The following is a 55,338-nucleotide window of genomic DNA, read 5'->3' as shown; positions in this document are numbered from 1 at the left end:
CGGATTAACCAGCTGTTGGGTAATCATCGTGACAATGCCCGAGGCCACCTGCTGCACATGCCCGCGAATGGCTGCCAGTTCATCAAGCAGCGCCGGCAAAGGAATACCGGCACGGTACAGCTCAAGCCCGGCGGCAAACAGCTTGGGACTGGGAACACGCAAATGGTCGCCGGCAAACTCCAGCAGGCCCAGCGCCAGTGCCCGCTCGATCACCTGATCATCCAGTGCCTCACCGAACAATGCCTGCAGCTGCGCAAAGGACAGCTGCTCAGCCTGCTCCGGCTGGCCAGGCCCCTGGATCGCTTGCTCCAGTCCCAGCACATGGGCCAGGTCGCGACCCTGCGTCCAGGCTTCGAACAGTTCGCGAATACTGGCGATGCTGTAGCCACGCTCCAGCAGCTGACCGATCAGTTTCAGCCGCGCCAGGTGCTCACCGTTGTAGATCCCCAGACGGCCACGCCGCTCAGGCGGCGGCAATAGCCCCTGATCCTGATAGGCACGCACATTGCGCACGCTGGTCTGTGCAGCCTGGGCCAGATCATCGACCCGATATTCGACAGACACCGCTTCCACCACAGGGGCGGCGCTGCCTAATAAACGCTGGAGAAAAGCAGAGGCTGTTTGCATGGCGGCGATCATAGCCGCCCTGCCAACCGGCCAACAACCGCCCCAACCAAGGGCTGGACTTACCCAGCCTGTAGTCGCGAGTAACCCCAGTGATTCCGGGTAAAGCCCCACTGCACAAGGCTTGCAGCCTCATCAGTAACACCGTAACAGGGGCTGGATTGAGCTTGCCCGATGGCTAGGCAGAGGCCTGCAGAGCGTCCAACAATAACCATGACATCAATTGATGTAACAGTCACAACCTCTGGAGACGCCCCATGCCCCTTAATCTCACGCGCCTCACCCGCACGTTCCAACTTACTGCCCCGCGTCAGGTGCGCGCATGAACGCGCCTGCCGTGTTGCCAAATGAGGCACTGCAGGGCGAACACCTGCGCATCCAGGGCGATGGGGTCGAACTGGCCGCTTACCGTTGGGGCAAAACAGATGGCCCGACACTGCTGCTCGTGCATGGCTACCCGGATAATCACGAAGTCTGGCTGCCCCTGGTGCGTGAAATGGCCGCCGACTACCAGATCATTGCCTATGACGTACGCGGCTTTGGCGCTTCGGATATTCCACGCAAGCGCCTGGACTATCACCTGACAAAGCTGGCCAACGATCTCGAAGCGGTGATCAAGACCCTGAGCCCTGCACAGCCGGTGCATCTGGTGGCCCACGATTGGGGGTCGATCCAGGCCTGGGAAGCGGTGACCGAACCACGCATTCAACCCTTGTTGGCCTCTTACACCAGTATCTCTGGGCCCTGCCTGGACCATGTCGGCCACTGGATGCGTGACAAGCTCAAGCAGAAACGCCCGCGCGCATTGATGCAGGTGCTCGGCCAACTGGTCAGCTCCTGGTACATCGCACTCTTTCACACGCCCTTGCTGCCCGAGCTGACCTGGCGCCTGGGCCTGGACCGCGCCTGGCCACAGTTGCTGCGCAACGTCGAAGGCCTGCGCAATGTCGCAGTCAGCAGCAGCCAGCGCTCGGACGGTGTGCACGGGGTCAAACTGTACCGCGCCAACTTTATCCGCAGCCTGTTCACCCCTCGCCTGCGCCATACCGATGTACCGGTGCAGTTGATCGTGCCGACCGAAGACCGCTTTGTGCGCCCGCAACTGTTCGACCGGTTGCAACACTGGGCGCCCAAGTTATGGCGTCGCGAAGTGCGCGCCGGGCACTGGCAGCTACTGGCTGAACCCCAGCAGCTGGCCCTGTGGCTGCGTGAATTTATCCAGCACCTGCACGGCGACGGCAGCAGCCGCGCGCTGCAGCAGGCGCAAGTCAGAACCAATGCCGGGGACTACAGCGGCAAGTTGGTAATCGTCACGGGAGCCGGCTCCGGCATCGGCCGTGCCACCTTGCTGGAGTTCGCCAAACAGGGCGCCAACGTGCTGGCTGCCGACATCAACCTGGCAGCAGCCGAAGCCAGCGCCGAACAGGCGAGAAGCCTGGGCAGTGAAGCCTTTGTCTACCCGCTGGATGTGGGCGACAGCAGCGCGATGGCGGCGTTCGCCAACTGGGTGGAGAACGAGTTCGGCAGCCCCGACATTGTTATCAATAACGCTGGCATCGGCATGGCCGGCAGCATGCTTGATACCAGCAATGCTGACTGGGAACGCCTGCTGCGCATCAACCTGTGGAGCGTGATCGATGGCAGCCGGTTGTTTGCCCAGCAGATGATCAAGACTGGCAAACGCGGGCACATCGTCAACACCGCCTCGGCCGCTGCCTTTGTGCCGTCGCGCAATTACCCGGCCTACGCCACCAGCAAGGCCGCCGTGCTGATGCTCAGCGAATGCCTGCGTGCGGAAATGGCCAGCCATGGTATTGGCGTTACGGCGCTGTGCCCGGGCCTGGTCAACACCGCCATCATCCAGGCCACCCGCTTCAACGGCCTGAGCGCCGAAGCCGAAGCCCAACAACAGGTCAAGACCCAACGCCTTTACAGCAAACGCAACCTCAGCGCGGAAACCGTGGCCAGTCGCCTGTTGCGCGGCATCGCGCGCAATCAGGCCGTAGTCGCCGTGGGCGCAGAAGCGCACCTGAGTATTGCCCAATGGCGCTTCGCCCCCTGGCTGTCGCGCGCCCTCGCCCGCCTGAACCTGACCAGCTAAGCAAGGAGCCAATCCATGAGCCAACACCACAGCCTGCAGCCGCGTAAAGTGCGCTTCGACTTTGCCAACACCCCGCTGCACTGGGTCCCTAATGAGCCAGAAGCCTCGCACATCATGAACAGCCTGCACCTGATCCTGCCGGCGGGCGAGTTCTGGTTCTGCCGGGTGTATAACAAGGCTCTGCTCCTGGTCACCGACCCGCAACTGCGTGAGGACGTCCAGGGCTTCGTCAAGCAGGAAGCGCAGCATGCCCGCGCCCACGACAGCGCACTGACGCCTTACCTGCTGCGTCATGGCATTGACCCAACACCCTTTACTGGACCGCTCCACTGGCTGTTCGACCACGCGCTGTGTGATTTCCCCCTGGGCAATAACGCCATCAGCCGCTTTATGCAGCCCTGGTGGCTGCGTCAGCGGGTCGGCATCATCGCTGCGATTGAACATTTCACCTGCGTGCTGGGTGACTGGATCATCACCACCCGCAGCCTCGACCATGCCGACCCGGTGATGCTTGACCTGCTGCGCTGGCACGGTGCCGAGGAAGTCGAACACCGCAGCGTGGCCCATGATCTGCACGTGCATATCGGTGGCAGCGTGGTAATGCGCTGGTTGTATATGCTGATTGCAACGCCCGTGCTGATCTTTCTGTTCAGCACAGGAATGAAGACCCTGATGCGCCAGGATCCGGTGACCCGATACCGTCCCGGCTTCCTCTACCTCTGGTATCAACTGGGTAAACGCGGCTTGCTACCGCGTATGGGCAGCATTGGCCGCTCCGTACTGCGCTACTTCAACCCCCGTTATCACCCGCGTAGTGAAGGTGATATCAGCGTGGCGCTGGACTACCTGGCCAACTCCCCGGCAGCACAACGTGCGGCAGCGGAACAGACACTACTGGGGGCATAAACCCTAGCCGCGGGCCTACCGCGCCTATTCACTTATTTCGTCCAGCACCCTAACCCCGGCCGCCTGTTCGAGCAGTTCGACAGGCAGGCTTTTGCTCGCACGGGCACCGAGCAGCTTGAGGTTTTCCACCCGACTGATGATATTGCCGCGCCCCTCGCAGAGCTTGTTGCGCGCCCCGGCATAAGCCTTGTCCAGTTGTTGCAGGCGTGCGCCCATTTCATCCAGATCCTGGATAAACGCCACGAACTTGTCATAAAGCGCGCCAGCGCGCTCGGCAATCTCGCGGGCGTTCTGGCTTTGCCGCTCCTGCCGCCACAGGCTGTCGATCACCCGCAAGGTGGCCAGCAGCGTGGTCGGGCTGACAATGACGATATGCTGATCGAAGGCCTCCTGAAACAGCCCAGGATCGGCCTGCAACGCCGAGGCGAAGGCCGCTTCGATCGGCACAAACAGCAACACGAAGTCCAGGCTGTGCAGACCTTCCAGGCGTTGGTAGTCCTTGAGCGACAAGCCCTTCAAATGGCTGCGCAGCGACAGCACATGCTGCTTGAGCGCTAGCTGGCGGCTGGCCTCGTCTTCGGCGGCAATAAACTGCTGGTAAGCGGTGAGACTGACTTTGGCGTCCACCACCACTTGCTTGTCGCCGGGTAGCTGGATCAGCACATCGGGCTGAAAGCGCTCGCCATCGGCGCTCTTCAGGCTGACCTGGGTCTGGTACTCGCGGCCCTTCTCCAGGCCGGCGTGTTCCAGCACCCGCTCCAGTACCAACTCACCCCAGTTGCCCTGAGTCTTCTGGCCCTTGAGGGCGCGGGTCAGGTTGGTGGCTTCATCGCCCAGGCGCTGGTTGAGCTGCTGCAAACGCTCTAGCTCCTTACCCAGGGAAAAGCGCTCACGGGCTTCCTGCTGATAGCTTTCTTCCACGCGTTTTTCGAAGGATTGAATGCGCTCCTTAAGCGGGTCAAGCAACTGGCCGAGCTGTTGCTGGCTGGTTTCAGCAAAGCGCTGCTCGCGCTCATCGAAAATTTTTCCGGCCAGCTCGGCGAACTGCGCACGCAGCTCATCACGCGAGCCTTGCAGGTCGCTCAAACGCTGTTGATGGCTGCCCTGCTGTTCCTTGAGTTCAGCACTGAGCGCGGCCCGCAGTGCATCTAGGCGTCGGATTTCAGCTTCCTGTTGTTCGCGCTGATGGCTCCAGGTCTGGGCCGTTTCGCGAGCAATCTGCCGCTCCTGTAGCAGCAGGTCGGCCTCACGGCGCAACGCGGCCAGTTCGGCCTGCTGGTCGGCCTTGATCTCGTTGATTTCGGCGATTTCCTCGCGGCTGCCTTCCAGCTGCGCCGCTAATCCGGTCTGGGCCAGCAGGGCATGGTTCAGACGCTCCTGCAGCAGGCTGAAATCCAGCTGCTGGACGTTCAGACGGCGTTGCAGTGACCAGGCCAGGTAAAGAAGAGGCAATGCGGCGACGGCAAAACCGAGCAGCGCCGGCGCCAGCGCGGTGGACAAATCGATGGGCATTGAGCAGCTCCGCAGAGAAGTACTGGCAGTATAACCAGTATTTTCCGCCACTGAACCTTTCTATCAGAGCTGCTTGAGCAGGTGCTGCGCCTCTAGCGAGCCTTGCCCAGCAGCCAGCTCCAGCCAATGCCGAGCCTGTTGCGGCTCCAGGGTACGTGGCTGGCTATAGAGCTGACCAAGTTCCAGCTGAGCACTCACATCCCCAGCACGAGCAGCCTGACGCAGCAGCTCGAAGCCCATGCGCCGATCACGCGGATTGCCGCAATCGCGGCACAGCATCTGCCCAAGACGGACCTGCGCCTGCACGACACCCTGCAAAGCAGGTTGCTTGAGTAGTCGACCGGCAAAACGTTTAACGCAGGGGGCATGGCCGAGACGGGGGCTGTCCAGTAGCCAGAGCGCAACACGGGTTGGCAGGCGTGGAACAGTGACGGGTAAAGCAGGCAGACGAGTGATTGCGCGAGGCATAAGAAGCAGCGGTGGCCGGGAAGGCGCGCAACTCTACTCCTTTTTCCGCCAAGGTAAAGCCTTGCAAAAAACGCCAACCTGCGGTCTAGAGCAAGCGCTCGGGTTAATCCACAGAAGCTGTGGATAACTTCGTGGATAACATGGGAGCAAGCGTCTTCATCGCCGATGGTGTGGGCCTCAGAGTTAAACTGGTGGTTTTTTCACCAACGTAAAAAACCTATATTTTTCATTGACTTATAGAATCAACAAAAAAAATCAAGGATTTACGTCAAGCACTGCATCTTGCTTGACAAGGCGCATCGCAATTGTGCACAAGTTGCTGCGTCACGCCGCCGCATTGCCCTTTTTCAGGGCAAAACGCTCTGAAAAAGCCGCTCTGCCTAAGCCGGGCGCGGCAGCTGACCATCCACCTGATAGGTAGCCAGACGAAAAACTCTAGGCGTGTCAGGAACCTGAGCACTCTTGAAGGCCACATAATCAGCCGTGGTTTCACATAACCAGCTCAGCAGGTTGCGTGGTCGCTTTTCTGCCAACGCGCTAGGGACGAATAGCGCAACGTTGCTGCCCTTCTGCGGGCAGCGCGCTGAACGGTATTCAAACGCTTCAACCCCTGCCACGCGCATTGCAGCCCCCAGTGCCTGACAAGGTTGGTAAGCGCTGACGTGGCAGAGTTCAGCCTGATATTCCACAAAAGGCGGATGCTGCAACTGAATACCGCGCGCCACCTGATAGCGCGCCTCGAAGGTGCAATGCTCAGACAGAATGCGCCCGCTGGGCGGTGCAACGCTCATGCCCTCCCAGAGCAGAAAGCGGTAATAGGCCGCCTCAGCCATGGCCGTATCGATGCGCAGCGCACCGTAGAACAAGCTCGGCTCATGTACCGATCCAAAGCGCGACCCCCAACGCAACGGAGGATAACGAAACGGCGTTTTCAGCAGGTAATGCAGCGGCTCGGCACTTTGCGGCAGTGGCGGCTTGCTGGTTTCCAGCAACTCTTCTAGCAGAGCCTGCTCGGCCAGGGTATCGACCAGCTGCAGGGTCGCGACCTGGGCCTGACTCTCGACTAGGCGTACCAGGCGCCCACGCAGTGGCTTGATCTGAGCCGAGCCTTGGCAGTGTTGCCAGATATCCATGGTGGCGCTGTCCTTGACTTTTATTCTGCAGGGTAGTTTTCAGCGGCTGTTTAGGGCCTCACGAGCGAGAGCCCAGCGAGGCAAAAACAGGCGCAAATCGAAGCGTTACGGAGTAACAGTCCACGGCTGGCCCGCAGGACGAGGACTGCGAATCAAGCGGTGTGTACTTTTGTTCATGGGCATTACTCGCTTCGCTCGTCCTACGGGTCGCACTGAAGCGCATGATCGGCAAACGACTTTGGAGCTGTTGCTAACGCTGCCGGGCCGGCGCGCAGCAACTCATAAATTGCCTCTAGCCCTTGCCACGAATCGCATCGAGATACTCCACCACCCGCACCAACCCCTGCACCTGCAGCATCAGCGACAGTGGCGGCGCATCCAGGTGGCGGTTATCGGTACGTAGAAAATGCTGCATATCTGCCAGGTTTCCGCCAAACAAGGCAAACAGTGAGCGGTAAACACGGATCAGCAGGAGCGCCAGCTCTCCCGTTTTGCTATGCACACGCAGCCCCCCATCGGCCCAACGCGAGATGGCCGTCCGATGCACGCCCACGATGTCTGCCAACTCCTGCTGGGTCAGCCCTAATTGTTCACGGGTATTAAGCAGCGCCTTGGCAAGCACCGCATCAGCGTCGGTGACAGGACGAATCAGTGCACTCATTGAAACCCCGACCTAAATGTCTGTTAGCTACAAAGCTAGCACTACATGCTGTAAACACACAATGAGAAAACACGAGCCGCCCTGGGCACACATCCACAGCCATACATCACACGCCACGGCTCAAACGACAATCGGAGGATCGATCAACCCATGCCAAGATCTTTGCCCAATTCAGCATCTAACCGATCCACAAACATTTGTATCAAACTCTGGCGAGGCTGCTCTCGGGCAGCACTTGGTAATAGTTCATCTCTGGATGCACAACATGCTCGCCTACCCGGCACAGCAAGTTCGGCGTTAACAGTCCATCGACCAGATGCCGCCAGCGGATGGCCACCACTCGAACCAAAGCCTGCAGCCGTCTGAGCACACAGCTTCTATAAGACGAAAATCGAATATAAGTATCGTTAAAAATTACTTTTTAAGAATAATAAAGTTGTGCACTATCGCGCTCAGCAACCTGGCCAATGAAGGTCAGGCATTCAAGCAAACGCCTGTAAGACGGGCTCAATGACGAGGAAAGTCTGCATCATGCTAAAGAAACTTTTGCTGGCCAGCGCCATCACCTCAAGCCTGCTAGGCAGCGTCGCGGCACTGGCTCAGGACAAGCCGATTTTGAATGCCTCCTACGACATCGCCCGTGAGCTGTTTGCCGAGATCAACCCCAAATTCGTTGCCCACTGGAAAGCCCAGACCGGCAAAGAATTGGTGATCGATCAATCGTTCGCCGGCTCCTCGCGCCAGGCGCAGGACATCATCCAGGGCAAGAAGGTGGATATTGTCACCTTCAACCAAGTCACCGACGTGGACATCCTGGCCAAACGCAGTTTGGTGCGCGAAGACTGGGCCAAGCAGTTCCCCAACAACAGCTCGCCCTACTACAGCACCACCGCCTTTTTGGTGCGTAAAGGCAACCCGAAAAACATCAAGAACTGGGACGACTTGGCCCGTGCCGATGTGAAACTGGTGTTCCCGAACCCGAAAACCTCCGGCAACGCACGCTACAGCTACCTAGGTGCCTGGCTGCACGCCAATGAAGCGTTCGGCGGTGATGAGGCCAAGATCAAGGAATTCATCGGCAAGATCCTGCGCAACGTCGAGAACTTCCCAACCGGCGGTCGCGCTGCCACCGTCGCTTTCGCCCAGAATGGCCAGGGTGATGTGCTGCTGACCTTTGAATCGGAAGTGGTGAACATCGCCAATGGTGAAGAATTCAAATCCGGCGAATTTGAAATTGTCGTGCCGCCGGTCAGCGTATTGGCTGAGTTCCCGGTCGCGCTGGTGGATAAAGTGGTCGATGAAAAAGGCACCCGCGATGTGTCCAAGGCCTACCTGGACTTCCAGTACAGCAAAGACATTCAGCAACTGCTGACCACCTTTAACTACCGCGTGCACCACCCAGAGGTGGCCGCAGCGACTAAGGATCAGTTTGCGCAAATCCGCCTGATCAACCCAACTGAAGTGCTCGGCACCTGGGATGAGATCACTGCCAAGCATTTCGATGCTGATGGTATTCTTGACCAGCTGTTGGCTGAGGGGCGCTGAGTCACTCCAGCTTTACGTCATCACACAAGCCGCCGTCCCTACGGCGGTTTGTGCATTTAGAGATTTCTGCGTGCCTACTACTCCCCGCTTTTTCCTGCAGAATCCGCTGCTGCCAGGTTTTGGCCTGAGCTTTGGTTTCAGCACCTTTTATATCTCGCTGGTTATCCTGTTCCCGCTATCGGCGTTGCTGCTGTATGTCAGCGACATGAGTTGGGCGCAGTACTGGCGGGCGATTAGCGACCCGCGTGTAGTGCAGAGTTACAAGGTGACCTTGAGTGGTGCCTTTTATTCGACCATTGCTGCGCTGCTGATCGGCCTGTTGCTGGCCTGGATCATCACCCGCTACGACTTCCCCGGCAGGCGTCTGGTGGATGCGCTGGTCGACCTACCCTTTGCCCTGCCCACATCCGTTGCCGGGCTGACCCTGGCCACCTTGCTGGTCCCCGGTGGCTGGCTGGGCCAATGGCTGGCACCACTGGGCATCAAGGTGGCCTACGCCTACCCCGGCATTCTGATTGCCATGGTCTTCACCAGCCTGCCCTTCGTGGTGCGCACCGTACAGCCAGTGTTGCAAGACCTCGGCCGTGACTATGAGGAAGCAGCCAGTACCCTGGGCGCCAGCCGCTTGCAGACATTTTTCTATGTGGTGCTGCCAACCCTGACCCCGGCGCTGGTCACCGGGGCGTCGCAATCCTTTATCCGCAGCCTCGGCGAGTTTGGCGCGGTGATCATGATTGCCGGCAATATCCCGTTTAAAACCGAAGTCTCCTCGCTGATGATTTTTGTGCGGTTGCAGGAGTTCAACCACAACGCGGCTGCGGCGATTGCCTCGGTCATTCTGCTGGCCTCACTGGTGCTGCTGTTCAGTCTGCAAGTGCTGCAAGGCCGCCTGTTCAAATGGCAACGGCAAGGCAAATGAGAAAACCACAACACTGGCATCAATGGCTGCTGATCGGCCTGGGCCTGAGCCTAGTCACCCTGATTCTGCTGATACCGCTGGCGCTGATTTTCATCATGGCGTTCTCCGGCGGACTGGAACTGCTGTGGGACAACCTCAACGAAGATTACATGCTGCATGCCATCGGCCTGACCCTGCTGGTGGCGGCGCTGACCGTGCCGATCAACCTGTGCTTCGGCATCATGCTGGCCTGGTGCGTGACCCATTACGATTTTCGTGGCCGCAAACTGCTGACCACCGTACTCGACATTCCCTACGCCGTCTCACCGGTGGTTGCAGGCTTGTGCTACCTGGTGGTGTATGGCCTGGAGCATGCGCTGGGACGCTGGTTCTACGACAACGGCGTACAGCTGATGTTTGCCTGGCCGGGCATCGTCATGGTCACCGTCTTCGTCACCGCACCCTATGTGGCGCGCATCCTGATTCCGGTGATGCAGGCCCAGGGCCAGGATGAGGAAACGGCCGCCCTGTGCCTGGGCGCCAATGGCTGGCAGATCTTCCGGCATATCACCCTGCCCAAAATCAAATGGGCATTGCTGTATGGCGTGGTGGTGACCAATGCCCGCGCAGTTGGCGAGTTTGGTGCGGTATCGGTGGTGTCCGGCACCATCCTCAACCAAACCCTCACCCTGCCCTTGCTGGTCGATCAACTGAACAACGACTACAAGCCTGCTGCCGCCTTTACGGCGGCGGCTTTGCTGGCGTGTATGGCACTGCTGACCCTGCTGCTAAAAACATTCATGGAATGGCGCCAACGCACCCTGATGCAGCGCGCAGAAGCCTGACAAGAAACGACCTGGAGCGCCCGGACAGTTGGTCGGGCCACGTGCAGCACCAATGATGAAGCTAACGCAACGACGTCATGCCATCGCTGATGATGATCTCAACCCGTCGATTCATCTGCCGCCCAGAGGCTGATTCGTTACCGGCCACCGGCATGCTTTCTCCCTTGCCGGAAGCGCCCAGACGACTGGATGCGACGCGCTGACTGATGAGGTACTGCTGCACCGAATCGGCACGTCGCTGTGACAGGCTCAGATTGGCTTCTTCACTGCCTACGTTATCGGTATGCCCTTCGATCAACACACTACGATCAGGATGTTGATCGAGGAAAATCGCCAGTTTGTGCAAGTTATTAGCCGTACCGGCACGCAACTCGGAACGCCCGGTGGCAAACAGCAAATCGCCCAGGGTCATAACCAGACCCCGCTCGGTTTGTTTGGCATTCAGTTCATCAAGCTGTTGCTGCAACTCACTGCTGTGCTGCAACGCCTGATCAGCCTCGCGGGTACGTGAATCCAGGCGAGCACCTTCTCGCTGCTCACTGAGGGTTCTGCGCTGGTCCTCATAGAAACGGGTTTGCGCCAGGGCTCTGGCAATTTCCACCTTGCGGTCGGCTATCACCACCAAGTGTTGGCCCAGCGCCTGCTCATCCGCACGATCCTTGCGCGGTTGTTCAGCGACGATCACCGCAGCCTCAGCCGCCTTGAGGGCAACAGGAGCACGGGTATTCAACTGCGGGTCGGCCTGTAACCGGGCGAGGTTACGGCGAGCATCTGCGGCGCCTTGCGGCATGCTCGGCGGTGCAGCGCATCCCGCCAGTAGCAGACTGATTGCAGCGGCTAGCAGGGCTGAAGGATTCCGAATAGTGTTCATTGTGCTGCTCCCGTATTGCGTTGCATTTCCTGTTTCAGGCTGTTGGTACTTTTCTGCATTTCGTCATTGACCACCTTGGCCTTGGTCGCCTGTGACCTGGCCAGTGCCAACTCGGCCTCGACCCGCGACTGATCAGCCAAACGTTCAGCCAACAGCATCTCCTCACGCTGCACCGCTGAATTTGCGGCTGCGAGTTTCTCGCGGGCGATACCCAACTCCGGTGAGGCGTAGTCCGCAACCCGTGCCTGCTCAGCATTGCTGATTGCCGACTGGGCGGCTTGCAACGCCTGGCCTGGTGGTAAAGGCGGCGAAGCGCAAGCGCTAAGCAGCAATACGGCACACAGCCCGCTCATACGCAGTAATGCCAAACCTGCAACGGTGGATGAAGTCCTGTTCATAAGGGTGTCCTCAGTAACAACGGTGAATTGGACACGTCACGGCTCGAGCCGCACACGCACCCGGATGGGCAAGCTACAACGCCCGATCAGCGCGACAGGCAGCTTGGGAAGGCAATGGGGTAAGAAGCGCTGACACAGCGTGCTGCGCTGTCCTGTGCCAGGTTCATGGCCATCTTCAAGCTGACCAAGGCCAGGCCGGCATAGCTCATGGCAAACAGCAGCAACAACAGGCGGTAGTTCGCTTTCATGATGATCGTTCAGCCTGTTGCCTGGGGCGGCAGGTCGCCTCAACGGTTCTGCCAGGCGTTGGCGAACAGCCATAGCCATGACACGTGAATAAACCAGCAACCTGGGCTTCGGCATCAATTCGAGAGAACGCATAACGAGCCTGCAACAGCCCCGCCAAACGCAGCCGATGGCCTGTATTGTGCAAAGTCTGGTCACCACCCAAGCGTGCCCAGTTCATCTGGATTGCGCCGCACAACTGTCGCCATCGACCTTGCAGTTGCTGCAACAGCAACAACGTCATGGACGAGCGTGAACACTGTCGTAGTAATGACCCCATGTCGGTCTCCCACTCATACCGCTGTGCCCTGGCTCAGGGTGCAGCTCAATGCGTGGAGCATCACAGGGCTGCTTGAAGCTGTCGGTTCGCTGGCGCGCATAGCCAAACCCATAACGAACCACTCTGCGGCGGCCTGAGTACGCCGGCGCACAGACAGCCCAACACGGCTCCACTAGGCTGAGCGCTTCGGCTGTCATGACAGTACCCACTCGGGAGCAGCAAAATGGACCTCTACCATCACCATATATCGGGCTTCTTCAGCCAGCGCAGCAACGCCGAACAGGCACTGGCACAGCTGATTCAACGCGGTATGCATAGCGAACAGCTGCAAATTTTCAGCAGCGGCATTCAGGCCCAACCTGAACAGGTAGCGCAAACCAGCCGCAACAGGCAGTGGCGCGATAGGCTGATCGACATCGCCATTGGTATGGCCATCGGGATCGGTATTGGTGCGCTGATCGCGGTGGCTCTGATCGTCAGCGAGGCGCGCCTGTTATATACCAGTGCGCTACTGGCACCCTTTGCCCTGATGGGTATGGGTGCTTTCATGGGGGGTGCGCTCGGCAGCGTAATCGGCGCTTCGGCGAGTACCGGCTTGCAGCACGGCAAGCTTACTAAACGACTGGATAAAACCGTCGGCCATGGCGACGTAGTGCTACTGGCACAAACCCACAGTGCGCAGGAAACCACTCTGGCCCGCGAAGTGATCAAGGCCACTGCCGGGCTGGTCAAGGACATCAACATGGCAAACGACCGCACACCACAGCCTTCACAGTGAGCGAGCGCTGCTAGACAGTAAGTGACAGCAGAATATCGGCGTACCACGTACAGTTCAGTCCCAGAGCCTCATCCCGCTCGTGGTCCCGCGAGCCTAGGTCAAAGCGCGCCGAATGTACGCCCAACAGCATCCACGGCAAAGCATCCAGCCCGCTCCCGGGCATGCGCATCACCACAGGCGCACCGCTGCTGCCCCGGTGCGTCCGAGCATCCGTGAGGAAGTAGCCCTGCCCCTGGAAGCGCAGGCCGAAGGAAGACGCCACCACCGCATGGCGTACCACCGCAAGATGGTGCAGAGTGTCGTGAAACCCCAGTGGAAATCCCACCACCAGTAACGCGCTGCCCACTTCGACCCGCGCCTGAGGCGGCTGCAGGTGCGCGGGAGTGAAGGCGTGGTAAACCATGCTCGCAGGCAGGGCTGCCCGGTCGATTTCCAGCACCGCCACATCCACCTCTCCGGCGCCGTCGCAGCCTTGACGCCAGAGACGCTGACCATCGCGGTACAGCGGCATGGAGAACCCTGTGGTCTGCGCCGCATTATGCAAGTCGGTATGCACTTCGATCTCGAGCCGATCCGGAAAATGCTGGCTCGGCTCATCAATCATTACGTGGCGGCTGGTGACGAGAAACAGACGCTGCTCATGGGCGAAGTAGAAACCGCTGGCATTCGCCAACCGTTGTTGGCCGCTAAAGGTGCAAACTCGTACAGCCGTCAGCAGCACCGACTCGATCATCGACATAGCGGTACATCCTTGCAGTGATCGCCCAACGACGTGGGGCAAAGATTAGCTGGCCAGCCACCTGGGTTCAGTTCGCCAGCGCGCATAAGCGCTCTAGCGCACCGACGTCATACCCTGCGGCTGTCAGGCTGCGGCTCAGTCCAAAGGCCTTTACCCGCGCCCGCGGGCAATCTCAGGAGTGTTCCGAATGAGCAGGCCACTGACCGAAATCATCCAGAAGAACTGGCGCACACTCGCCGGCCTGGCGCTGATTGTCTGGGATGAACTGACCCTGGATGAGTTGCTCAAGTCCGGCGGCGATGCCGAGAAACTGACGAACCTGGTGCAACAGCGCTATGACATGCCTCAGGCTGACGCCAGCAAGCAGGTCATGAGCTTTTTCGAACGTCACCGCAGTACCTGAAACAGCTTCATTTCAGGCGATAGCGCGCCAGCTCGCTGGGACTCAGCACGCGCATGCGCGGCGGCTCTGTGCGGTTGATTGCATCAAGGAGTTCCAGCGACACCTGCATGTCCCTGAAATAGGCCACCTGGCTGGCCCGACTGAGATTGCCGGAGGCCGAGTGCACCGAGTCGCTGCCCGAGTAATAGGGTCGGTGGATGCCAACATGGCCACGCACGGTCTTATTTCGCCCCGCTGCCAGCAGGTAGACACAACTGCCCTGACACATGCCCGTGGACGGAACCAGGCTGTCAAAGCCGGTTTCCCGCAACAACCGGCCCATGCGCATGGCCTCACTGACACTGCCACCAATGCTGTCGAGCATGACGACTTTCCGGGCAAACTTACCCGGATTGGCCTTGATGCCCTTGAGCAAGGCCTCATAATCGCCCGGCACAATATCCTCCGAGACCTTGGCTACCAGAATCCGCCCCAAAGTCTTGTGCTGCCCAGCCTGCACCTCGACCTTGGCCAACGCCTGACTGGAACCCAGCAACGCCGCACAGGCGATTACAGCTTGAAACACACTACGCCTCATAAACCCGTTTTTTCCTTAACCCATAGTGCGAATGGATGGGCAAGATACCTTTCCCTCGCTGAGCGCGCACAACCTAATTCATCGCAGAGAGAGCCCCGTGGCCACGATGTTCGAAATCCAGCCCTTCAATCCTGAACACTACCGCCAACAGACACGCCGCAGCACAGTGATCATCGCGTTGAGTTTCGTCGCCACGGCCCTGCTGCTGTCCACACTGACGGTCACGCTGTTCGGGCAGCCTGACGGCGACAACTTTCGCTGGAATCTTGCTGGCGTGGTGCTCGCCCTGCTGCTGACCGCTGCCGTGGTGCGTCGCTTCATGTGGTCACAGCCGTGGATGGCTGCCGCGGCCTACGGCTGGCAGCTCAAACGCAGCCTGATGCGCATTACCAACGTCATGCATCACGTCAAAGCCGGGGTCACTGCCCATGATCCGCAAGCCATGTGCCTGCTGCGCTTTTACCACCAGGGTCTGACCCAAATGCATCAGCTGGATGGCAATTCCAGCGGCCTCAGCGAGGCCGTTGCGGAGATCAACCGACACCTTGAACGCATGGAAAGCCTGGAGATGGACACCGACCAGCCGCGGCTGGATCCAGTCTGGCTTGAGCATGTAAAGAAAATTTCGCCCTTGCCCGGCTGATAACACATCACCGGGCACTGAAGATTAGAGGCTCTGCAACAAGCACCCTTCTCCTTCGGTGAGAGCCTCGATCAGAGTTGCCAGACGAGAGTCAGGCAACGTGCGCGGCAGCAGATCGAAACCGGCGCTGACAAAAACCTGGTTGTCGGCATTGCGCAGGTCGGCAAATGACGATCGCTACCCCAACGGCAAACCACTGCGCATGAACGGCGCGCTTCACCCAGCAAAGATCGCGGGTGACCAAGGCCAATACCATCATCTACCGCTCAAGCCAAACTGACTGCGCCAGCTGTCCTTTGAAAGCGAAATGCTGCCCCAACACGCCGAACCGGAAGATCGCGGGTAGCCTCCATGAGGCTGCCCGCGACGTGGCTCGACGCATCGCCAAGACACCGCAATACCTCATCTCTCGTTACGAACGAAAGAAGGTGGAGATGCTGGATCATGAAATTTGGCCGCTTAGGGCTGCGCGGCCTGACGGGTACGACTGACGAATTCACCATGGCCGCGACCGCGCAAACCCTGCGACGCCTGGCCAAGCTTTTGCCTGAAGGACCACCGCTCACGGGATAGGTACGCCTGCTGCGAGCAGAAAACCTCGAATAAACCCTCAAACCTGAGCAAGGACGCTCAGTGAATTGCCGAAAGGCAACTTGAAGTGGTTTGCAGTCACTTCGGCAGCAGGCACACCTGATCAGCAGACTGCCGCTGAAGCTACGTTGCCAACAGAATCGACCAAAAGCAGTCGCCCAGACGACGAGAAAACCAAAGAACGTTTAATTTTGTACTGAGTAAAAGCCGCCCAAATAGCGTTTTACTGATAGGCCGGGACGAATTTTGCCTGCTCGATAAGCCAATCAATAAGCAAGGCTATCTCAGGGATACCACGACTCTCCTCGTTGCAGATGCAAAAGTAATCCATCCCTGTCGGCACCTTAAGCGCAAATGGCTGTACCAGACGCCCCTCTTCCAGGTCGCGTGATGAATTGATCTCGTCGCTGAGCGCCACACCGTAGCCATCTCTAGCGGCCTGCAAAGCAATGCCGAGATCTTCCAGATGGACGTCGGCATCCCCTGGATAAGGCAAGCGCGCCTCAAGTAACCAGCGTCGCCATTGAGCGCCGTCATCTTCATGCAAGAGGCGGTGATGGATTAGGTCAGAGGGGTGCTTGAGTGCGTGAGGCCCTCGCAGCAACTGCGGGCAGCAGACTGGAAACATGTGCAGATTCTGCAAGGGTCGCCACCAAAAACCTTCCCAGGCCGGAGCGTCATACAGCACGGCAATATCGGCCCGACGCCAATCCACTTCAGAGATATCGTCCGCCGTGATGACACGCAGGTGAATGTGCGGGTGTTCTGCTCGAAAGGCGAACAGCTTCGGCATCAACCAAGAGGCACCAAAAACTGGCTCAGTGGAAATGGTCAGAACTTTTGCCGCAGGCTCACGGAAATGCGCCTCGGAGATCTGTCGCACCCCGTCAGTGATTTCACCAATGCCTCGTGCGACCGCGCGTTGTAGCGCCAAACCCCGCTCCGTCAGCACTAGCTGACGGCCTTGCTTGTAGAACAGGTCGATTCCAAGCGAGCTCTGCAACGCCCTGATTTGCTGGCTGACGGCCCCTGCCGTGACATGCAACTCAGCAGCAGCTGCGCCGACATGCCCCAGCCTTGCAACACATTCAAATACGCGAAACGCATGGAGCGGTGGCATGGGCATAACAACTCTACTGTTTAGTTTTTTTGTCTTTAAAATTGACAATATATATAGATTGATTGCAAACCAAGCAACCCTAACAATTCAGCAGAGCGAGGCCGACAACAACAATTCAACGGTGATCCTATGAAGCGCATGCAACAACAGCCGTGGCAAACAATAGATACCAGAGCTACTTCCATTGCTTGGTGTCCATTCAGTACGGCAGTTGGCAGCCTGCATGCCGCGCTACTGACAGTGTTGATAATGCTTGCCGGCCCGACACTGGCGGCAGAGCGGGTAGTTCAGGTTTATGCCTGGGCGGAGTACTTTGGGCCCGAAACCCTGAAGAAATTCGAGGCTGAGACTGGCATCAAAGTCCAGTACGACACCTTCGACAGTGCTGACGTGCTGGAAACCAAGATGCTGACCGGCGGCAGTGGCTATGACGTCGTTGTGCCGAGTATTGCCATCCTGGATCGATTGATTCAGGCCAAGGCATTGCAGCCGACAGAGATGAAGCGGATGCCCAATGTCGCGGATCTGGACCCCCAGCTGCTTGCGCAGTTGGCTAAGGTTGATCCGGGGAATTTCTTCGCAGTCCCATACACCTGGGGCACCACGGGCTTGGCATTCAACCGACAGGAAGTCGAAAAACGTATCTCCAACCCGCCACTGAGCAGCCTGGATCTGCTGTTCAAGCCTGAATATGCAAGCAGCCTGAAAGACTGCGGCATTTCGCTTATCGACGCGCCTCAGGAAGTGATCAGCATTGCGCTGAATTACCTGGGTAGACCCCCCTTTAGCAAGAACCCCGACGATCTACACGCGGCTCAAGAACTGCTCGCCACCTTGCGCCCGTCGGTTCGCTATTTTTCGACAGGCACGCAAAGTGCTGACCTGTCCAATGGCAACCTCTGCCTGGCACTGACTTATAGCGGTGATGCAGTGCTGGCGAGAAGTCAGGCCGTGGCCGCGAACAAGCTGTTCAGCATCGAATATTCGGTTCCCAAAGAAGGCACGTTGACCTGGATCGATACCCTGGCCATTCCGGTTGATGCGCCCCATCCGCAAGAAGCTAAAGCCTTTATCGAGTTCATAACCCGGCCTGAGGCCATGAGCGAACTCACCAGCAGTTTTTTCTATGCCAACGCCAACCTGGCCGCGATTCCACTGCTGGCGACCAGCATTACTGCTGACCCCGCCATTTATCCCCCAGAGGATGTGCGCCGGACCTTATTCGGCGAACAACCTGTCCCCCTGCGCACGCTGCGTGAGCGCACACGCGCCTGGGCCAACTTCCGTAACCAGCACTGAGCCCCCTATGACAGACGACACCCCCATCATTGATCAGGCCATGACACGCAAGAGCCTCTACGGCACCGAAGCCGAATCGACTTACGGCGGTATCACCAGCTTTATGCGCCGTCGCTACACCCGCGATCTGCGAGGCGTGGATCTGGTCATCAGCGGCGTACCATTCGACACTGCCACCAGCAACCGACCAGGCAGTCGCTTTGGGCCGCGGGCTATTCGCGAGGCCTCGGTACAGTCAGCATGGGCCCGTCACTGGCCTTGGGAGTTTGACCCGTTCGACCTGCTGGCTTGCGTCGATTATGGCGACTGCTATTTCGATTACGGCACTCCGGAACAGACCCCCGCGGCGATCAGGGCGCACGCCGAGAGCATTATTGCCTCGGGCGCAGCGATGCTTACATTGGGCGGTGATCACTTCATCAGCTATCCGCTTTTGCAGGCGCATGCTGCCAAGTACGGCCCGCTGTCCCTGGTCCATTTCGATGCGCACCATGACTTGGAATGCGATGGCGAGGACAAGCGCATAGATCACGGTTCAATGTTCTATCACGCCGTGCGCGAAGGGCTGGTTGACCCTGCGCGGTCCATCCAGATTGGTCAGCGCACCACTAATGATGATGTCATGGGCTTCCAGGTGTTGAATGCCAACGAGGTGCATGAACACTCAGCCAAAGAACTGGCAGAAATCATCCGCACACGGGTAGGTGACAATCCAGTTTATCTGACCTTCGATATCGACTGCCTGGACCCAGCATTTGCGCCAGGCACAGGTACACCCGTGTGCGGCGGCCTATCGAGCCACCAAGCCTTGGCGATTTTGCGAGGGCTGCGCGGTATCAACCTGATTGGTATGGACGTCGTGGAGGTGGCGCCGCCTTATGACCACGCTGAGATTACTGCGCTTGCCGGCGCTGCACTGGCGATGGAAATGATCTGCCTCTATGCAGCGCGGCATAAGTTATAAACCGGTGGCCTTGGATACTACTCGGTAGATGTTCAGCTGCTGTGGCAGCACGTCTGGGTTCTCGATGTGACTGACTTACTCTTGTCCTCCCTCAACGTGGAGGACAAGCCCTGAACATTTACGCTCTGCCTAGGGGTATCAGACTGCGGCAGGCAACCTTGCGAGTACTGGCGATAGGCGTCTATTGGCCGCTTCTGGCCCAGACCGTGTAAAAACGCAGCAAGCGATGGCCATCAATTGCTGAGTGATTTTCTCAGTGCCAGGAGGTCGTGGGAGGCGCCATCAGGTGGTGCTTCGCGTCGACCGCCGCCTGCACGTTGTAGCCGACCATTCCGGTGCCACGCGTTTTCATCGAATGGGCATCGGGATCCGTCAGGGAGATCTGTTTATCCGGTGGTTCATTCAGCTGTACCTCGATCGCCTTGAGTTCCTGCATCTTGGCTTTCAGGGTTGCGATCTTGTCGTGGAGGCGTTTGACCTTGACCTTCGCACTGGCAGGTTCCTGACGATCAGCGGTATCCAGTGCGGTCAGATAGCGATTGATGCTGGACTCGATCGCCTCCATTCGCCGCAGAAGCTTAGCGCTGGTGAAATTGCATCGATCAAGTCACAGCAAGGTCGGCAACGTTTTGACACGGCCTGGGCCAAAAGCGGTCATCTATAAAACAGGTGTCCATTCATACCGCCCGGTTCTGGGACGACAAGGAACCAGCAGATCTCCCGCTGACAGACTCGCGGCTAATTCACCACAACAAAAGCGCAGAAGGCCAGCGATAAGCTGGCCTTCTGCTACGTTGCGGCTGTGTTGTGAATCGTGCCTATGGCGTTATAACACAGCACCATTAGATTGCGGCTGCCCTGCTTTCGGCTTGAAATACAGCGTTTCACCGCGCGTGAGATTAGCCAGGCTGAGATGATCCTTGGCCACTTCAGCTTCGATCGGCTCGCTCTGCCCCGCGACCTTGAGGGTCACGCGGGTGATCGCACCCAGCGGGCGGATGTCACGCACTTCACCGGCCTGATGGCCCTCTTCGGCCTGGCGCGAAAGATGAATCTCGTGCGGGCGGAACAGCACGTGAGTGTCGTCGCCGACATACAGGCGGTTGGCATCACCGAGGAAGTGATAAACGAAATCGCTGGCCGGCTTCTCATACACATCGCCCGGAGAGCCGATCTGCTCGACCACGCCCTTGTTCATTACCACGATACGGTCAGCCACCTCCATCGCCTCTTCCTGGTCGTGGGTGACGAATACCGAGGTCAGGTGCACCTCCTCATGCAGGCGCGCCAACCAGCGGCGCAGCTCCTTACGCACCTTGGCATCCAGGGCACCGAAGGGCTCGTCGAGCAGCAGCACTTTCGGCTCCACCGCCAGGGCGCGGGCCAGGGCGATACGCTGACGCTGACCACCAGAAAGCTGCTCAGGGTAGCGATCTGCCAGCCAGTCGAGCTGCACCAGATCAAGCAGATCGTGGACCTTCTTCTTGATTACATTTTCATTCGGCCGCTCGCCCTTGGGCTTCATGCGCAGGCCGAAGGCGACGTTATCGAACACCGTCATGTGGCGGAACAACGCGTAGTGCTGAAATACAAAGCCGACATTACGGTCGCGCACATCGTGATTGGAGACATCTTCACCATGAAACCCGATGCTGCCGCTGTCCGGGGTTTCCAGGCCGGCGATGATGCGCAGCAACGTGGTCTTGCCGCAGCCGGACGGACCGAGCAGGGCCACCAGCTCGCCGCTCTGGATATTCAGGTTAATGTCGTTCAGCGCTTTGAACGCATTGAAATTCTTGCTGACGTTACGGATTTCGATACTCATGACTTATTCCTCGCCAGCACTGGCTTTCAGGCGGTTGATACGGGACTCGCTCCACTGCTTGAGCAGCAGGATAAACACCGCCATCAGCAACAGCAGACTGGCGACGCTGAAGGCGGCGACGTGATTGTATTCGTTATAAAGAATCTCAACATGCAGCGGCAGCGTATTGGTGTAACCGCGAATGTGCCCAGACACCACCGACACCGCACCAAACTCACCCATAGCCCGTGCGGTGCATAACACCACGCCGTAGATCAGGCCCCATTTGATATTCGGCAACGTCACGTGCCAGAACATCTGCCAGCCATTGGCACCGAGCAGACGGGCGGCCTCCTCTTCCTGGGTGCCCTGTTCCTGCATCAGCGGGATCAGTTCGCGGGCAACGAAGGGCACGGTAACAAACACCGTGGCCAGGACGATGCCCGGCAAGGCGAAGATGATCTGGATATCGTGCTCGCGCAGCCAAGGGCCGAAGAAACCCTGGGCACCGAACAGCAGCACGTAGATCAGACCGGCAATCACCGGCGACACCGAGAACGGCAGGTCGATCAGGGTGACCAGAATGCTCTTGCCGCGAAACTCATACTTGCTGACGCACCAGGCAGCGGCCACGCCGAACACCAGATTGAGTGGCACCGAAATGCCCACCGCGAGCAGGGTCAGCTTCAACGCACTGATAGCGTCAGGTTCGAAAATCGCACCAAAGAAGGTGCCGAAGCCGTGCTTCAACGCCTCACTCAGCACGATAAACAGCGGCAACACGAGGAACAGCAAAAACACCAGCCAGGCGCCGATGATCAGTAGCCGGCGACCAAGCACGTTGCCGCGCCGCGCCGCGTTGGCCGAGGCTGACGCGCTTAGGGTTACAGAAGACATGGCGACCTCCTCAGGACTTAGCGATCTGGCGCTGCAGCAGATTGATCAGCAGCAGCAGAATGAAGGAGACCACCAGCATCAGCACGCCGATCGCCGTCGCGCCGTGATAGTCGTACTGATCAAGCTTGACCATGATCAGCAGCGGTAGGATCTCGGTCTTCATGGGCATATTGCCGGCGATAAAGATCACCGAACCGTACTCACCAACGCCACGCGCAAAGGCCAGCGAGAAGCCCGTCAGCCAGGCCGGCAGCAACGCCGGCAGCAGCACATGACGAAACACCTGCAGCGGCTTGGCACCGAGGCAAGCCGCTGCCTCTTCGACTTCACGGGGAATATCGGCCAACACCGGCTGAATGGTACGCACCACAAACGGCAGGGTGACAAAGGTCAGTGCCAGGGTGATGCCGATAGGCGTATAGGCAATTTTGAAGCCCAGGTCGGTGGCGAACTGACCAACCAGGCCGCTAGGGGCATACAAGGCGGTCAGCGCGATACCGGCAACGGCGGTGGGCAAGGCAAAAGGCAGGTCGATCATCGCCTCTATCACCTTGCGGCCTGGGAAGGTGTAACGCACCAATGCCCAAGCCAGCAATGTGCCAATAATGCCGTTGATGATGGCAGCAGCAAAGGCAGTGGCAAAGCTCAGTTTGAGGGCGGCCAGCACTCGCGGTGCGGAAATGATGGCCCAGAATTCAGCCCAGGTTAGCTGAGCGGCGTGAACGAACATGGCACCCAGGGGAATCAGCACCAACAGGCTGAGGTACACCAGGGTGTAGCCCAGCGTCAGCCCGAAGCCGGGTATGACCGGGGAAGTACGACGAGACATTATCTGTCCTTATCTGCTTCTGCGTTGGAACGCTCAAATCAGCCCTGCCGCCGGTGTCGCCCTTTCCGGCTGGCCTGCAACAAGACCGACGCTTACACAACAAGGGGTGGGCAGCGCACGGCTCACCCACCCCTGCTTATCAGACTTACTGCGCCTTATAGATCTGATCGAACACGCCACCGTCATTGAAGAACTTCGGCTGTGCGGTTTTCCAACCGTTGAAGTCCTTGTCGATGGTGACCAGCTTCAAGTTGGAAAATTGCTGGCTGAAATCCTTGGCAATTTCCTGATTGCGCGGACGGTAGAAGTGCTTGGCCGCCAGACGCTGACCTTCATCGCTGTACAGGTAGTTGAGGTAGGCCTCAGCCACTTTGCGGGTGCCCTTCTTGTCGACGTTCTGATCAACCACGGCTACTGGCGGCTCGGCGAGGATCGACAGCGACGGTGCAACGATCTCAAAGTTATTGCCACCCTCTTCCTTCAGTGCCAGGAAGGCTTCGTTTTCCCAGGCCAGCAGCACGTCACCGATATTGTTGTTAACGAAGGTGATAGCCGAACCACGCGCACCGGTGTCGAGTACTGGCACATTCTTGTAGAGCTTCTCGACGAATTCCTGAGCCTTGGCTTCGCTGCCGTACTTCTGCTGAGCGAAGGCCCAGGCGGCGAGGAAGTTCCAGCGGGCACCGCCGGAGGTTTTCGGGTTCGGGGTGATGACTTCAACGCCCGGCTTGACCAGGTCATCCCAGTCTTTGATGCCTTCCGGGTTGCCTTTTCGCACCAGGAACACGATGGTCGAGGTATACGGCGTGCTCGATTGCGGCAGACGCTCCTGCCAGTTCTCCGGGATCAGCTTGCCGAGCTTGTACAGCTCGTCGATATCACCGGCCAGGGCCAGAGTCACCACGTCAGCACGCAGGCCGTCGATCACCGCACGGGCTTGCTTGCCCGAACCACCGTGGGACTGCTGGATGGTCACCGCTTCATTGCCCTGGGCTTGCCAGTGCTTGTTGAACGCGGCGTTGAATTCACTGTACAGCTCACGAGTTGGGTCGTAAGACACGTTGAGCAGGGTTTCAGCGGCGGCCACCGGGCCTGCAAAAATGGCGCTGGCAAGCGCAGCGAGGGCAAAACGGCGAATGGACATGGTGCGGCTCCTAAAATCTTCGAGTGTTTGTTGGTTTTTCTTTAGGGGTTGGCGGTCAACAACGCATTCGCGGGTGACAGCTGCAATACCGGTGTGTGCTCATGGTTTCTGCTCGGCTCATGCTCACACCCTCCGGTGGTCCAGTCGGGTTTTGAGGCTCGGGGTTGATTTAACGGGTCAGGCGTTCTTGCCGGCCGGTGCCTGCAAGCGGAATTTTTCCTTGCGCTCAATCTGCACGACCTGGCCGTTGTGCATGGTGATTTCCACCGAGCCGAACTTCAGGCCGTTCAGCGCAGCCTGGATCTCGCGCAGGATGCTGGCGTCGTCCTGACCTTCAAGGTTTCGTAGGGTTGCGGTCATGGTAATGCTCCTTGAAATAGCCCCTGTAAGCGGCGAAAACTGGCCGTAGTCGGTGGGCGTGGAGCGGATAATAGTGAGACCACCAATATTCTTAAAAATATTATTTAAGAACATTTATATAATTTATTAGCATATGACATCCCCGGATGGTAACGAACCGAAAAAGCATCTATGGAATAAGTAAATAAGTTCTTATTCTTTTTGATATTCGAAACCCCTGCCTACACTGCAACCATCAAAACTTGCAGGAGGGCGCACGATGCGCAACGAAACTATCCGTTACCTGATAGTGCCGGGCTGGCAAGGATCAGCCGACGACCATTGGCAAAGCCACTGGCAACGCAGCCTGCCGAACAGCGCCCGGGTGGAACAGGCCGACTGGCTAAACCCCAAGCGTGAAGACTGGGTCGGCGAACTACAGCGCAATATCGCCAGCGACCCACGCCCGACCATTCTGATTGCCCATAGCCTGGGTTGCATTACGGTGGCGCACTGGGCGACCCAGGCTCCGGTCGAGTCGCTGCGCCGGGTACGCGCCGCGCTCTTGGTCGCCCCAGCCGATGTGGAACGGACCAACTGCCCGCCAGCGCTGCAGAACTTTGCACCGATTCCCCAGCACTCACTGCCCTTCCCCAGCCAGTTGGTGGGCTCGGATAACGACACCGCCGCCAGTGCTGCACGGGCGATTGAGCTGGCACGCGACTGGGGCAGCGATGTGGCCATTCTTAGCGGCGCTGGGCATATCAATGTGAAGTCCGGGCATCAGCGCTGGGAACAGGGTTTTGCCTACCTCTATCGCCTACAAAGCCGGATCGAGCAGCATGCGCGCCGCCGCGCCTGACTGCGCACATAACAGCCAATAAACCTGACGCCTGAACGGCGTTTGGTCTCGTACAAATCATGCAACCTGCCCGCTCGCAGCCCGAGCCGGGTTGGAGACTCGTCTATGAGCCAGAACAGCTTCAGCGGCCAGCCGCTGCTGACCTTTCCCGATGCGGAAAAAAGCCCGCTGAGCATCCGCGCCAAGGCGCTGGTGTTTATCGATCCCCGCTCCCGGCAGCTACGCGACCAGGTCGAGCTGCTTGCCACACAACCTTTACCGCTGCTGATTGAAGGCGAAACCGGCACCGGTAAAGAGTTGTTGGCGCGGCATATCCACCGCGCCAGCGAACGGCCAGGGCTATTTGTCGCGCTCAGCTGCAGCGGCCTCAGCAGCAAGCATGCCCAGGCAGAACTGTTCGGCTACGCCGCCGGCGCCTATCAAGGCAGCGCCAGCAGCCGAGCCGGCTGGTTTGGCTCGGCCAACCACGGCACCCTGTATCTGGATGAAATCGGCGACCTGCCGCTGCCGCTGCAAGCTGAACTGCTCAGCGCCCTGGAAACCGGTGAAGCATTGCGCGTCGGCGCTAGCCAGCCGAGCCCGGCGGATGTCAGGCTGCTGGCTGCAACCAGCATCGACCTGGCTCAGGCCGTGGCGGCGGGCAAATTCAATGAGCGGCTATACGGTTATCTCAGCGACGGCCGCCTTGACCTGCCGCCGTTGCGTGAACGCACCGGCGATATTCTGCCCATGGCGGAATACTTCCTTGGCATCTACGCCCAGCGCCTGAGTCTGCCGCTGCCAGTCATCAGCGATGCCGCGCAGCAGCGCCTGGAAGCGCACAACTGGCCAGGCAATACCCGCGAGTTGGAAAACGTCATCCACTTCGCCCTGCTGGTCAGCAGCGGTGATGAGATTCTCAGCCAGCACCTCAATCTGGTTGGCAGCGTTGCGCCCCTTACAGCCGTGCAAACCTCGATTGAGGCGATACTCAATGATGCTCAGCCTGAGCAATTGCGCTGGTTGCAACAACTGCTCAACGGTAGCCAAGAGCGCCTGCACACTTTAATCAACGTCGCAGACACCCCTGGCTAGCCAGAACGCCGATTACCAGTAACGGCGTATACGCAGCCCGAGCAAAACACCCACTAAACAAAACACCGCAAATACCCAGCCGGACAACGCGCCGGCCATGATCCCCGAGAGCAGCGTGCCTACGGTGCAACCCAGCGCCAGCATGCTGCCCCAGCCCAGCAAAATGCCGCCGAGCAGATTACGCAGCAGTTCACTGACGCGCGGACGCTTGGGCTGGAAATCCCCTGCCAGCAAAGCGCTGGCCCAGGACGCCACAACCAGGCCGAGAATAAACAGACCGTTGTTCGACAGCAGCGCCTCTTTGACTGCCGTGGCGCAGCCAGAAAAACTGTCCAAACCTTCCAACCGCTCCGGTAGCCAGCCCAGCCCGTCTGCCGCGGTGCGCGCCACACTGCCTAATTCCGCCGTCACGCCCAGTGGGCCAACACGCAGGTAACTCAAGGTCGCGAGAAAGCCGATCAGCACACCGCCCACCCAGGTCGGCCAGCGCTGGCCAAACAGCAGCTGCCGCAGGTTGCGCGCAACCACGCGCGGTTCAGTGCTCGCTTGTACATGCAACAACAGCCAGCAGGCCAGACCACCGAGCAAAGCGATCTGCAACAGAAACGACACGCCATAGCCCTGCCAGGCCGGCAACCAGACCACCGGAGCCTGCTGGATGCTCAGCAGATACAGCGGGTTCCAGCAGAGAAAACCCAGAAAGAAACCGATCAAGGCGCCGCACAGCGCAAACAGCGAAGCAAACGCGCCCTCGCCCAAGCGGTAGAGATGGGCACTGATGCACGAACCGGACAGCGCCATGCCGATGCCAAACACCGTAGCGCTCAACCCCAGCACCCAACTCAGCGGCCCGACATGCGCATCCGGCGGCAAGCGGCCCAGCGTTGGGTCCGGTAGAAATGCACCGAATACCAAGTGATAACCCAGGGTGCCCACCGCCAATGCGGCGATGATGCCGAGCAACCCATCCGGTTTGCCCTGCTCGATAAAGTCGCGGGTCAAGCAGAAAAAGCAGAAGCGCGAACGCTGCAACAACAGGCCAAACAACGCCCCGCCGAGCAAGGACAGGCTCAACGCCTGGCTGTCGCTGTCCGCGCCGCCCAACCGCCAGGCGGCAAACACCAGGGTCAGGCTCAATGCCACTGCCCATGTACTGGCCCAGCGTCCCGACGCCTGCAACGCAGTCGTTGCCATAGTGGCTCCTCACATAAAAGAAGAGTGAGCGCCCTGCCTGAACGCTCACCCTAACAGGGGCATGGGGCTGGCCCATGCCATGACTTTTTCACCGTAGTGCAGGCTTATTTGCCGCCCCACACAGTGCCGGCCACGTTGACCACCGGCACGCCCACGGCATTGCCGTATTCGGTCCAGGAGCCATCGTAGTTACGTACGTCGTAACCGAGGATTTTCTTCAGGGCGAACCAGGTGTGGCTGGAGCGCTCACCGATGCGGCAGTAGGTGATGATCGGCTTACTGCCATCGATACCCACCGCGCCGTAGACCTTTTTCAGCTCTTCAGCCGATTTGAAGGTGCCATCGGCGGCTACTGCCTGCCCCCAAGGGACGTTGACTGCGCCCGGAACGTGGCCGGCGCGCACAGCCAGTTCCTGTACACCTTGCGGGGCAAAGACCTTGCCGTTGTATTCATCCGCGGAGCGGATATCCACCAGTTGCACGTCGCTGCGTTTCTCTGCCGCTGCCAGTAAGTCCGGGAGGAAGGCGCGCAGGTTTTTATTCGCTGCCTTGACCGTGACATTACCGGCTACCGGGGTTTTCGCGCGGTTATCCAGGGCGCGTTTTTCCGCCTCCCACTTCACCCGTCCGCCATCGAGCAGTTTGACGTTGTCCACGCCATACACATCGAACACCCAGGCGCCCCAAGCGGCGAACCAGTTGTTGTTATCGCCATAGAGCACCGTGGTGGTGTCCGCCGAGATGCCCGATTTACGCAACAGCGCCTGAAAGTTTTCCTGGCTGGCGATATCACGGCGCACCGGATCAACCAGATCACGGTGCCAGGCAAAGTTCACCGCGCCGGGGATATGCCCACGCTCGTAAACGCCCGGTACAACACTCACCTCGATGATCCGCACCTTGGGGTTGTTCAGGTTCTTTTCCAGCCACTCGGTACTGACCAGCACATCACTGGCGGCCAGCGCCTGCGCGACTTGTAACAATGTGGCCGCCGCCAACAGGCCGGCACCCAACAGGTTTTTGATAGTCATTTCACACTGCCTCAACGGTTATGAAACACGGCCGGATGGCCCTATTGGTTTACGGGTTTATCAATCTGCTGCATGTCTTTTCTGCGCGCCCCTCCCTGTCGTGTCAGCCATACAGCGAAGGCGTGGGCGCCTTGCCATTGAGTAACCAGTGCCCGAGATCGCGCACCTTGTAATCGAGCGGGTCATGCAGGCTGTGCACCCGCACGTTTCTCCAGAAGCGGTCAAAGCCGTATTTCGAGCGGGTGGAGCTAGCCCCCATGCTTTCAAAAATGCGCGAGGTGATTTCAAGCGCGGCGCGCGCCGACACCACCTTGGCTTCGCTGATGGCCAAGGCCACCTCAGCGCGCTCGGCAGCGGTAAGCGCAGGTTTCTCCCAGGCGCTCTGCAGACGTTGCGCGGCGTTGTCGGCCAGCAACTGAGCACTGCGATAGAGCAGCCACAGCTCGCCATAGCGCTGCTGGATAAAGGGATCGTCACTGGCCAGGGCCACCCCGGAAGACGGCCAGGCGCGGCTGTGTTCGCGGGTGTAACGCAGCGCGCCATCCAATGCGCCCTGGGCATTGCCCAGGTACAACTGGGTGAGGATCAATTGCGACAGGCAGGCGCGTAGCGTGGTACGCGGGCTCACGCCGCTGGGGCCGAGCAGCTCGCTGCTGTCGACAAACACATTCTCGAACTGCACCGTGCCGCTGTCTGTCTGGCGCTGGCCGAAACCATCCCAGTCATCATTCACCGCCAACCCTTCACGCTGGCTGGGCAGCACGATAAATACGCGGTCCTCCGGGTTGTGACTGCGCGGCGCGCTGATCACCAGCGCATCGGCGCCCAAGGCACCGGAGCAGAACGACTTGCTGCCATTGAGCTCGTAATGCTCCTCACGGCGGCTGAGTTTCAGGCGGGTATCGCGGCCGTTGGTGGCATTGCCCCAGAACCAGCGCTCATGCACCGTGCGGCTCAACCAGTGGCGCTGCTGGTCGGGGCTGCCAAACAGCAAAATGGTCGCCACTTGCAGGTGCTGAAAGGCAAACAGATGGGCCAGCGAACTGTCCACGGCGGCCAGGTAACGAATGATTCGGTAGATCTCCGGCCACACCAGGCCCTGACCACCAAACTGCTGGGGAATGGCCAGGGTCAGCAAGCCGCTGTCACGCAGCAACTGACGCTCGGCCTGGGCGCTACCGCCCTGGCGATCACGCTGCACGGCAGTGGCCGCCAGCTTGCGCGCCAGGCGTTCAACCTTGCCGCTGCGGTTGGCAAAATCACTGGGAAAAAGCCGTGGGTCGAACAGTGGCGCAGCACTATCGAAGGCCTGGGAATTGGCGCGAAGCTCGGCGGCCATGGTTATTGCGCCTTCCAGATAGCCGCATCAGGGCCGTTGCCGGTTGTGCGCAGGCCGCCATCGCTAACTACAACGTGAGCAATTTTTGCGTGTTGATTGCGACCTTGCGGCAGCAGCAAACGCACCTGATAAAGGCGCGGCGCAGGGGTCTGCTCGACAATAGCGGAATCTAACTGGCCCCACAGCGGGCTACTCAACGGGGCAGTCTGCTGATAGCTGCTGCGCAGGTAGGTTGCAGCCTCGACAGGCAGCACGCTGACCGACGCCAAGCTCAGCGCCAAGCACAGACTTAAAAGAGGGTGACGCTTGAATACGCAGCGATTGGGCATGGCAGGCCTCATCAAGGACGTGCCGACCTTTTATGCAGGCCGGATCATCACAAACTTCAGGGTTGAACAGGAAGTCCGGTGATCCGGTGGTGACAAGCTAAATGATCTAAAAAAGATGAGGCCAATAATTTTTAGAAATTAGCTTATGGGTATCACGCCTAAGCATGACTTATTCTTTTTGGTTACTACAAAGTGAAAATAAATTCTTTTTAGGGATTAGCAATAATCCCTACAGTGCGCCCAAGCCGACAGCGGACTGCCGCACCGGCCCCATAACAGGGGCTCCTTGATTGCGCTAAGACAGGTGCAACGCACACCGTCGGCCCGAGCCCCTCTGCAGCGCCACACACATAACAGACCTGCACTGGAGCATCGAGCATGAAAAAAACCACCCTGGCCCTGGCCATCACTTTGGCCGCCGTCGCCAACCAGGCCACCGCAGCCGGTTTTATCGAAGACAGCAAAGCCACCCTCGGCCTGCGCAATTTCTATTACGACCTGAACACCAAGAACACCGCCGACGACCGCGGCGCAGCCAACGAGTGGGGCCAGGGTTTCCTCTTCAACTACACCTCCGGCTTCACCGAAGGCACCGTCGGCTTCGGCCTGGACGCGGTCGGCCTGCTCGGCCTCAAACTGGATGGTGGTGGCGATGGCGACACCAGTGACAGCCGCAAGCCTGGCCAGCTGTTCCCGCTGGATCGCGATGGCAAGGCGGTGGACGACTACAGCAAGGCCGGCGTGACCGCCAAGGTACGCCTGTCCAAGACCGAGGGCCGTATCGGCACCCTGCAGCCCAAGCTGCCGGTGGTGACCTTCAACGACGGTCGCCTGCTGCCGCAACTGTTCGAGGGTGGCCAGGTCACCTCCAACGAGATCGACAACCTGACGCTCACCGCCGGCCAGCTGGAGCACACCAAGACACGCTCCTCCACCGACGACATCTCCCTGCGCATCGCCGGTGCCACTGCGGTTAGAGGCGTGCAGGCCGACAGCAACAAGTTCTACTACGGCGGTGCCGACTACAAGATCAGCAAGGACCTGCTGGCGCAGTACTACTACGGCAACCTGGACGATTTCTACAAACAGCACTTCCTCGGCCTGACCCACAGCTTGGGTCTGGGCGCAGGCGCGCTGAAGACCGACCTGCGCTACTTCCACAGCGACTCCGACGGCAAGAACGGCAGCGCTGCCGGTCGCGCCGACGGCTACCTGGCCCAGGGTGAAATCAACGGTGCCAACCGGGTGAGCGGTGTCGAGGTGGACAACAAAACCTGGAGCGCCTTGTTCACCTACACCCTCGGCGGTCACGCGCTGAGTGCCGGCTACCAGCAGGTATCGGGCGACAGCGCCTTCCCGTTCCTCAACCAGGGTGACGGCTCCACCGCTTACCTGATCACCGACCGCCAGATCGGCAAGTTTCTTTCCGCCGGCGAGCGCACCTGGCTGGCCGAGTACGCCTATGACTTCACCAAGATCGGCGTACCGGGCCTGAAAGCCACCGCCACCTATCTGTCCGGCGACAACATCGACGCCGTCGGTGGTGATCGCAAGGAATGGGAACGCGACTTCCGCCTCGACTACGTGCTGCAGGAAGGTGCCCTCAAGGGCCTCGGCTTCTCCTGGCGCAACGCCTCGCTGCGTGGCAACACCACCGCGACCGATGCTGACGAGAACCGCCTGATCGTCAGCTACAGCCTGCCGCTGCTGTAACGCTTAAATGGCAACCGGCCTGACCACAGGCCGGCTTTAACCCTGAGATAGCTCTGACCTGAAGTGCCCGTCCACGGGTCGACAGGCGACAACCCTAACCAGAGGAAAGGACCATGAGTCTGTTCAATCTGCGTCGGGGGCTGACCGCCCTGTTTGTGGCGATTCTGCCTGCCGGCGCCTATGCCGAAACACCCAAAGAAGTCCGTCTGGACTACGCCTATTACGCCCCCACCAGCCTGGTGCTCAAGCAACAAGGGCTGCTGGAAAAAGCCCTTGCGCCGCAAGGCATCAGCGTCAAATGGGTATTCAGCCAGGGTAGCAACCGCTCACTGGAATACCTCAATGGCGGCAGCACCGATTTTGCCTCCACAGCGGGCCTGGCCGCCGTACTCAGCCGCGCCAACGGCAGCCCGATCAACACCGTCTACGTGGCCAGCCGTCCGGAATGGACCGCCCTGGTCGTGCCCAAGGATTCGCCGATCAACAGCCTGGCTGATCTGAAAGGTAAGAAAATCGCCGCCACCAAAGGCACCGATCCATTCCTGTTCCTCCTGCAAAGCCTGCAGAAAGCCGGTTTAAACAAAAACGCCGTGGAAATTGTCCACCTGCAACACCCTGATGGCCGCACGGCACTTGAGCGTGGCGATGTCGACGCCTGGGCCGGTCTTGATCCACTGATGGCCTCCAGCCAACTGCAAGCCGGTTCGCGCCAGCTGTACCGCAACCTCGACTTCAACAGCTACGGCGTGCTCAACGTCACCGAGAAATTCGCCGCCACCCAGCCTGAGCTGATCAAGCAGGTGATCGCGGCCTACGAGCAGGCCCGCGAGTGGGCGATTGCCAACCCGGATGCCCTGGCCCAGTTGCTCGCCGACGAAGCCAAGCTGCCGCTGGAAGTGGCCAAACTGCAACTGTCGCGTACCGACTTCAGCAACTCGCAGCCCGGTGCCGAGCATATCGCCGCGCTGAAAGCCGCCGCGCCGATCCTGCTGGATGAGCAACTGGTTCGCCCGGGCACTGACGTGGCCAAGGTGGTGGAGCAACTGATCAGCTCGCAACTGGCGGCCAGTGTGATCAAGCAATCCGTAGCCAAGGCGAGTAACTGAGTCATGGGTACCCTCAACCTCAGGCTTAGCCGTTGGGCCGAGCGCTTACCCAGCCTGCGTCCATCGCTGGCCAATCTGCGTGGTTGGGCGGTACCTCTGGCGCTGTTGCTTGGTTTGGAAGCGCTGGTGCGTTTCGGCGTGTTGCCGGCGCACCAGATGCCCGCCCCCACTCAAGTGGCGCAAACCCTGTACCACCTGGCCGTCAGTGGCGAGTTGCTGCGGCATATCAATGCCAGCCTGCTGCGGGTGGCGGCTGGTTTTATCATCGGTGCCGGCCTGGCTACCGTGATTGGCACCTGGGTTGGCCTTAGCCGCCGCGCCGAGGCCTATCTAGAACCAACCTTTCAGGCGCTTCGGGCGATTCCCAGCCTGGCCTGGGTGCCTCTGCTGCTGCTCTGGCTGGGCATTGATGAAACGCCCAAGGTGGTGCTGATTGCCCTGGGCGCATTCTTTCCGGTGTACCTGGCGCTGTTGGCCGGCATCCGCAATATCGACCGCAAGCTGGTCGAGGTCGGTCAGCTCTATCAGCTCAGCCGCTTTGCCCTGGTGCGGCGGATTCTTCTACCGGCCGCCCTGCCCAACCTGTTTACCGGACTGCGTGGGGCGCTGAGCCTGAGCTGGATGTTCCTCGTGGCGGCCGAGCTGATTGCCGCTACGCGTGGCCTTGGTTACCTGCTCAGTGATGGTCGGGAAACCTCACGGCCGGACCTGGTGATTGCCGCCATTCTCTTGTTGGCGGTGCTCGGCAAACTCAGCGACAGCCTGCTCAAATACTGGGAAACCCGCGCCCTGAGCTGGCGCGACAGCTATCAGGGCGGAGGAAACTGAACATGAGTGCACTCCTGCAGCTGCAGAACATTCATAAAGCCTACGACGGCTTGCACGTCCTCGATGATGTCAGCCTGAGCCTGGCGCCCGGTGAAATTGTCAGCCTGCTCGGCCCCAGCGGCTGTGGCAAAAGCACCCTGCTGCGCATCGCCGCCGGGCTTGATCAAGACTTCAGCGGCGCGCTGGAATTCAACCCATTGCTGCAGTTCGGTCGTGGCACCGGCATCGGCGTGGTGTTTCAGGAACCGCGATTGATGCCCTGGCTGACAGTGGCGCAGAACGTCAGCTTCGCCGATGGCTGGATTGCCGACGACAAGTGGGTGCAGCAACTGCTGCGCGATGTCGGCCTCAGCGGCCATGCCGACGCCCTGCCCAAGCAGCTTTCCGGCGGCCAGGCGCAGCGCGCGGCGATTGCCCGCGGGCTGTATGGCAGGCCTCACGTCTTGCTGCTCGACGAGCCGTTCAGCGCGGTGGATGCCTTCACCCGCATGAAACTGCAGGACCTGCTCAGTGAGCTGGCCGAACGCTATGAAATCGCCGTACTGCTGGTTACTCACGATCTCGACGAGGCGTTCTACCTGAGTGACCGCGTGCTGATCCTCGGCGGTACACCCAGCCGGCTGCAACGCGAACTGGCGGTACCGCTGGCGCGGCCACGGGACCGGCGCAGTGCCGAACTGGCCTACCTGCGTGGCGAGGCCCTGACCGAGCTGTACCAGTCCCACGCGATCTAAACGAATTCCTCAAGGTGGAATATTTACCGGGCGCATGGCCCGGTTTTTTTTGGCTATGTACCCATTAGGTGTTGCACACAGTACGAGCGCAGGTCGCATGGGTAGGTTGGGTTGAGGAGACCGACGCGACGAAGCCCAACGCGGCATGCCGCAGCCTGTTGGGCTTCGCTGCGCACAACGCCAACCTACGGTTTATCGCCTCACAACACGCAATAGGTGCATGGTCTCTTGGCCTTCAGTGGCGAGCTCGTAATCGTTGTTGTTGCTTCTACGACTGCATGGATGCAGGAGGTAGAGCGAAGTCGGATGGCCGAGCCGAAAGCCCCTTCCACAACAACCTCGACCTGTCTTCAATCGCCAACCTCATATGCATTTAAATGCTAAATAAATCGTTATTTATTCTTTTTAAAATATAAAAAGCCTAAGCATAGTGAACACCACACCACGACTTAACCAAGGAGAACACGCATGACCATCCGCCTCGGCGACATCGCCCCCGACTTCGAACAGGACTCCAGTGAAGGCCGCATTCGCTTCCACGAATGGCTGGGCAATAGCTGGGGTGTGCTGTTCTCCCACCCGGCTGACTTCACCCCGGTGTGCACCACCGAACTGGGTTTTACCGCCAAGCTGAAAGAGCAATTCGCCGAGCGTGGCGTCAAGGCCATCGCCCTGTCGGTCGACCCGGTGGACTCGCACATCAAATGGATCGACGACATCAACGAAACGCAGAACACCAAGGTCAACTTCCCGATCCTGGCCGACGCTGATCGCAAGGTCTCCGACCTCTACGACCTGATCCACCCGAACGCCAACGACACCCTGACCGTGCGTTCGCTGTTCATCATCGACCCGAACAAGAAGGTGCGCCTGATCATCACCTACCCGGCCAGCACCGGGCGCAACTTCCACGAGATCCTGCGGGTGATCGACTCGCTGCAACTGACCGACAGCCACAAGGTCGCCACCCCGGCCAACTGGGTCGACGGTGATGAGGTGGTGATCGTGCCATCGCTCAAGGATGAGGACGAAATCAAGCAGCGCTTCCCCAAAGGCTACCGCGCCGTCAAACCTTACCTGCGTCTGACCCCGCAGCCGAACCGCTAAGGACTGAAGATGCTTGTCGTATCACTGGGCGGCAGCCCGAGCCTGAAATCACGCAGCAATATTCTGCTCGAGCGCGCCAAGCGTTGGTTGCAACTGCGCGGTGTTGAAGTAATCAGCTACCAAGTACGTGACTTCAACGCCGAAGACCTGCTGTTTGCCAATTTCGGCAGCCCGGCCGTGCAGCAACTGATTGAGCAGGTCAGCCGCGCCGACGGCGTCATTGTCGCCACACCGGTGTACAAGGCGTCGTTCTCCGGCGCACTGAAGACCCTGCTCGATGTGCTGCCCGAGCGCGCGCTGAACCACAAGGTGGTGCTGCCCATTGCTACCGGCGGCAGCAGCGCCCACATGCTGGCCGTGGACTATGCGCTCAAGCCGGTGCTGGCGGCGCTGAAAGCGCAGGAAATGCTGCACGCCATCTTTGCTGACGACGGCCAGATTGCCTACGGCGAAAACGGCGCTGCTGCGCAACTGGCACCGGCGCTGGAACAACGGTTGGATGATGCCTTGCAGCACTTCCAGCAAGCCCTGGCCCGTCGGCCAGCCCCGATTGATCCGGGCGTATTGAATGATCGACTGATCAACGCCCGCTGGAGTATCTGACACGCTTTACCCCTCCTTACTCGCCCGCCAACGGGCAAGCAGGTTGCCACCCAATACCCCCATCAGCAAAGGAGAGCGCTATGCGCACAATCACTTTGCGTCGGAGTCTGGTCGCCCTGTTTGCCGCGGCCATTTCCTTCGGCGCCATCACCCAAGCACAAGCCGAAACATTGCGTATCGGCTATCAGAAATACGGCACCCTGGTACTGCTCAAAGCCAAGGGCACCCTGGAAAAGCGCCTGGCCGATAAAGGCATCGATGTTAAATGGACCGAGTTCCCTGGCGGCCCGCAGCTGCTCGAAGGGCTGAACGTCGGCTCGGTGGACTTCGGCACCACCGGCGAAACCCCACCGGTATTTGCCCAGGCCGCTGGCGCGAACCTGCTGTATGTCGCCTATGAGCCACCGGCACCCACCAGCGAAGCCATTCTGGTACCCAAAGATTCGCCGCTGAAATCGGTCGCCGATCTCAAGGGCAAGAAAATCGCCCTGAACAAAGGCTCCAACGTGCACTACCTGCTGGTACGCGCCCTGGAAGATGCCGGCCTGAAATACAGTGACATCCAACCGGTGTACCTGCCGCCGGCCGATGCCCGCGCCGCCTTCGAACGTGGCAGCGTCGACGCTTGGGTCATCTGGGACCCCTTCCAGGCTGCCGCAGAGAACCAGTTGCAAGCACGCACCCTGCGTGATGGCCAAGGCCTGGTGAACAACCACCAGTTTTACCTGGCGACCAAACCGTACGCCGAGAAAAACCCGGAAGTGGTTGAAGTGCTGATCGACGAGATCCGCAGCATTGGCGAATGGACGAAAAACAACAGCGCCGAGGCCACCGCCCAGGTTGCCCCATTGCTGGGTCTGTCGGCCGAAATCACCCGTGTTGCCGTCGAGCGCCAAAGCTATGGCGCGCAGCTGATCAGCCCGGAAGTGGTCGTGGCGCAGCAGAAGATTGCCGACACCTTTACCGATCTGAAACTGATCCCCAAGCGCCTGGTGATCAAGGACGTGATCTGGAAAGCCCCGACTAAGGCGTCCCCGGACAAGGTCGCAACAGCCCAATAACCACTCGCGACAGCTGCACCACCGTAGCCCGGATACCTTCCGGGCTACGCCACGATTTCGTAAGAGGAGACCACTCCATGAGCTTGAATATTTTCTGGTTCCTGCCTACCCATGGCGACGGCAAATACCTGGGCACTGCCGAGGGCGCACGCGCCGTCGATCACGGTTACCTGCAGCAGATTGCCCAAGCAGCCGACCGCCTTGGCTTTGGCGGTGTTCTGATCCCGACTGGACGCTCCTGCGAGGACTCCTGGCTGGTGGCAGCATCGCTGATTCCCGTGACCCAGCGCCTGAAATTCCTTGTCGCCCTGCGCCCTGGGATCATTTCCCCGACGGTGGCGGCGCGTCAGGCCGCGACCCTGGACCGTCTGTCCAATGGCCGCGCGCTGTTCAACCTGGTGACCGGGGGCGACCCGGATGAGCTGGCCGGCGATGGCCTCAACCTGTCCCACGCCGAACGCTACGAAGCCTCGGTGGAATTCACCCGCATCTGGCGCCGCGTGCTGGAAGGTGAAGTGGTCGACTACGCCGGTAAACATATTCAAGTCAAAGGCGCCAAACTGCTGTATCCCCCGATTCAACAGCCGCGTCCGCCGCTGTATTTCGGCGGCTCGTCGGAAGCCGCGCAGGATTTGGCCGCCGAGCAGGTCGAGCTGTACCTGACCTGGGGCGAGCCACCGGCTGCAGTAGCCGAGAAGATCGCTCAGGTGCGTGAAAAGGCCGCTGCGCAGGGCCGTGAAGTGCGCTTCGGCATTCGCCTGCACGTGATCGTGCGCGAAACCAACGCCGAAGCCTGGGCCGCCGCCGACAAGCTGATCAGCCATGTCGATGACGACACCATTGCGCGTGCCCAGGCCTCCCTGGCGCGCTTTGATTCGGTCGGTCAGCAACGCATGGCCGCCTTGCACGGCGGCAGCAAGGACAACCTGGAAGTGTCCCCCAACCTCTGGGCCGGAGTCGGCTTGGTGCGCGGCGGTGCCGGCACGGCACTGGTTGGCGATGGCCCGACCGTGGCCGCTCGGGTCAAGGAATACGCCGAGCTGGGCATCGACACCTTTATCTTCTCCGGCTATCCGCACCTGGAAGAGTCGTACCGAGTTGCCGAACTGTTGTTCCCGCACCTGGACGTCAACCGCCCAGAACTACCCAGCGGGGCCGGCTATGTCAGCCCCTTCGGTGAAATGGTCGCCAACGACATCCTGCCCAAGGCGGCGTCGGCCAGTTAAGCGCAAGCCCCCTGACCTGACGGCACTCAGGAGCAGAGGGAGATGTGGACAAGGATTCTTCGAGGTAACCGATGAGCAACGCAACCTTACACAACCTGGCTCTGCGCCTGGCCCCGTGGGCCTTGCCGGTGGCGCTGCTGACGGCCTGGCAACTGGCGGTGGTCAGCGGCCTGCTGTCCACGCGCATTCTGCCGGCCCCCAGCGCGGTCCTCAGCGCCGGCTGGGAGCTGCTGCGCAGCGGCGAAATCTGGACCCACCTGGCCATCAGCGGCTGGCGCGCCGGTATCGGTTTTGCCATCGGTGGCGGCCTGGGTCTGTTGCTGGGCTTTATCACCGGCCTGTCGAAATGGGGCGAGCGCTTTCTCGACAGCTCGGTGCAGATGATCCGCAACGTGCCGCACCTGGCGCTGATCCCGCTGGTGATCCTGTGGTTTGGCATCGACGAGAGCGCAAAGATCTTTCTGGTCGCCCTCGGCACCCTGTTCCCGATCTACCTGAATACCTACCACGGCATCCGCAACGTCGACCCGGCGCTGGTGGAAATGGCGCGCAGCTATGGCTTGTCCGGCTTCAGCCTGTTCCGTCAGGTGATCCTGCCCGGCGCCCTGCCCTCGATCCTGGTCGGCGTGCGTTTCGCCCTGGGCTTTATGTGGCTGACGCTGATCGTCGCGGAAACCATTTCCGCCAGCTCCGGCATCGGTTACCTGGCAATGAACGCCCGCGAGTTCCTGCAAACCGACGTGGTGGTACTGGCCATTCTGCTCTATGCCGTGCTCGGCAAGCTGGCGGATGTGGCCGCACGAACACTTGAGCGTATCTGGCTGCGCTGGCACCCGGCCTATCAGGTCAAGGGAGGTGGACAATGACTGCGCTGCACACCCTCAAACGCGGCATCCCACTGGCAATCAATGCGATCCACAAGGCCTTCGGCGAACGCGAAGTGCTGAAGAATGTTCAGCTGAACATTCCCGCCGGGCAGTTTGTCGCCGTGGTCGGCCGCAGTGGTTGCGGCAAGAGTACCCTGCTGCGCCTGCTGGCCGGCCTGGACGTACCCACCCAGGGCGAACTGCAGGCTGGCAACGGCTCGCTGGCCGCCTCACGCGAAGACATTCGCCTGATGTTCCAAGACTCGCGTCTGCTGCCCTGGAAGCGGGTGATCGACAACGTCGGTCTGGGTCTGTCCGGCAACTGGCGACCACAAGCGCAACAGGCGCTGGAAGCCGTTGGCCTGGCGGATCGCGCCAATGAATGGCCTGCTGCTTTATCTGGCGGACAGAAACAGCGCGTGGCCCTGGCCCGTGCGCTGATCCATCAACCGCGCCTGCTGCTGCTCGACGAGCCACTCGGGGCACTGGATGCCCTGACCCGAATCGAGATGCAGCAACTGATCGAACGCCTGTGGCAACAGCACGGTTTCACCGTGTTGTTGGTGACCCACGACGTCAGCGAAGCGGTGGCGATTGCCGACCGGGTCGAAGACGGCCAGGTTGGCCTGGACATCAGTGTCGATCTGCCACGCCCGCGTCAGCGTGCGTCGGCACGCCTGGCGGCTGTTGAGGAACAGGTGCTCAACCGCGTGCTGTCGCTGCCGGAGCTGCCACCGCAACCGGACCCCGTTTCACCCTTGCCCACGCAATTGCGCTGGGCACTTTAAACCAGCCCGCGCCCGGAGCATTGGGGCGCGGTGCAACATCCTCCCGGAATGCATCCGGGCTACTTGAGACCTGAAAGGAGCATCACCATGACCATTAAAGCCATCAACGTCCGCAACCAGTTCAAAGGCACCATCAAGGAAATCGTGCTGGGCGACGTACTCTCGGAAATCGACGTACAGACAGCCTCCGGTATCGTCACCTCGGTGATCACCACCCGCTCGGTGAAAGAACTGGAACTAGGCGTGGGCAGCGAAGTGATTGCCTTCGTCAAATCCACCGAGGTATCAATCGCCAAGCTGTGAGCAACAATGAAGTGGGCGGCTACCGCCCACACATTGATTAAAGATCGATTTACCATGCGGCTGAAAATGAACTGGCCGCGCGCATGTAGGATTTTATTGTCGCTAGAAATGCGCCTGGTCAACTGACCGAATTTTCCCAATGCCACGCATTGACCGGGATACGTGTCGAATGGCCGACCTTGGCCAAGTACTTATCGACTAGATCCTTAAGCAGCACACCGCCCTTCTTGGTGCACTCGATTGCACCAAGAACACTCAGCTCAGTCTCACGGTGCTTCACCCGCGCCTCGGCCGCCGTCTTGCGTGCGAGGGTCTGGCGTGATGTGGAAACGTGCATCCCATCTTTTTGGATTCGAATCTGAGCGGTGTAACTGATCGTGCCGTCAGCCTCGGCTAAGGTGTCCCATCGCATATCCGTGGCGCCGATGATGAGTTGGACTGACTTTTTCTGAACACCAGTAAAGAGCTATATAAAGGCACAGTCGCTCAAGCACGTACCACTTTCGACAGCCATTGATCCGTAACACTCCTCCTCACCTAGCCAAGTGACTGGGCTTCTCGCCTTCAAATCCAAGGTCTTCACTGCGCGATTTTCAGCACGTCGGCCCTCCTCTCGTGAAAACTCCAAACACATATACTTATTCCCAAAAAGTATTTATTAACGATTTATTAGATCATTTAACTTGCATCTACCGGATCACCGGACCTGCTGAACCCCATTTAATCCCGTGATCCGGCCACTCCTGCACAGCAGTCGATTGGCTGTTTAGGAGTCCTACCATGCTCAATAAATTCCTGCCGCGCCGTCTTTTTGCAGCCATCGCCCTCAGTGGTTTTGCCCTGAGTGCCCATGCAGTCGATTTCACTGTTGCCTACCAGACCACCGTTGACCCGGCCAAGGTCGCTCAGGCCGATGGCGCGTATGAGAAGGCCAGCAAAGCCAAGATCGACTGGCGCAAATTTGATAGCGGTGCCGAAGTCATTACTGCTGTCGCGTCCGGTGATGTGCAGATTGGTTATGTCGGTTCCAGCCCATTGGCTGCGGCAGCCACCCGAGAGTTGCCAATCCAGACGTTCCTGATCGCCGCCCAGATCGGCGCCGCCGAGGCGCTGGTTGCCCGCAACGGGAGCAACATCAGCAAACCCGAAGACCTGATCGGCAAAAAAGTTGCCGTCCCCTTCGTCTCCACCGGTCACTACAGCCTGCTGGCCGCGCTCAAGCACTGGAAGATTGATCCAAGCAAAGTACAAATCCTCAACCTGGCTCCGCCGGCGATCATTGCCGCCTGGCAGCGTGGCGACATCGATGCCACCTATGTGTGGGACCCGGCGCTGGGTGTGGCCAAGGAAAACGGCAAGGTTCTGATCACCTCCGGTGAGCTGAGCGACCTGGGTGCACCAACTTTCGATGCCTGGATCGTGCGCAAGGACTTTGCCGCGAAGCACCCTGAAGTTGTCCGTGCCTTTGCCAAGGTCACCCTGGACGCCTACGCCGATTACCGTAAAGACCCGCAAGCCTGGCTGGCCGACAGCAGCAATATCGACAAGCTGGTCAAGCTGTCCGGCGCGAAAGCCCAGGACATCCCGCTGCTGCTGCAGGGCAACGTGTTCCCACTGGCAGCCGATCAGGTCAACCAACTCGCGGCGCCGACCACCCAGGCCATCACCAACACCGCCAAGTTCCTCAAAGAGCAAGGCAAGGTTGATGCGGTGCTGCCGGACTACGCGCCCTACGTCAGCAATCAGTACCTGACCAACTAAATCACCTTATCTGCGCCGTGCATGCCCCTTCGGCCTGCACTGCGCTGCGGCATTCTTGCGGAGTAAGCAGCATGAGTTTTCGTCCATTACGCAGCCTGTTGGCTGCGCTGATTGTCAGCGGGCTGAGCACCGCAGCCCAGGCAGATGACCTGATCATCGGTTACCAGACCGGTATCGACCCCACCAAAGTGGCGCAGTTTGACGGCACCTACGACAAAGCCCTGGGCCAGAAGATCGACTGGCGACGTTTTAACAGCGGCGCTGAAGTGGTCACGGCGATCGCCTCCGGCGACGTACAGATCGGCAACCTCGGCAGCAGCCCGCTGGCGGCCGCCGCCAGCCGTGGCCTGCCCATTGTGACCTTTATCGTCGCCGCGCAAATCAACGCCGCAGAGGCGTTGGTGGTGCGCAACGGCAGTGGCATCAACAGCCCGCAGGATCTGATCGGCAAGACCATTGCCACGCCCTTTGTGTCCACCTCGCACTACAGCCTGCTCGGTGCGCTAAAGCACTGGCAGATCGAGCCGAGCAAAGTGAAGATCGTCAACCTTAACCCAAGCGAAATCTCCGCCGCCTGGGCGCGCGGCAATATCGACGGAGCCTTTGTCTGGTCACCGGCACTCGGCGCAATCAAGCAGAACGGCAAAGTATTGACCGATGCAGCCGAAGTCGGCACCTGGGGCGCTCCGACCTTCGAAGTGTGGGTAGCGCGCAAGGACTTTGCCGAGAAACACCCGGAGCTGCTGGCCAAATTCGCCCAGGTCAGCCTGGATGCCTTCGCCGACTACGCCGCCAACAAGGACAGCTGGACTGCCGACTCCGAGCCCGTGCAGAAGATTGCCAAGCTGACCGGTGCCGAGCCCAGGGATGTGCCTGAACTGCTCGCCGGCTCGGCCTTCCCGGATGCCAAGCAGCAAGCCGAGTTGCTCGGCGGCAAGACGGCCAAGGACATCGCCGCCACCGCGGTATTTCTCAAGGAGCAGGGCAAAGCCGACAGCGTGCTGAGCGACTACTCGCCCTATGTCAGTGACGCCTACATCCAGTAATCCGCTGTAACTCCCCTGGCACAAGCTGGGGGAGCATTTGAGAGAGTCACCATCATGGCCTTACTTGAACTGGAGCGTATCAGCGCACAGTACCCCGGCACGGCCGAGCCGGTACTGACGGATATATCCCTGAGCCTCGGCCCTCAGCAACTGCTGGTCGCCCTCGGCCCTTCGGGCAGCGGCAAAACCACCCTGCTCAACCTGATCGCCGGCTTTGTTGCACCCAACGCCGGACGCATCAGCCTCGATCAACAACCGGTGCAGGGCCCCAGCGCCGAACGCGGTGTGGTGTTTCAGGATGACGCCCTGTTGCCCTGGCAGAACGTGCTGGAAAACGTCGCGTTCGGTCTGCAACTGGCCGGTGTGGACAAGCCCCAGCGCGAAGCCAAGGCCCGCGAACTGTTGAGCCTGGTCGATCTGGCCGGGTTCGAACAGCGGCGCATCTGGGAACTGTCTGGCGGCCAGCGTCAACGTGTCGGCCTGGCCCGCGCCCTGGCTGCTGAACCACGGGTGCTGTTGATGGACGAACCCTTCGGTGCCCTCGACGCCTTTACGCGCGAGCAGATGCAAGAACTGCTGCTGCAGGTCTGGCAGCGCACTGCCAAACCCGTGTTCCTGATTACCCACGACATCGAGGAAGCGGTCTTCCTCGCCACCGACCTGATTCTGCTGTCACCCAACCCCGGCCGCATCAGCGAACGCCTGAGCCTGGATTTCGGCCAACGCTACACCGCCGGTGAAAGTGCCCGTGCGATTAAATCCGATCCGGCCTTTATTGCCACCCGCGAGCATGTGCTCGCCCAGGTCTTCGCCGAACGCCAAGGGAACCGCGCATGAGCAGCCATGAGTACATCTACTCCAACACCGAGAGCGAACAACAAGCACGGTCTGCTCCGCGTGAGCTCAGCCTGTTCGCTATCAGTAGCCTGACAGTCGCCTTTCTACTGTGGGCCTGGTGGGCGGTGACCTACTTCGGCCTGATTGAGCCGCTGTTTCTACCCAGCCCACAGGCGGTGGCCAAACGCGGTTGGCTGGTGCTGAGCCAGGGCTATATGGATTCCAGCCTCTGGCAGCACCTGGCCGCCAGCCTGCAACGCATCGGCCTGGGTCTGTTGGCCGCCGTACTGACCGCCATTCCATTGGGGATCGCCATCGGTCGTTACCGGATCGCCCGCGGCATCTTCGACCCGCTGATCGAGTTCTACCGCCCGATCCCGCCGCTGGCTTACCTGCCGCTGATCGTCATCTGGTGCGGGATTGGTGAGCTGTCCAAGGTGCTGCTGATCTTTCTGGCGATCTTCGCGCCAATCGCCATTTCCACCGCCACCGGCGTGCGCAATGTCGACCCGAGCAAGATTCGCGCAGCGCAATCGCTGGGTGCCAGCCAGGCGCAGTTGATCCGCTACGTGATCCTGCCCAGCGCCCTGCCGGAGATTCTCACCGGCATTCGCATCGGGCTGGGTGTTGGCTGGTCAACCCTGGTGGCCGCCGAGCTGATCGCCGCCACCAGCGGCCTGGGCTTTATGGTGCAGTCCGCCGCCCAGTTTCTGGTGACCGATGTGGTGATTCTCGGGATTCTGGTGATCGCCCTGATCGCTTTTTCCCTGGAGATGGGCCTGCGCGCCCTGCAACGTAAGCTGGTGCCCTGGCATGGCCAGGCCCATTGAACTGGATAGATGACCATGAGCATTCAAATCACCCAACTGAGCCCTGCCCTTGGCGCACAGATTGACGGCATCACCCTCAGCGAGCCCTTGAGCGCCGAGAACCATCAGTTGATTGAACAGGCACTGCTCACGCATCAGGTGCTGTTCTTCCGTAACCAGCCGATCACCCCGCAGCAGCAGGCCAGTTTTGCAGGGCACTTTGGTGATCTGCATATCCACCCGATCTACCCCAATGTGCCGGAGCAGCCGGAAGTGCTGATCCTCGACACCGCGGTAACCGATGTGCGCGACAACGCCATCTGGCACACCGATGTCACCTTCCTGCCGACTCCGGCCATGGGTGCGGTCTTGTCGGCCAAGCTGTTACCACCCTTTGGCGGCGACACGCTGTGGGCCAGCAGCAGCGCTGCTTTCGAGGCGTTGTCGAAACCGCTGCAGGTACTGCTCGACGGCCTGACGGCCACCCACGACTTCACCCACTCGTTCCCGCTGGAGCGCTACGGCAATACCCCAGAGGCGCTGGTGCACTACCACGAGGTGCAGCGCAAATACCCGCCACTGTCCCACCCGGTGGTACGCACTCACCCGATCACCGGGCGCAAGGGATTGTTCGTCAACGATGGCTTCACCACCCGGATCAACGAACTGGAGGCCGATGAAAGCGATGCGCTACTGCGCTTTCTATTTGCCCACAGCACGCGCCCGGAATTCACCGTGCGCTGGCGCTGGCAGACCAACGACATCGCCTTCTGGGACAACCGCATCACCCAGCATTACGCCGTGGACGACTACCGCCCGCAGCGCCGGGTGATGCAGCGTGCGACCATATTGGGCGACATACCAGTCTGAACAGAGGTATGGCTGCTTAACCGCGCGCCAAACGAGGCGCGCGGTGCCATTTTCTGCGATCAACTGGTTAAGCAGCGCCTATGCCTGAAAATGCCCTACTGCTGTCGGCGACAGCCTTTTTGCTGATCGCCCTGCTCTACGCCAGTGTCGGTCAGGCCGGCGCGTCCGGGTATATCGCCGTCATGGCGTTAATGGGCTTTGCCCCCGAGAGCATCAAACCCACGGCGCTGCTGATCAACAGCCTGGTCGCGCTGCTGGTCAGTTGGCGTTTTGCTCGGGCCGGACATCTGAACTGGCAGCACCTCTGGCCCTTTGCCGTACTGGCGGTGCCTATGGCTGCGCTGGGTGGTTTTATCAGCCTGCCGCCACTCTGGTTTGATCGCTTGCTGGGCAGCCTGTTGCTGGCTGCCGCCCTGCCCCTTTTTATCGACAAAGCTGTGGATGCGGCTCAGCTGCGCCAGGCACCACGGGTACTGGCCATGTTCACGGGTGCGGTAATTGGCCTGCTCTCGGGCCTGACCGGTATTGGCGGTGGTGTGTTGATCACGCCGCTACTGATCTACGCACGCTGGGCCAGTGTGAAAAGCGCAGCGGCATTTTCTGCCGTATTTATCCTGCTCAATTCTGTCGCCGCCCTGGCCGGACACTGGAGCGCGGCGCGCCAGCTGCCTGAACACATCACCCTATTGGCGCTGATCGCCATGGCCGGCGGTGTGCTCGGCGCGCAACTGGGCAGCCGCTGGCTGGCCGAGCGACGGGTACAGCAAATACTTGGACTGCTGCTGTTGCTGGCGGGCGCCAAACTCTGGCTATAAAGGCTATGCCCCAATACCGTTAGAGCGCGTCATACGCCTCAGCGCAGGGTTGCATGCGTAGGTTGGGTTGAGGGGCAGCGCGACGAAGCCCAACGAGACATGCTGCAATCTGTTGGGCTTCACTGCGCTCAACGCCAACCTACGCCTTATCGCCGCGCCACACGCAATGGGTACATAGCCTATAAAAACCCTGAAAACATCATCTTAGAGGGCTTTCATAGCACTGACGTGCCAGTCGAGCGCATCTAATGTTATGCGAAAAAGCTATTTCAAATATTTGATTACCTTGGCTTAAGGTATATCCACCGGACCACCGGAGCAGTGCATTTTTACCTCGCTCCGGTGCTCGTCTTCATGACGCGGCAGACGCAGCGTTTTATTTGAAGATGAGGTTTGCATGGTCAGTCCGACTACCCTTGAGGACACCGCTTCCCACCCGGAAGCCCACGCGTACCCTGAGTCAGCCCAGACCTTACCGGCCTCTGACCAGGACATCGCTCCCCCCCTTCTACCTACGCGCATTCTGCACAGTGACAGTGAAGCCCTGGAGGCCGCGCATGCCCTGGCCGAGGCGGCCAGCGCGCAGGTCATCCTGCGTGATCGGGAACGTAAACTGCCTTGGTCACTGGTCGAACAGTTCACCGCCAGCGGCCTGGGCAGTATCGCCATCCCCCGCGCCTACGGCGGCCCGCAGTTGTCGTTTGCCACCATTGCCGAAGTTTTCCGCATCATTTCCGCAGTGGACCCGGCTCTCGGGCAAATCCCGCAGAACCAATTCGGCCTGATTGCCCTGCTGAATGTCGCCGCCAGTCCAAGCCAGCGTCAGCGGTTGTTCAATACCGTGCTGCAAGGCTGGCGCATCGGCAATGCCGGGCCTGAGCGCAATAGTAAGCACACCCTGGATGTGCGTGCGCGCCTTGAGCGCGAGGGTGATCGCTACGTCATCAGCGGCGAGAAGTTCTATTCCACCGGAGCCATCTTCGCCCACTGGGTCGCCGCCAAAGCCCTGGACGAGGACGGTCGTCCGGTTCTCGCCCTGATCCAGCGCGGCCGCGCAGGGCTGCGCATCGTCAACGACTGGTCTGGTTTCGGCCAGCGCACCACCGCCAGCGGCACCGTGCTGCTGGACCGCGTGGAAGTCGATGCACACAACCTGATTCCGCTGTGGCAGCTGGGCAGCCAACCGAGTATCCAGGGCGCCGCCTCGCAGCTGATCCAGGCGGCGATTGATGCCGGCATCGCCGCCGGAGCGCTGCGCGACAGCATCCGTTTTATCCGCGAAAAATCCCGGCCTTGGATCGAGGCCAATGTCGAGCGCGCCAGCGATGATCCCTACGTGATTGCCGATATCGGCCGCCTGCAGATCGACCTGCACGCGGCTGAAGCCCTGCTGCGCAAGGCCGGCAAAGTGCTGGATGAAGTCAGCGCGCAACCCATTGATGACGATGCCGCCGCACGCGCCTCGATTGCCGTGGCCGAAGCCAAGGTACTGACCACCGAGATCAGCCTGCTGGCCAGCGAAAAGCTGCTGGAGCTGGCGGGCAGCCGCGCCACCCTGGCCGAATTCGGCCTTGATCGGCATTGGCGCAATGCACGCACCCATACCCTGCATGACCCGGTGCGCTGGAAATACCACGCCGTTGGTGCCTACTACCTCAACGGCAGCCGCCCTGCCCGTCACTCCTGGATCTGAGCCATGAACGCACCGTTGAACCTGAACCCGGCGCTGATCCGCAGTGATGCCGAAGCGCTGGACGTTGCCAATGCTGTGGCCGCGGTTTTCAGCCCTGGCGCGGCCGAACGCGACCGCGAACGCCTGCTGCCACATGCCGAACTGGAGCTGTTCAGTCGCTCCGGCCTGTGGGGCATCAGCGTACCCAAACACTTGGGTGGTGCAGGCGTCTCCAGCGTCACCCTGGCCAGGGTGATTGCGCGTATTTCACAAGCGGACAGCTCCCTGGGGCAAATCCCGCAAAACCATTTCTATGCCCTCGAAGTGCTGCGCCTCAACGGCAGCGCCGAGCAGCAACAACGCCTGTATGCCGAGGTGCTGGCCGGACAACGCTTTGGCAATGCCCTGGCAGAGCTGGGTACCAAGACGGCCCTGGACCGCACCACCAAACTGCTGCGAGATGGCGAGCACTACCGCATCGAGGGGCGCAAGTTCTACGCCACCGGCGCGCTCTATGCCCAGCGCATCCCAACCCTGGCGGTGGATGATCAGGGCGTTGGTCACCTGGCCTTCGTATCCCGCCATGCGCCGGGGCTGGAAATCATCGACGACTGGTCCGGTTTCGGCCAGCGCACCACCGGCAGTGGTTCGGTGGTGCTGCAACAAGTACCGGTGGCCGCCGAAGATGTGGTGCCATTCCAGGCCGCATTCGAACGGCCGACCTCACTTGGCCCGCTCGCCCAGTTGCTGCACGCGGCCATCGATACGGGCATCGCCCGCGCCGCCTATGAAGACACCCTGAGTTTTGTGCGCAGCAGCTCACGCCCCTGGATCGATGCCGGGGTGGACAAAGCCAGCGATGACCCGCTGACCCTCAAGGCCATCGGCCGTCTGGCTATTCATCTGCATGCCGCCGAAGCGCTGCTGGAACGAGCCGGCGAATTCGTCGATCAGGCCCAGGCCGAGCCCAGTGTCGACAGCGTGGCCGCCGCCTCCATCGCCGTGGCCGAGGCCCGGGCGATCAGCACCGAAGTGTCGCTGGCAGCTTCCAGCAAACTGCTCGAACTGGCCGGCAGCCGCGCCACCCTGGCCGAACACAACCTTGACCGCCACTGGCGCAATGCCCGCACCCACACCCTGCACGATCCGGTGCGCTGGAAGTACCACGCGGTGGGCAACTACTACCTCAACGACACCCTGCCGCCGCGCCGGGGGACGATCTGATGGCCAGCAAACAGATCCTCCTCAACGCCTTCAATATGAGCAGCGTGGGGCATATCCATCACGGTTTGTGGACTCATCCACGGGACAACTCAACTGCCTTCAACACCCTGGAATACTGGACTGACCTGGCCAAACTGCTGGAGCGCGGGCTGTTCGATGGGCTGTTTATCGCCGATATCCTCGGCGTGTATGACGTTTACCAGAACGGCATCGACCTGAGTTTGCAGGAGTCGATCCAGCTGCCGGTCAACGACCCACTACTGTTGGTCTCAGCCATGGCTGGGGTCACCCGGCACCTGGGCTTTGGTGTGACCGCCAACCTGACCTACGAAGCGCCCTACACCTTCGCCCGTCGTCTTTCCACCCTCGACCACCTGACCCAGGGCCGCATCGGCTGGAATATCGTGACCGGCTACCTGGACAGCGCGGCAAAGGCCATGGGCCTCACCCAGCAGATCGAACACGACCGCCGCTACGATCAGGCCAATGAGTACCTGCAAGTCCTCTACAAACTGCTCGAAGGCAGCTGGCAGGACGATGCTGTGCTCGCTGACCGCACGCAGCGCATCTACGCCCAACCGGGCAAGGTGCACAAAGTTCGACACCAGGGCGAGTTCTATCAGGTGGAGGGTTATCACCTCAGCCAACCTTCGCCGCAGCGTACCCCGGTGCTGTTTCAGGCCGGCTCATCCGAGCGCGGCCTGCGCTTCGCCGGCCAGCATGCCGAGTGCGTGTTTATCAGCGGGCACAGCCAGGCTGCGGCGCGCGAACAGGTGGCCAAGGTGCGTGCCAGTGCGTTGGCGGCTGGGCGCTCGGCGGATGCAATCAAAGTATTTATGGGCATCAGTGTGATCGTTGCGCCAACCGAGGCCGAGGCCCGCGACAAGCATGCCGAGTACCTGCGCTACGCCAGCCCGGAAGCGGGTCTGGCGCATTTTTCCAGTTCCACCGGTATCGACTTCGCCCAGTACGAGCTCGATGAGCCGATCCGCTACCAGAAAACCAACGCCATCGAATCGGTGGTCAAGGCCTTCACCGCCAAGGACAGCGGCTGGACCAAGCGTCGTTTGCTAGAACAGCACGCCCTCGGCGGGCGCTACCCCGTGCTGATCGGCTCGCCCGTGCAGGTGGCGGACCAGCTGCAAAGCTGGTTCGAGGAAACCGGCCTGGACGGTTTCAACCTGACGCGCATCGTCTCACCGGAAAGCTATGTCGACTTTATCGACCAGGTGATTCCCGAGCTGCAAAACCGCGGTTTGTACAAGACCGCCTACGCCGAAGGCAGCCTGCGCCACAAGCTGTTCGGCCAGGGCCCGCGCCTGCCGGCCAACCACAGCGCAGCCGCCTGGCGCGATCTGTCAGGCAGCGTGCCGGCGCCCCGTAGCGATATCCACCATCAACTGAGCGCTGCGGCGCTCAACCTGCTCTGCCCCATACAAGGATGAAGACCATGCTCAAAACCCTGAAAACCCTCACCCTAGGTACCCTGCTGGTTGCCGGTGGCCTGGCTCAGGCCGCACAACCGCTGAAACTCGGTACCACTGCCGCCTTCGCCCCGCCGCTGGAAGTGGCGGTGACCGAAGCGAAAAAACAGGGCCTGGAGGTCGAACTGATCGAGTTCAGCGACTGGATCGCGCCCAACGTCAGCCTGGCCAATGGCGATATCGACGTGAACTACTTCCAGCATGTGCCCTTTCTAGAAAACGCCAAGAAGGACGGCGGCTACGACCTGATTCCCTATGCCCCAGGGGTGATCAACAACGTCGGCCTTTACTCGAAAAAATACCAGGACTTCGCCAGCCTGCCCGAGGGTGCCAAGGTGGCTATCGCCAACGACCCGATCAATGGCGGCCGTGGCCTGCAACTGCTGCAAAAAGCCGGACTGATCACCCTCAAACCTGGCGTTGGCTACAAGGCCACCCTGCAGGACGTGACCAGTAACCCGAAGAACATCCAGATCATCGAGCTGGAAGCCGTACAGCTTGTGCGCGCCTATGAAGAAGTTGATCTGACCCAGGGCTATCCCGCTTATATCCGCCTGGCGAAGACCTTCGATCCGACATCCGCCCTGCTGTTCGACGGCATGGACAATCCGGAGTACATCATCCAGTTCGTTATCCAGCCTGAACACAAGAACGATGAACGCCTGAAGAAATTCATCGACATCTATCAACACTCGCCAGCCGTGCGTACAGCCCTGGACAAGGCCCACGGCAAGCTCTACCAGCCTGGCTGGGAAAGCTGAGCATGAGTGGTTTCGACGCTCACCTGCAGCAGGCCGCGCAGGCCAGTCAGCAGCTTGATACCCACCTGCGCTTCGCCAACCTGGGCAAGACCTACGCCTCAGCCCAGGGCACGGTAGAGGCGCTACGCGATATCGACCTGACCGTGCAGCGCGGCGAAGTGTTCGGCATTATCGGTCGCAGCGGTGCGGGCAAATCTTCGCTGATCCGCACCATCAATCGCCTGGAGCAACCCAGCAGCGGCCAAGTGCTGATCGACGGCGAAGACATTGGCCTGCTCGACGAAGACCATCTGGTCGAACTGCGCCGGCGTACCGGGATGATCTTCCAGCACTTCAACCTGATGTCGGCCAAGACCGTGTGGCAGAACGTCGAGCTGCCGCTGCGGGTCGCTGGCGTACCGCGCGAACAACGCCAGCGCAAGGTACGCGAGCTGCTTGAACTGGTTGGCCTGCAGGACAAGCACACCGCCTACCCGGCGCAGCTTTCCGGCGGGCAGAAACAGCGCGTGGGCATCGCCCGCGCCCTGGTGCATGACCCGCTGATTTTGCTGTGCGACGAAGCCACCAGCGCCCTGGACCCGGAAACCACCCAGGCGATCCTCGGCCTATTGCGCGAGATCAATCAGCGCCTGGGCCTGACCATCGTCCTGATCACCCACGAAATGGCGGTGATCCGCGAAATCTGTGACCGCGTGGTGGTGCTGGAACAAGGTGAAGTGGTGGAACAAGGCCCCGTCTGGCGCGTATTTGGCGCGCCGCAGCACGAGGTTACTCGCACCCTGCTTGCCCCGTTGCGTCATGGTCTACCGGCGGATCTGCAAGCCCGTTTACGCAGCTATCAATTGCAAAAGACCGACGCCATGGCCCTGCGCCTGCAGTTTTCCGGCAGCCATGGCGAACCTGATCTGGCAGCCCTGGCGGCTGCCCTCGGCGGACGTCTGGTCCTGCTCGATGGCGGCATCGAACGCATCCAGGGGCATGCCCTGGGCTACCTGCTGCTGGCCGTGAGCGACTCACCGCACAGCCGCGAACAATTGTTGAGCAACGCCCGCCAACTGGCGGATCAGGCGGAGGTACTGGGTTATGTCGCTGCTGTTTGAGCGCCTCTGGCAAGGCTTTCTCGACACCCTGCTGATGGTCGGCGTGTCGTCGTTGTTGGCGCTGCTGGCGGGGATTCCGCTGGCGGTGTTTCTGGTTACCAGCAGCAAGGGTGGCATCTTCGAAGCGCCCAAGTTGAATCAACTGCTGGGCAGCATCGTCAACCTGTTCCGCTCGATCCCCTTTCTGATTTTGATGGTCGCGCTAATTCCCTTTACCCGGCTGATCGTCGGCACCACCTACGGCGTGTGGGCCGCCGTGGTGCCGCTGAGCATTGCCGCCACGCCATTCTTCGCCCGTATCGCCGAAGTCAGCCTGCGTGAAGTCGACCACGGCCTGATCGAAGCCGCCCAGGCCATGGGCTGCCGACGCTGGCATATCGTCTGGCATGTACTACTGCCCGAGGCGCTGCCGGGCATCGTCAGCGGCTTCACCATCACCCTGGTGACCATGATCAACTCCTCGGCCATGGCCGGTGCCATCGGTGCCGGCGGCCTGGGCGACCTGGCCTACCGCTACGGTTATCAGCGCTTCGACAGCCAGGTGATGCTCACCGTGATCGTCACCCTGGTGGTGCTGGTCAGCCTCATCCAGTTCGGCGGAGACAGGTTGGCCAAGGGGTTGAATAGGCGTGGATGAAATGATGTTTTTAACCCAAAGCACTGGGGCTTTGAGTTAGCGGCTGTGACTGTCGGCAGCCCAGAATGGTTGGTGGCGATAGGCTGGAACCGGCCAGTAGCGGACGTCTAGTGCAGGGAAAATAAACCTGCCCCCTTTTCCTGCAAACGCTAAACATCCTCCTCAGTCTCGAGCCCACGGTAGTGGGCAATCTTTCCCTCCAATGCGACAACGGCATTTTGCATGGCCACAAGTTCGGCCTGCACATCCTGTAAATGGCATTCCAGCATCTGGCGCCGCTCGCTCACTGTTGAGTCGCCGTCGTTACGCAGTTTGGCGAATTTTTGCATTTTTCCGATGCTCATGTGGGTGGTGCGTAACCGCAGCAAAAACTCCAGCCACGCCATATCGGTCGGCGCATAAACCCGCTGTCCACCTGCCGCACGGGCAACAGGTGCCAACAGGCCGATGCGTTCGTAATAGCGCAGGGTATGAGCCGTAAGTCCGGTGCGTTTGGCAACTTGGTCTATCGAGTAGTGTGCGTTCATGACCACGATCCTAAGCAATCGGCGTGCAGTAAGACTCACCCCGTTCACTGGGGCGGTGCGGAGCTGAGTTTGATACCGCGTTTGGTGAACACCTCACGCGCGGCGCTGATACCATTTAATGCGCTGGGAAACCCCGCATATATCGCCATCTGAATGATGATTTCAACGATCTCCTCGGGCTTGCATCCCACATTCAGCGCGCCCTCGATATGCACCTTAAGTTGCGGTTGTGCATTCCCCAGGGCAGTGAGCGCCGAGATGGTCGCGAGTTCGCGTGTACACAACGCCACGCCAGATCTGGAAAAGACATCACCGTAGGCGAAATCAACAATCCAATCACCCAGCTCTGGTGAAATGTCGCTGAGCGAATTAACAACTGATTTACCTGTATCGCCGGTGATTCGCTCCAGGGTCTCTATCCCTTTCTCGCGTCGACTATCAGGCACCGTGGCCGATGCGGCAATGCCCAGAGCGGAAAGCATGAAGCCGGTTGCAACGCCGAGTTTTTTAAAGCCATGACCATCTCCTTATTTAAGCAGCGCCACAAATCAGGTCGTTCAGGCGGTGAAACAAGGAGGCTATTGGTTAGAGTGCGCTCTAAGTCAAGGGGTGTTTTGGAACGCTACAACGTTCGAGGAGCGTATTTGGAGGCGCTGGTGGTCGAGTATCCAACAGCAAGAGAAACGAGTAACTAATGAATCGCCCCGGGTTTTGTGGAGGCCTCAACTCTTGAGAAGATGAGGCTATGAAAAAGACCACGACCTACTCCCCCTGAAGTCCGTGAACGTGCCGTGCGCATGGTTCTGGAGCATCTGAACGATTACCCCTCTGAGTGGGCGGCCATCGAGGCCATAGCGCCGAAAATCGGCTGTGCCGCGCAAACCCTGCATGCCTGGATTCGCCGTCACCAGACCAATGCCGGTCAGCGTCCCGGGCCGACCACCGAGGAGCGCGAGCGCCTCAAGGCTCTGGAGCGT

57 protein-coding genes and 4 pseudogenes (1 of these 61 only partly in view) are annotated in these 55,338 nt (G+C 60.0%); 37 read left to right on the top strand and 24 right to left on the bottom strand.

Annotated features, from left to right (window positions below; translation table 11 throughout):
• Positions 1-627, bottom strand: partial view of a MerR family transcriptional regulator gene (locus DBR00_RS00955; protein ID WP_108487482.1) — the 5' portion only. 201 nt of this gene lie to the left of the window's left edge; the window shows 627 of its 828 coding nt (coding positions 1-627); its start codon is at positions 625-627; the stop codon falls past the left edge of the window.
• A gap of 319 nt (positions 628-946) precedes the next feature.
• Here DBR00_RS00955 and DBR00_RS00950 point away from each other — a divergent pair, with 319 nt between their 5' ends.
• A complete protein-coding gene (locus DBR00_RS00950) occupies positions 947-2,725 on the top strand; it encodes an SDR family oxidoreductase (RefSeq protein WP_108487462.1) in 1,779 nt (592 codons plus the stop codon).
• Between the two features lie 15 nt (positions 2,726-2,740).
• Positions 2,741-3,631 carry a metal-dependent hydrolase gene (locus tag DBR00_RS00945; protein WP_108487461.1) on the top strand — a complete coding sequence of 297 codons (891 nt, stop codon included), beginning with the start codon at positions 2,741-2,743 and terminating at the stop codon, positions 3,629-3,631.
• A gap of 24 nt (positions 3,632-3,655) precedes the next feature.
• On the opposite strand, the gene rmuC is transcribed toward DBR00_RS00945, so the two are convergent.
• The 4 genes from rmuC to DBR00_RS00925 all read right to left on the bottom strand — a co-directional run bounded on the left by rmuC (position 3,656) and on the right by DBR00_RS00925 (position 7,405).
• Positions 3,656-5,017: a DNA recombination protein RmuC gene (gene rmuC / locus DBR00_RS00940; RefSeq protein ID WP_177479869.1), complete on the bottom strand. Its 1,362-nt coding sequence runs from the start codon at positions 5,015-5,017 to the stop codon at positions 3,656-3,658.
• Between the two features lie 189 nt (positions 5,018-5,206).
• On the bottom strand, positions 5,207-5,611 hold the full coding sequence (locus DBR00_RS00935) for a tetratricopeptide repeat protein (protein ID WP_108487459.1): 405 nt from the start codon (positions 5,609-5,611) through the stop codon (positions 5,207-5,209).
• Between the two features lie 380 nt (positions 5,612-5,991).
• Positions 5,992-6,744, bottom strand: coding sequence for an RES family NAD+ phosphorylase (locus DBR00_RS00930; protein ID WP_108487458.1), 753 nt, complete (start codon positions 6,742-6,744; stop codon positions 5,992-5,994).
• A 292-nt stretch (positions 6,745-7,036) separates the two neighbouring features.
• Positions 7,037-7,405: an antitoxin Xre/MbcA/ParS toxin-binding domain-containing protein gene (locus DBR00_RS00925; protein WP_108487457.1), complete on the bottom strand. Its 369-nt coding sequence runs from the start codon at positions 7,403-7,405 to the stop codon at positions 7,037-7,039.
• A 531-nt stretch (positions 7,406-7,936) separates the two neighbouring features.
• On the opposite strand from DBR00_RS00925, the gene cysP reads away from it, so the two are divergent.
• The 3 genes from cysP (at position 7,937) to cysW (DBR00_RS00910) (ending at position 10,693) form a co-directional block, all read left to right on the top strand.
• Complete coding sequence (cysP, locus tag DBR00_RS00920; RefSeq protein ID WP_108487456.1) at positions 7,937-8,950, top strand: thiosulfate ABC transporter substrate-binding protein CysP; 1,014 nt, start codon at positions 7,937-7,939, stop codon at positions 8,948-8,950.
• A 70-nt stretch (positions 8,951-9,020) separates the two neighbouring features.
• Positions 9,021-9,869, top strand: coding sequence for a sulfate ABC transporter permease subunit CysT (cysT, locus tag DBR00_RS00915; RefSeq protein ID WP_256582898.1), 849 nt, complete (start codon positions 9,021-9,023; stop codon positions 9,867-9,869).
• A complete protein-coding gene (cysW, locus tag DBR00_RS00910) occupies positions 9,866-10,693 on the top strand; it encodes a sulfate ABC transporter permease subunit CysW (RefSeq protein WP_108487455.1) in 828 nt (275 codons plus the stop codon). Before cysT (DBR00_RS00915) ends, cysW (DBR00_RS00910) begins: the two co-directional genes overlap by 4 nt.
• A gap of 61 nt (positions 10,694-10,754) precedes the next feature.
• On the opposite strand, the gene DBR00_RS00905 is transcribed toward cysW (DBR00_RS00910), so the two are convergent.
• From DBR00_RS00905 to DBR00_RS20610, 3 genes are all read right to left on the bottom strand, one after another.
• Positions 10,755-11,564, bottom strand: a complete 810-nt coding sequence (locus tag DBR00_RS00905; RefSeq protein WP_108487454.1) for an OmpA family protein — start codon at positions 11,562-11,564, stop codon at positions 10,755-10,757.
• Positions 11,561-11,962 (bottom strand): DUF4398 domain-containing protein, encoded by a 402-nt coding sequence (locus DBR00_RS00900; protein WP_108487453.1) that lies wholly within the window; start codon positions 11,960-11,962, stop codon positions 11,561-11,563. Before DBR00_RS00900 ends, DBR00_RS00905 begins: the two co-directional genes overlap by 4 nt.
• Before the next feature lie 86 nt (positions 11,963-12,048).
• On the bottom strand, positions 12,049-12,210 hold the full coding sequence (locus tag DBR00_RS20610; RefSeq protein WP_158271536.1) for a hypothetical protein: 162 nt from the start codon (positions 12,208-12,210) through the stop codon (positions 12,049-12,051).
• A gap of 540 nt (positions 12,211-12,750) precedes the next feature.
• On the opposite strand from DBR00_RS20610, the gene DBR00_RS00895 reads away from it, so the two are divergent.
• Positions 12,751-13,305, top strand: coding sequence for a hypothetical protein (locus DBR00_RS00895; protein ID WP_108487452.1), 555 nt, complete (start codon positions 12,751-12,753; stop codon positions 13,303-13,305).
• 10 nt (positions 13,306-13,315) lie between these two features.
• Here the strand turns inward: DBR00_RS00895 and DBR00_RS00890 are convergent, their stop codons facing one another.
• Positions 13,316-14,044 (bottom strand): serine protease, encoded by a 729-nt coding sequence (locus DBR00_RS00890; RefSeq protein ID WP_256582897.1) that lies wholly within the window; start codon positions 14,042-14,044, stop codon positions 13,316-13,318.
• A gap of 187 nt (positions 14,045-14,231) precedes the next feature.
• On the opposite strand from DBR00_RS00890, the gene DBR00_RS00885 reads away from it, so the two are divergent.
• Positions 14,232-14,447, top strand: coding sequence for a general stress protein CsbD (locus tag DBR00_RS00885; protein ID WP_108487451.1), 216 nt, complete (start codon positions 14,232-14,234; stop codon positions 14,445-14,447).
• 7 nt (positions 14,448-14,454) lie between these two features.
• On the opposite strand, the gene DBR00_RS00880 is transcribed toward DBR00_RS00885, so the two are convergent.
• Positions 14,455-15,024, bottom strand: a complete 570-nt coding sequence (locus DBR00_RS00880) for a hypothetical protein (RefSeq protein WP_108487450.1) — start codon at positions 15,022-15,024, stop codon at positions 14,455-14,457.
• Between the two features lie 106 nt (positions 15,025-15,130).
• Between DBR00_RS00880 and DBR00_RS00875 the strand changes: the two genes are divergently transcribed.
• Together DBR00_RS00875 and DBR00_RS00870 are read left to right on the top strand one after the other, a co-directional pair.
• Positions 15,131-15,667 carry a DUF3087 family protein gene (locus tag DBR00_RS00875; protein ID WP_108487479.1) on the top strand — a complete coding sequence of 179 codons (537 nt, stop codon included), beginning with the start codon at positions 15,131-15,133 and terminating at the stop codon, positions 15,665-15,667.
• Positions 15,668-15,824: 157 nt separating this feature from the next.
• Positions 15,825-16,240, top strand: a pseudogene (locus tag DBR00_RS00870) (transposase); the annotation flags it as partial.
• A gap of 241 nt (positions 16,241-16,481) precedes the next feature.
• Here DBR00_RS00870 and DBR00_RS00865 read toward each other — a convergent pair.
• Positions 16,482-17,384 (bottom strand): LysR substrate-binding domain-containing protein, encoded by a 903-nt coding sequence (locus DBR00_RS00865; RefSeq protein ID WP_108487449.1) that lies wholly within the window; start codon positions 17,382-17,384, stop codon positions 16,482-16,484.
• Between the two features lie 213 nt (positions 17,385-17,597).
• Between DBR00_RS00865 and DBR00_RS00860 the strand changes: the two genes are divergently transcribed.
• Together DBR00_RS00860 and speB are read left to right on the top strand one after the other, a co-directional pair.
• Positions 17,598-18,677: a polyamine ABC transporter substrate-binding protein gene (locus tag DBR00_RS00860; protein WP_371920609.1), complete on the top strand. Its 1,080-nt coding sequence runs from the start codon at positions 17,598-17,600 to the stop codon at positions 18,675-18,677.
• 7 nt (positions 18,678-18,684) lie between these two features.
• Positions 18,685-19,641 carry an agmatinase gene (gene speB, locus DBR00_RS00855; protein ID WP_108487447.1) on the top strand — a complete coding sequence of 319 codons (957 nt, stop codon included), beginning with the start codon at positions 18,685-18,687 and terminating at the stop codon, positions 19,639-19,641.
• 280 nt (positions 19,642-19,921) lie between these two features.
• On the opposite strand, the pseudogene DBR00_RS00850 reads toward speB, so the two are convergent.
• The 6 genes and pseudogenes from DBR00_RS00850 to oscA form a co-directional block, all read right to left on the bottom strand.
• Positions 19,922-20,236: pseudogene (locus DBR00_RS00850) on the bottom strand (IS5/IS1182 family transposase); the annotation flags it as partial.
• Between the two features lie 231 nt (positions 20,237-20,467).
• A complete protein-coding gene (locus tag DBR00_RS00845; RefSeq protein WP_108487446.1) occupies positions 20,468-21,466 on the bottom strand; it encodes a sulfate/molybdate ABC transporter ATP-binding protein in 999 nt (332 codons plus the stop codon).
• A 3-nt stretch (positions 21,467-21,469) separates the two neighbouring features.
• On the bottom strand, positions 21,470-22,342 hold the full coding sequence (gene cysW / locus DBR00_RS00840) for a sulfate ABC transporter permease subunit CysW (protein ID WP_108487445.1): 873 nt from the start codon (positions 22,340-22,342) through the stop codon (positions 21,470-21,472).
• A 10-nt stretch (positions 22,343-22,352) separates the two neighbouring features.
• Positions 22,353-23,171, bottom strand: coding sequence for a sulfate ABC transporter permease subunit CysT (cysT, locus tag DBR00_RS00835; RefSeq protein WP_108487444.1), 819 nt, complete (start codon positions 23,169-23,171; stop codon positions 22,353-22,355).
• Between the two features lie 145 nt (positions 23,172-23,316).
• The gene (locus DBR00_RS00830) at positions 23,317-24,315 is read right to left on the bottom strand and encodes a sulfate ABC transporter substrate-binding protein (protein WP_108487443.1); all 999 of its coding nucleotides are present in this window, start codon (positions 24,313-24,315) and stop codon (positions 23,317-23,319) included.
• A 177-nt stretch (positions 24,316-24,492) separates the two neighbouring features.
• Positions 24,493-24,675, bottom strand: coding sequence for a sulfur starvation response protein OscA (gene oscA / locus DBR00_RS00825; RefSeq protein WP_108487442.1), 183 nt, complete (start codon positions 24,673-24,675; stop codon positions 24,493-24,495).
• Between the two features lie 259 nt (positions 24,676-24,934).
• Here oscA and DBR00_RS00820 point away from each other — a divergent pair, with 259 nt between their 5' ends.
• Positions 24,935-25,516 (top strand): alpha/beta hydrolase, encoded by a 582-nt coding sequence (locus DBR00_RS00820; protein ID WP_108488713.1) that lies wholly within the window; start codon positions 24,935-24,937, stop codon positions 25,514-25,516.
• Between the two features lie 105 nt (positions 25,517-25,621).
• The gene (locus DBR00_RS00815; RefSeq protein WP_108488714.1) at positions 25,622-26,590 is read left to right on the top strand and encodes a sigma 54-interacting transcriptional regulator; all 969 of its coding nucleotides are present in this window, start codon (positions 25,622-25,624) and stop codon (positions 26,588-26,590) included.
• 12 nt (positions 26,591-26,602) lie between these two features.
• On the opposite strand, the gene DBR00_RS00810 is transcribed toward DBR00_RS00815, so the two are convergent.
• The 4 genes from DBR00_RS00810 to DBR00_RS00795 form a co-directional block, all read right to left on the bottom strand.
• Positions 26,603-27,784, bottom strand: coding sequence for a YeeE/YedE family protein (locus DBR00_RS00810; protein ID WP_108488715.1), 1,182 nt, complete (start codon positions 27,782-27,784; stop codon positions 26,603-26,605).
• A 104-nt stretch (positions 27,785-27,888) separates the two neighbouring features.
• Positions 27,889-28,815, bottom strand: coding sequence for a sulfurtransferase (locus DBR00_RS00805; RefSeq protein WP_108488716.1), 927 nt, complete (start codon positions 28,813-28,815; stop codon positions 27,889-27,891).
• Positions 28,816-28,918: 103 nt separating this feature from the next.
• On the bottom strand, positions 28,919-30,154 hold the full coding sequence (locus DBR00_RS00800) for an acyl-CoA dehydrogenase family protein (protein ID WP_108488717.1): 1,236 nt from the start codon (positions 30,152-30,154) through the stop codon (positions 28,919-28,921).
• A gap of 2 nt (positions 30,155-30,156) precedes the next feature.
• Positions 30,157-30,483, bottom strand: coding sequence for a hypothetical protein (locus DBR00_RS00795; protein WP_108488718.1), 327 nt, complete (start codon positions 30,481-30,483; stop codon positions 30,157-30,159).
• A gap of 378 nt (positions 30,484-30,861) precedes the next feature.
• Between DBR00_RS00795 and DBR00_RS00790 the strand changes: the two genes are divergently transcribed.
• The 11 genes from DBR00_RS00790 (at position 30,862) to DBR00_RS00740 (ending at position 40,818) form a co-directional block, all read left to right on the top strand.
• The gene (locus tag DBR00_RS00790) at positions 30,862-32,196 is read left to right on the top strand and encodes an OprD family porin (protein ID WP_108488719.1); all 1,335 of its coding nucleotides are present in this window, start codon (positions 30,862-30,864) and stop codon (positions 32,194-32,196) included.
• A gap of 113 nt (positions 32,197-32,309) precedes the next feature.
• Complete coding sequence (locus DBR00_RS00785; RefSeq protein WP_108488720.1) at positions 32,310-33,302, top strand: aliphatic sulfonate ABC transporter substrate-binding protein; 993 nt, start codon at positions 32,310-32,312, stop codon at positions 33,300-33,302.
• 3 nt (positions 33,303-33,305) lie between these two features.
• Positions 33,306-34,130 carry an ABC transporter permease gene (locus tag DBR00_RS00780; protein WP_108488721.1) on the top strand — a complete coding sequence of 275 codons (825 nt, stop codon included), beginning with the start codon at positions 33,306-33,308 and terminating at the stop codon, positions 34,128-34,130.
• Between the two features lie 2 nt (positions 34,131-34,132).
• Positions 34,133-34,864 (top strand): ABC transporter ATP-binding protein, encoded by a 732-nt coding sequence (locus tag DBR00_RS00775; RefSeq protein WP_108488722.1) that lies wholly within the window; start codon positions 34,133-34,135, stop codon positions 34,862-34,864.
• 468 nt (positions 34,865-35,332) lie between these two features.
• Positions 35,333-35,971, top strand: coding sequence for a peroxiredoxin (locus DBR00_RS00770; protein ID WP_108488723.1), 639 nt, complete (start codon positions 35,333-35,335; stop codon positions 35,969-35,971).
• A gap of 9 nt (positions 35,972-35,980) precedes the next feature.
• Positions 35,981-36,574: an NADPH-dependent FMN reductase gene (gene ssuE / locus DBR00_RS00765; RefSeq protein WP_108488724.1), complete on the top strand. Its 594-nt coding sequence runs from the start codon at positions 35,981-35,983 to the stop codon at positions 36,572-36,574.
• A gap of 80 nt (positions 36,575-36,654) precedes the next feature.
• Positions 36,655-37,635 (top strand): sulfonate ABC transporter substrate-binding protein, encoded by a 981-nt coding sequence (locus tag DBR00_RS00760; protein ID WP_108488725.1) that lies wholly within the window; start codon positions 36,655-36,657, stop codon positions 37,633-37,635.
• A 77-nt stretch (positions 37,636-37,712) separates the two neighbouring features.
• Complete coding sequence (ssuD, locus tag DBR00_RS00755; protein WP_108488726.1) at positions 37,713-38,861, top strand: FMNH2-dependent alkanesulfonate monooxygenase; 1,149 nt, start codon at positions 37,713-37,715, stop codon at positions 38,859-38,861.
• Positions 38,862-38,932: 71 nt separating this feature from the next.
• Complete coding sequence (gene ssuC, locus DBR00_RS00750) at positions 38,933-39,727, top strand: aliphatic sulfonate ABC transporter permease SsuC (RefSeq protein ID WP_108488727.1); 795 nt, start codon at positions 38,933-38,935, stop codon at positions 39,725-39,727.
• Positions 39,724-40,515 carry an aliphatic sulfonates ABC transporter ATP-binding protein gene (ssuB, locus tag DBR00_RS00745; protein WP_108488728.1) on the top strand — a complete coding sequence of 264 codons (792 nt, stop codon included), beginning with the start codon at positions 39,724-39,726 and terminating at the stop codon, positions 40,513-40,515. Before ssuC ends, ssuB begins: the two co-directional genes overlap by 4 nt.
• Positions 40,516-40,602: 87 nt before the next feature.
• Positions 40,603-40,818: a molybdopterin-binding protein gene (locus tag DBR00_RS00740; protein WP_056842174.1), complete on the top strand. Its 216-nt coding sequence runs from the start codon at positions 40,603-40,605 to the stop codon at positions 40,816-40,818.
• 118 nt (positions 40,819-40,936) lie between these two features.
• On the opposite strand, the gene DBR00_RS00735 is transcribed toward DBR00_RS00740, so the two are convergent.
• Entirely contained in the window at positions 40,937-41,155 is a 219-nt protein-coding gene (locus DBR00_RS00735) for a hypothetical protein (protein ID WP_146180652.1), read from the bottom strand.
• Between the two features lie 443 nt (positions 41,156-41,598).
• Here DBR00_RS00735 and tauA (DBR00_RS00730) point away from each other — a divergent pair, with 443 nt between their 5' ends.
• The 12 genes and pseudogenes from tauA (DBR00_RS00730) (at position 41,599) to DBR00_RS00675 (ending at position 53,834) form a co-directional block, all read left to right on the top strand.
• Positions 41,599-42,579, top strand: a complete 981-nt coding sequence (gene tauA, locus DBR00_RS00730; RefSeq protein ID WP_108488730.1) for a taurine ABC transporter substrate-binding protein — start codon at positions 41,599-41,601, stop codon at positions 42,577-42,579.
• A 71-nt stretch (positions 42,580-42,650) separates the two neighbouring features.
• Positions 42,651-43,625, top strand: coding sequence for a taurine ABC transporter substrate-binding protein (gene tauA, locus DBR00_RS00725; RefSeq protein ID WP_108488731.1), 975 nt, complete (start codon positions 42,651-42,653; stop codon positions 43,623-43,625).
• Positions 43,626-43,679: 54 nt separating this feature from the next.
• On the top strand, positions 43,680-44,462 hold the full coding sequence (gene tauB, locus DBR00_RS00720; protein ID WP_108488732.1) for a taurine ABC transporter ATP-binding subunit: 783 nt from the start codon (positions 43,680-43,682) through the stop codon (positions 44,460-44,462).
• Entirely contained in the window at positions 44,459-45,292 is an 834-nt protein-coding gene (tauC, locus tag DBR00_RS00715; protein ID WP_108488733.1) for a taurine ABC transporter permease TauC, read from the top strand. The genes tauB and tauC overlap by 4 nt, the downstream gene beginning before the upstream one ends.
• A gap of 15 nt (positions 45,293-45,307) precedes the next feature.
• Positions 45,308-46,141 (top strand): taurine dioxygenase, encoded by an 834-nt coding sequence (tauD, locus tag DBR00_RS00710; protein WP_108488742.1) that lies wholly within the window; start codon positions 45,308-45,310, stop codon positions 46,139-46,141.
• Positions 46,142-46,221: 80 nt separating this feature from the next.
• On the top strand, positions 46,222-46,956 hold the full coding sequence (locus DBR00_RS00705; RefSeq protein WP_108488734.1) for a sulfite exporter TauE/SafE family protein: 735 nt from the start codon (positions 46,222-46,224) through the stop codon (positions 46,954-46,956).
• Positions 46,957-47,353: 397 nt separating this feature from the next.
• Entirely contained in the window at positions 47,354-48,649 is a 1,296-nt protein-coding gene (locus DBR00_RS00700) for an SfnB family sulfur acquisition oxidoreductase (RefSeq protein WP_108488735.1), read from the top strand.
• 3 nt (positions 48,650-48,652) lie between these two features.
• Complete coding sequence (locus DBR00_RS00695) at positions 48,653-49,852, top strand: SfnB family sulfur acquisition oxidoreductase (protein WP_108488736.1); 1,200 nt, start codon at positions 48,653-48,655, stop codon at positions 49,850-49,852.
• A complete protein-coding gene (locus tag DBR00_RS00690; RefSeq protein ID WP_108488737.1) occupies positions 49,852-51,297 on the top strand; it encodes an LLM class flavin-dependent oxidoreductase in 1,446 nt (481 codons plus the stop codon). The genes DBR00_RS00695 and DBR00_RS00690 overlap by 1 nt, the downstream gene beginning before the upstream one ends.
• A gap of 5 nt (positions 51,298-51,302) precedes the next feature.
• Positions 51,303-52,097 (top strand): MetQ/NlpA family ABC transporter substrate-binding protein, encoded by a 795-nt coding sequence (locus DBR00_RS00685; protein ID WP_108488738.1) that lies wholly within the window; start codon positions 51,303-51,305, stop codon positions 52,095-52,097.
• A gap of 62 nt (positions 52,098-52,159) precedes the next feature.
• Positions 52,160-53,197 (top strand): annotated as a pseudogene (locus tag DBR00_RS00680) (methionine ABC transporter ATP-binding protein); the annotation flags it as partial.
• A complete protein-coding gene (locus DBR00_RS00675; RefSeq protein ID WP_177479858.1) occupies positions 53,181-53,834 on the top strand; it encodes a methionine ABC transporter permease in 654 nt (217 codons plus the stop codon). The pseudogene DBR00_RS00680 and the gene DBR00_RS00675, both read left to right, overlap by 17 nt.
• Before the next feature lie 149 nt (positions 53,835-53,983).
• Here DBR00_RS00675 and DBR00_RS00670 read toward each other — a convergent pair whose 3' ends face one another.
• Both DBR00_RS00670 and DBR00_RS00665 read right to left on the bottom strand, forming a co-directional pair.
• Positions 53,984-54,361 (bottom strand): MerR family transcriptional regulator, encoded by a 378-nt coding sequence (locus DBR00_RS00670; protein WP_108488740.1) that lies wholly within the window; start codon positions 54,359-54,361, stop codon positions 53,984-53,986.
• 44 nt (positions 54,362-54,405) lie between these two features.
• Complete coding sequence (locus tag DBR00_RS00665; protein WP_108488741.1) at positions 54,406-54,843, bottom strand: carboxymuconolactone decarboxylase family protein; 438 nt, start codon at positions 54,841-54,843, stop codon at positions 54,406-54,408.
• A 263-nt stretch (positions 54,844-55,106) separates the two neighbouring features.
• Between DBR00_RS00665 and DBR00_RS00660 the strand changes: the two are divergent.
• A pseudogene (locus tag DBR00_RS00660) lies at positions 55,107-55,338 on the top strand (transposase); the annotation flags it as partial.

Origin of the sequence: Pseudomonas sp. HMWF032, from assembly GCF_003060885.1 — a bacterium.
Classification (GTDB): domain Bacteria; phylum Pseudomonadota; class Gammaproteobacteria; order Pseudomonadales; family Pseudomonadaceae; genus Aquipseudomonas.
This window is presented reverse-complemented; position numbering and strand designations above follow the sequence as displayed.

Coding starts and splice junctions, on each gene's coding strand:
- DBR00_RS00925 (WP_108487457.1), bottom strand. CDS start 7,405: ATGAGTGCACTGATTCGTCCTGTCACCGACGCTGATGCGGTGCTTGCC.
- DBR00_RS00865 (WP_108487449.1), bottom strand. CDS start 17,384: ATGCCCATGCCACCGCTCCATGCGTTTCGCGTATTTGAATGTGTTGCA.
- ssuE (WP_108488724.1), top strand. CDS start 35,981: ATGCTTGTCGTATCACTGGGCGGCAGCCCGAGCCTGAAATCACGCAGC.
- DBR00_RS00685 (WP_108488738.1), top strand. CDS start 51,303: ATGCTCAAAACCCTGAAAACCCTCACCCTAGGTACCCTGCTGGTTGCC.
- DBR00_RS00775 (WP_108488722.1), top strand. CDS start 34,133: ATGAGTGCACTCCTGCAGCTGCAGAACATTCATAAAGCCTACGACGGC.
- ssuD (WP_108488726.1), top strand. CDS start 37,713: ATGAGCTTGAATATTTTCTGGTTCCTGCCTACCCATGGCGACGGCAAA.
- DBR00_RS00810 (WP_108488715.1), bottom strand. CDS start 27,784: ATGGCAACGACTGCGTTGCAGGCGTCGGGACGCTGGGCCAGTACATGG.
- ssuB (WP_108488728.1), top strand. CDS start 39,724: ATGACTGCGCTGCACACCCTCAAACGCGGCATCCCACTGGCAATCAAT.
- speB (WP_108487447.1), top strand. CDS start 18,685: ATGACAGACGACACCCCCATCATTGATCAGGCCATGACACGCAAGAGC.
- DBR00_RS00690 (WP_108488737.1), top strand. CDS start 49,852: ATGGCCAGCAAACAGATCCTCCTCAACGCCTTCAATATGAGCAGCGTG.
- DBR00_RS00805 (WP_108488716.1), bottom strand. CDS start 28,815: ATGACTATCAAAAACCTGTTGGGTGCCGGCCTGTTGGCGGCGGCCACA.
- DBR00_RS00780 (WP_108488721.1), top strand. CDS start 33,306: ATGGGTACCCTCAACCTCAGGCTTAGCCGTTGGGCCGAGCGCTTACCC.
- DBR00_RS00785 (WP_108488720.1), top strand. CDS start 32,310: ATGAGTCTGTTCAATCTGCGTCGGGGGCTGACCGCCCTGTTTGTGGCG.
- DBR00_RS00815 (WP_108488714.1), top strand. CDS start 25,622: ATGAGCCAGAACAGCTTCAGCGGCCAGCCGCTGCTGACCTTTCCCGAT.
- DBR00_RS00930 (WP_108487458.1), bottom strand. CDS start 6,744: ATGGATATCTGGCAACACTGCCAAGGCTCGGCTCAGATCAAGCCACTG.
- DBR00_RS20610 (WP_158271536.1), bottom strand. CDS start 12,210: ATGAAAGCGAACTACCGCCTGTTGTTGCTGCTGTTTGCCATGAGCTAT.
- DBR00_RS00845 (WP_108487446.1), bottom strand. CDS start 21,466: ATGAGTATCGAAATCCGTAACGTCAGCAAGAATTTCAATGCGTTCAAA.
- DBR00_RS00905 (WP_108487454.1), bottom strand. CDS start 11,564: ATGAACACTATTCGGAATCCTTCAGCCCTGCTAGCCGCTGCAATCAGT.
- DBR00_RS00740 (WP_056842174.1), top strand. CDS start 40,603: ATGACCATTAAAGCCATCAACGTCCGCAACCAGTTCAAAGGCACCATC.
- DBR00_RS00665 (WP_108488741.1), bottom strand. CDS start 54,843: ATGCTTTCCGCTCTGGGCATTGCCGCATCGGCCACGGTGCCTGATAGT.
- DBR00_RS00770 (WP_108488723.1), top strand. CDS start 35,333: ATGACCATCCGCCTCGGCGACATCGCCCCCGACTTCGAACAGGACTCC.
- DBR00_RS00705 (WP_108488734.1), top strand. CDS start 46,222: ATGCCTGAAAATGCCCTACTGCTGTCGGCGACAGCCTTTTTGCTGATC.
- DBR00_RS00675 (WP_177479858.1), top strand. CDS start 53,181: ATGTCGCTGCTGTTTGAGCGCCTCTGGCAAGGCTTTCTCGACACCCTG.
- cysP (WP_108487456.1), top strand. CDS start 7,937: ATGCTAAAGAAACTTTTGCTGGCCAGCGCCATCACCTCAAGCCTGCTA.
- DBR00_RS00830 (WP_108487443.1), bottom strand. CDS start 24,315: ATGTCCATTCGCCGTTTTGCCCTCGCTGCGCTTGCCAGCGCCATTTTT.
- DBR00_RS00735 (WP_146180652.1), bottom strand. CDS start 41,155: ATGCACGTTTCCACATCACGCCAGACCCTCGCACGCAAGACGGCGGCC.
- DBR00_RS00670 (WP_108488740.1), bottom strand. CDS start 54,361: ATGAACGCACACTACTCGATAGACCAAGTTGCCAAACGCACCGGACTT.
- tauA (WP_108488731.1), top strand. CDS start 42,651: ATGAGTTTTCGTCCATTACGCAGCCTGTTGGCTGCGCTGATTGTCAGC.
- tauC (WP_108488733.1), top strand. CDS start 44,459: ATGAGCAGCCATGAGTACATCTACTCCAACACCGAGAGCGAACAACAA.
- oscA (WP_108487442.1), bottom strand. CDS start 24,675: ATGACCGCAACCCTACGAAACCTTGAAGGTCAGGACGACGCCAGCATC.
- DBR00_RS00890 (WP_256582897.1), bottom strand. CDS start 14,044: ATGTCGATGATCGAGTCGGTGCTGCTGACGGCTGTACGAGTTTGCACC.
- DBR00_RS00945 (WP_108487461.1), top strand. CDS start 2,741: ATGAGCCAACACCACAGCCTGCAGCCGCGTAAAGTGCGCTTCGACTTT.
- tauA (WP_108488730.1), top strand. CDS start 41,599: ATGCTCAATAAATTCCTGCCGCGCCGTCTTTTTGCAGCCATCGCCCTC.
- DBR00_RS00895 (WP_108487452.1), top strand. CDS start 12,751: ATGGACCTCTACCATCACCATATATCGGGCTTCTTCAGCCAGCGCAGC.
- ssuC (WP_108488727.1), top strand. CDS start 38,933: ATGAGCAACGCAACCTTACACAACCTGGCTCTGCGCCTGGCCCCGTGG.
- cysW (WP_108487455.1), top strand. CDS start 9,866: ATGAGAAAACCACAACACTGGCATCAATGGCTGCTGATCGGCCTGGGC.
- DBR00_RS00695 (WP_108488736.1), top strand. CDS start 48,653: ATGAACGCACCGTTGAACCTGAACCCGGCGCTGATCCGCAGTGATGCC.
- DBR00_RS00820 (WP_108488713.1), top strand. CDS start 24,935: ATGCGCAACGAAACTATCCGTTACCTGATAGTGCCGGGCTGGCAAGGA.
- DBR00_RS00935 (WP_108487459.1), bottom strand. CDS start 5,611: ATGCCTCGCGCAATCACTCGTCTGCCTGCTTTACCCGTCACTGTTCCA.
- cysT (WP_108487444.1), bottom strand. CDS start 23,171: ATGTCTCGTCGTACTTCCCCGGTCATACCCGGCTTCGGGCTGACGCTG.
- DBR00_RS00900 (WP_108487453.1), bottom strand. CDS start 11,962: ATGAACAGGACTTCATCCACCGTTGCAGGTTTGGCATTACTGCGTATG.
- tauD (WP_108488742.1), top strand. CDS start 45,308: ATGAGCATTCAAATCACCCAACTGAGCCCTGCCCTTGGCGCACAGATT.
- DBR00_RS00795 (WP_108488718.1), bottom strand. CDS start 30,483: ATGCCCAATCGCTGCGTATTCAAGCGTCACCCTCTTTTAAGTCTGTGC.
- DBR00_RS00950 (WP_108487462.1), top strand. CDS start 947: ATGAACGCGCCTGCCGTGTTGCCAAATGAGGCACTGCAGGGCGAACAC.
- DBR00_RS00875 (WP_108487479.1), top strand. CDS start 15,131: ATGTTCGAAATCCAGCCCTTCAATCCTGAACACTACCGCCAACAGACA.
- cysW (WP_108487445.1), bottom strand. CDS start 22,342: ATGTCTTCTGTAACCCTAAGCGCGTCAGCCTCGGCCAACGCGGCGCGG.
- DBR00_RS00885 (WP_108487451.1), top strand. CDS start 14,232: ATGAGCAGGCCACTGACCGAAATCATCCAGAAGAACTGGCGCACACTC.
- DBR00_RS00790 (WP_108488719.1), top strand. CDS start 30,862: ATGAAAAAAACCACCCTGGCCCTGGCCATCACTTTGGCCGCCGTCGCC.
- DBR00_RS00880 (WP_108487450.1), bottom strand. CDS start 15,024: ATGAGGCGTAGTGTGTTTCAAGCTGTAATCGCCTGTGCGGCGTTGCTG.
- DBR00_RS00800 (WP_108488717.1), bottom strand. CDS start 30,154: ATGGCCGCCGAGCTTCGCGCCAATTCCCAGGCCTTCGATAGTGCTGCG.
- tauB (WP_108488732.1), top strand. CDS start 43,680: ATGGCCTTACTTGAACTGGAGCGTATCAGCGCACAGTACCCCGGCACG.
- DBR00_RS00760 (WP_108488725.1), top strand. CDS start 36,655: ATGCGCACAATCACTTTGCGTCGGAGTCTGGTCGCCCTGTTTGCCGCG.
- DBR00_RS00700 (WP_108488735.1), top strand. CDS start 47,354: ATGGTCAGTCCGACTACCCTTGAGGACACCGCTTCCCACCCGGAAGCC.